Annotated in this window: 47 protein-coding genes, 1 tRNA gene and 1 pseudogene (1 of these 49 only partly in view); 19 read left to right on the top strand and 30 right to left on the bottom strand. The window is 72.5% G+C overall.

Annotated elements, in window-relative coordinates:
• Positions 1 to 341: 341 nt before the first annotated feature.
• Complete coding sequence (locus ACZ402_RS14245) at positions 342 to 1,850, bottom strand: MFS transporter (RefSeq protein ID WP_375823178.1); 1,509 nt, start codon at positions 1,848 to 1,850, stop codon at positions 342 to 344.
• A 118-nt stretch (positions 1,851 to 1,968) separates the two neighbouring features.
• Between ACZ402_RS14245 and ACZ402_RS14240 the strand changes: the two genes are divergently transcribed.
• Positions 1,969 to 2,475: a winged helix-turn-helix transcriptional regulator gene (locus ACZ402_RS14240; protein WP_375823179.1), complete on the top strand. Its 507-nt coding sequence runs from the start codon at positions 1,969 to 1,971 to the stop codon at positions 2,473 to 2,475.
• A gap of 10 nt (positions 2,476 to 2,485) precedes the next feature.
• Here the strand turns inward: ACZ402_RS14240 and ACZ402_RS14235 are convergent, their stop codons facing one another.
• The 11 genes from ACZ402_RS14235 to ACZ402_RS14185 all read right to left on the bottom strand — a co-directional run bounded on the left by ACZ402_RS14235 (position 2,486) and on the right by ACZ402_RS14185 (position 13,040).
• Positions 2,486 to 3,127: a hypothetical protein gene (locus tag ACZ402_RS14235; RefSeq protein WP_375823180.1), complete on the bottom strand. Its 642-nt coding sequence runs from the start codon at positions 3,125 to 3,127 to the stop codon at positions 2,486 to 2,488.
• Positions 3,128 to 3,182: 55 nt separating this feature from the next.
• A complete protein-coding gene (locus tag ACZ402_RS14230; protein WP_375823181.1) occupies positions 3,183 to 4,148 on the bottom strand; it encodes a WXG100 family type VII secretion target in 966 nt (321 codons plus the stop codon).
• Between the two features lie 127 nt (positions 4,149 to 4,275).
• Positions 4,276 to 4,587: a hypothetical protein gene (locus ACZ402_RS14225; protein ID WP_375823182.1), complete on the bottom strand. Its 312-nt coding sequence runs from the start codon at positions 4,585 to 4,587 to the stop codon at positions 4,276 to 4,278.
• 93 nt (positions 4,588 to 4,680) lie between these two features.
• Entirely contained in the window at positions 4,681 to 5,721 is a 1,041-nt protein-coding gene (locus ACZ402_RS14220; protein WP_375823183.1) for a sugar phosphate isomerase/epimerase family protein, read from the bottom strand.
• On the bottom strand, positions 5,718 to 6,926 hold the full coding sequence (locus ACZ402_RS14215) for a dihydrodipicolinate synthase family protein (protein ID WP_375823184.1): 1,209 nt from the start codon (positions 6,924 to 6,926) through the stop codon (positions 5,718 to 5,720). The genes ACZ402_RS14220 and ACZ402_RS14215 overlap by 4 nt, the downstream gene beginning before the upstream one ends.
• Positions 6,923 to 8,155 (bottom strand): Gfo/Idh/MocA family protein, encoded by a 1,233-nt coding sequence (locus tag ACZ402_RS14210; protein ID WP_375823185.1) that lies wholly within the window; start codon positions 8,153 to 8,155, stop codon positions 6,923 to 6,925. The genes ACZ402_RS14215 and ACZ402_RS14210 overlap by 4 nt, the downstream gene beginning before the upstream one ends.
• Positions 8,156 to 8,163: 8 nt before the next feature.
• Complete coding sequence (locus ACZ402_RS14205; RefSeq protein ID WP_375823186.1) at positions 8,164 to 8,946, bottom strand: ABC transporter ATP-binding protein; 783 nt, start codon at positions 8,944 to 8,946, stop codon at positions 8,164 to 8,166.
• Positions 8,939 to 9,697: an ABC transporter ATP-binding protein gene (locus tag ACZ402_RS14200; RefSeq protein ID WP_375823187.1), complete on the bottom strand. Its 759-nt coding sequence runs from the start codon at positions 9,695 to 9,697 to the stop codon at positions 8,939 to 8,941. Before ACZ402_RS14200 ends, ACZ402_RS14205 begins: the two co-directional genes overlap by 8 nt.
• Positions 9,694 to 10,926 (bottom strand): branched-chain amino acid ABC transporter permease, encoded by a 1,233-nt coding sequence (locus ACZ402_RS14195; RefSeq protein ID WP_375823188.1) that lies wholly within the window; start codon positions 10,924 to 10,926, stop codon positions 9,694 to 9,696. Before ACZ402_RS14195 ends, ACZ402_RS14200 begins: the two co-directional genes overlap by 4 nt.
• The gene (locus ACZ402_RS14190) at positions 10,910 to 11,794 is read right to left on the bottom strand and encodes a branched-chain amino acid ABC transporter permease (protein WP_024841626.1); all 885 of its coding nucleotides are present in this window, start codon (positions 11,792 to 11,794) and stop codon (positions 10,910 to 10,912) included. Before ACZ402_RS14190 ends, ACZ402_RS14195 begins: the two co-directional genes overlap by 17 nt.
• Before the next feature lie 7 nt (positions 11,795 to 11,801).
• Positions 11,802 to 13,040: an amino acid ABC transporter substrate-binding protein gene (locus tag ACZ402_RS14185; RefSeq protein ID WP_375823189.1), complete on the bottom strand. Its 1,239-nt coding sequence runs from the start codon at positions 13,038 to 13,040 to the stop codon at positions 11,802 to 11,804.
• Between the two features lie 217 nt (positions 13,041 to 13,257).
• On the opposite strand from ACZ402_RS14185, the gene ACZ402_RS14180 reads away from it, so the two are divergent.
• Positions 13,258 to 14,322 (top strand): LacI family DNA-binding transcriptional regulator, encoded by a 1,065-nt coding sequence (locus ACZ402_RS14180; protein ID WP_375823190.1) that lies wholly within the window; start codon positions 13,258 to 13,260, stop codon positions 14,320 to 14,322.
• A 69-nt stretch (positions 14,323 to 14,391) separates the two neighbouring features.
• On the opposite strand, the gene ACZ402_RS14175 is transcribed toward ACZ402_RS14180, so the two are convergent.
• Positions 14,392 to 15,240 (bottom strand): class I SAM-dependent methyltransferase, encoded by an 849-nt coding sequence (locus ACZ402_RS14175; RefSeq protein WP_375823191.1) that lies wholly within the window; start codon positions 15,238 to 15,240, stop codon positions 14,392 to 14,394.
• A 186-nt stretch (positions 15,241 to 15,426) separates the two neighbouring features.
• Here ACZ402_RS14175 and ACZ402_RS14170 point away from each other — a divergent pair, with 186 nt between their 5' ends.
• The 3 genes from ACZ402_RS14170 to ACZ402_RS14160 are packed head-to-tail and all read left to right on the top strand — an operon-like array spanning position 15,427 to position 18,010.
• Complete coding sequence (locus ACZ402_RS14170; protein WP_375823192.1) at positions 15,427 to 16,431, top strand: WXG100 family type VII secretion target; 1,005 nt, start codon at positions 15,427 to 15,429, stop codon at positions 16,429 to 16,431.
• Entirely contained in the window at positions 16,428 to 17,243 is an 816-nt protein-coding gene (locus ACZ402_RS14165; protein WP_375823193.1) for a hypothetical protein, read from the top strand. The genes ACZ402_RS14170 and ACZ402_RS14165 overlap by 4 nt, the downstream gene beginning before the upstream one ends.
• The gene (locus tag ACZ402_RS14160) at positions 17,240 to 18,010 is read left to right on the top strand and encodes a hypothetical protein (protein ID WP_375823194.1); all 771 of its coding nucleotides are present in this window, start codon (positions 17,240 to 17,242) and stop codon (positions 18,008 to 18,010) included. Before ACZ402_RS14165 ends, ACZ402_RS14160 begins: the two co-directional genes overlap by 4 nt.
• A 28-nt stretch (positions 18,011 to 18,038) precedes the next feature.
• On the opposite strand, the gene idi is transcribed toward ACZ402_RS14160, so the two are convergent.
• Positions 18,039 to 18,635 (bottom strand): isopentenyl-diphosphate Delta-isomerase, encoded by a 597-nt coding sequence (gene idi / locus ACZ402_RS14155; RefSeq protein ID WP_375823195.1) that lies wholly within the window; start codon positions 18,633 to 18,635, stop codon positions 18,039 to 18,041.
• 230 nt (positions 18,636 to 18,865) lie between these two features.
• Here idi and ACZ402_RS14150 point away from each other — a divergent pair, with 230 nt between their 5' ends.
• The 4 genes from ACZ402_RS14150 to ACZ402_RS14135 all read left to right on the top strand — a co-directional run bounded on the left by ACZ402_RS14150 (position 18,866) and on the right by ACZ402_RS14135 (position 23,110).
• Entirely contained in the window at positions 18,866 to 19,960 is a 1,095-nt protein-coding gene (locus ACZ402_RS14150) for an iron chelate uptake ABC transporter family permease subunit (RefSeq protein WP_375823196.1), read from the top strand.
• Positions 19,957 to 21,063, top strand: a complete 1,107-nt coding sequence (fepG, locus tag ACZ402_RS14145; protein ID WP_375823197.1) for an iron-enterobactin ABC transporter permease — start codon at positions 19,957 to 19,959, stop codon at positions 21,061 to 21,063. Before ACZ402_RS14150 ends, fepG begins: the two co-directional genes overlap by 4 nt.
• A gap of 116 nt (positions 21,064 to 21,179) precedes the next feature.
• Positions 21,180 to 21,962, top strand: coding sequence for an ABC transporter ATP-binding protein (locus ACZ402_RS14140; RefSeq protein ID WP_375823485.1), 783 nt, complete (start codon positions 21,180 to 21,182; stop codon positions 21,960 to 21,962).
• 95 nt (positions 21,963 to 22,057) lie between these two features.
• Entirely contained in the window at positions 22,058 to 23,110 is a 1,053-nt protein-coding gene (locus tag ACZ402_RS14135) for an ABC transporter substrate-binding protein (RefSeq protein WP_375823198.1), read from the top strand.
• Here ACZ402_RS14135 and ACZ402_RS14130 read toward each other — a convergent pair.
• Both ACZ402_RS14130 and ACZ402_RS14125 read right to left on the bottom strand, forming a co-directional pair.
• On the bottom strand, positions 23,100 to 24,110 hold the full coding sequence (locus ACZ402_RS14130) for a squalene cyclase (RefSeq protein WP_375823199.1): 1,011 nt from the start codon (positions 24,108 to 24,110) through the stop codon (positions 23,100 to 23,102). The two genes, ACZ402_RS14135 and ACZ402_RS14130, sit on opposite strands and share 11 nt — an antisense overlap.
• 31 nt (positions 24,111 to 24,141) lie before the next feature.
• The gene (locus ACZ402_RS14125; RefSeq protein ID WP_375823200.1) at positions 24,142 to 24,723 is read right to left on the bottom strand and encodes a TetR/AcrR family transcriptional regulator; all 582 of its coding nucleotides are present in this window, start codon (positions 24,721 to 24,723) and stop codon (positions 24,142 to 24,144) included.
• A 103-nt stretch (positions 24,724 to 24,826) separates the two neighbouring features.
• Here ACZ402_RS14125 and ACZ402_RS14120 point away from each other — a divergent pair, with 103 nt between their 5' ends.
• Positions 24,827 to 26,077, top strand: coding sequence for an FAD-dependent monooxygenase (locus ACZ402_RS14120; RefSeq protein WP_375823201.1), 1,251 nt, complete (start codon positions 24,827 to 24,829; stop codon positions 26,075 to 26,077).
• 57 nt (positions 26,078 to 26,134) lie between these two features.
• On the opposite strand, the gene ACZ402_RS14115 is transcribed toward ACZ402_RS14120, so the two are convergent.
• The 3 genes from ACZ402_RS14115 to ACZ402_RS14105 all read right to left on the bottom strand — a co-directional run bounded on the left by ACZ402_RS14115 (position 26,135) and on the right by ACZ402_RS14105 (position 28,543).
• On the bottom strand, positions 26,135 to 27,514 hold the full coding sequence (locus ACZ402_RS14115) for a permease prefix domain 1-containing protein (protein WP_375823202.1): 1,380 nt from the start codon (positions 27,512 to 27,514) through the stop codon (positions 26,135 to 26,137).
• On the bottom strand, positions 27,514 to 27,888 hold the full coding sequence (locus tag ACZ402_RS14110) for a PadR family transcriptional regulator (RefSeq protein WP_375823203.1): 375 nt from the start codon (positions 27,886 to 27,888) through the stop codon (positions 27,514 to 27,516). The genes ACZ402_RS14115 and ACZ402_RS14110 overlap by 1 nt, the downstream gene beginning before the upstream one ends.
• Before the next feature lie 259 nt (positions 27,889 to 28,147).
• The gene (locus ACZ402_RS14105; protein ID WP_375823486.1) at positions 28,148 to 28,543 is read right to left on the bottom strand and encodes a RidA family protein; all 396 of its coding nucleotides are present in this window, start codon (positions 28,541 to 28,543) and stop codon (positions 28,148 to 28,150) included.
• 135 nt (positions 28,544 to 28,678) lie between these two features.
• Here ACZ402_RS14105 and ACZ402_RS14100 point away from each other — a divergent pair, with 135 nt between their 5' ends.
• Positions 28,679 to 29,668: a helix-turn-helix transcriptional regulator gene (locus ACZ402_RS14100; protein WP_375823204.1), complete on the top strand. Its 990-nt coding sequence runs from the start codon at positions 28,679 to 28,681 to the stop codon at positions 29,666 to 29,668.
• A gap of 101 nt (positions 29,669 to 29,769) precedes the next feature.
• Here the strand turns inward: ACZ402_RS14100 and ACZ402_RS14095 are convergent, their stop codons facing one another.
• The 3 genes from ACZ402_RS14095 to ACZ402_RS14085 form a co-directional block, all read right to left on the bottom strand.
• Positions 29,770 to 31,314, bottom strand: coding sequence for a pectate lyase family protein (locus ACZ402_RS14095; RefSeq protein WP_375823205.1), 1,545 nt, complete (start codon positions 31,312 to 31,314; stop codon positions 29,770 to 29,772).
• Positions 31,315 to 31,666: 352 nt separating this feature from the next.
• A complete protein-coding gene (locus ACZ402_RS14090; protein WP_375823206.1) occupies positions 31,667 to 33,853 on the bottom strand; it encodes a YhgE/Pip family protein in 2,187 nt (728 codons plus the stop codon).
• On the bottom strand, positions 33,850 to 36,438 hold the full coding sequence (locus tag ACZ402_RS14085) for a YhgE/Pip domain-containing protein (RefSeq protein WP_465272268.1): 2,589 nt from the start codon (positions 36,436 to 36,438) through the stop codon (positions 33,850 to 33,852). The genes ACZ402_RS14090 and ACZ402_RS14085 overlap by 4 nt, the downstream gene beginning before the upstream one ends.
• A gap of 405 nt (positions 36,439 to 36,843) precedes the next feature.
• Here ACZ402_RS14085 and ACZ402_RS14080 point away from each other — a divergent pair.
• A pseudogene (locus ACZ402_RS14080) lies at positions 36,844 to 38,658 on the top strand (FUSC family protein); the annotation flags it as partial.
• A gap of 556 nt (positions 38,659 to 39,214) precedes the next feature.
• Here the strand turns inward: ACZ402_RS14080 and ACZ402_RS14075 are convergent.
• Complete coding sequence (locus ACZ402_RS14075) at positions 39,215 to 39,826, bottom strand: DUF308 domain-containing protein (protein WP_375823208.1); 612 nt, start codon at positions 39,824 to 39,826, stop codon at positions 39,215 to 39,217.
• Between the two features lie 312 nt (positions 39,827 to 40,138).
• Here ACZ402_RS14075 and ACZ402_RS14070 point away from each other — a divergent pair, with 312 nt between their 5' ends.
• Positions 40,139 to 40,696, top strand: a complete 558-nt coding sequence (locus tag ACZ402_RS14070) for an HdeD family acid-resistance protein (RefSeq protein ID WP_375823209.1) — start codon at positions 40,139 to 40,141, stop codon at positions 40,694 to 40,696.
• Positions 40,697 to 40,707: 11 nt separating this feature from the next.
• On the top strand, positions 40,708 to 41,493 hold the full coding sequence (locus tag ACZ402_RS14065) for a tyrosine-protein phosphatase (RefSeq protein WP_375823210.1): 786 nt from the start codon (positions 40,708 to 40,710) through the stop codon (positions 41,491 to 41,493).
• Between the two features lie 9 nt (positions 41,494 to 41,502).
• Here ACZ402_RS14065 and ACZ402_RS14060 read toward each other — a convergent pair whose 3' ends face one another.
• From ACZ402_RS14060 to ACZ402_RS14040, 5 genes are all read right to left on the bottom strand, one after another.
• Positions 41,503 to 43,203, bottom strand: coding sequence for a cation:proton antiporter (locus ACZ402_RS14060; protein ID WP_375823211.1), 1,701 nt, complete (start codon positions 43,201 to 43,203; stop codon positions 41,503 to 41,505).
• A gap of 1 nt (position 43,204) precedes the next feature.
• Positions 43,205 to 43,888: a GAP family protein gene (locus ACZ402_RS14055; protein WP_375823212.1), complete on the bottom strand. Its 684-nt coding sequence runs from the start codon at positions 43,886 to 43,888 to the stop codon at positions 43,205 to 43,207.
• A gap of 49 nt (positions 43,889 to 43,937) precedes the next feature.
• Positions 43,938 to 44,672 (bottom strand): hypothetical protein, encoded by a 735-nt coding sequence (locus tag ACZ402_RS14050; protein WP_375823213.1) that lies wholly within the window; start codon positions 44,670 to 44,672, stop codon positions 43,938 to 43,940.
• Positions 44,673 to 44,765: 93 nt separating this feature from the next.
• On the bottom strand, positions 44,766 to 46,175 hold the full coding sequence (locus ACZ402_RS14045) for a glutamate decarboxylase (RefSeq protein WP_375823214.1): 1,410 nt from the start codon (positions 46,173 to 46,175) through the stop codon (positions 44,766 to 44,768).
• Between the two features lie 175 nt (positions 46,176 to 46,350).
• Positions 46,351 to 47,571, bottom strand: a complete 1,221-nt coding sequence (locus ACZ402_RS14040; RefSeq protein WP_375823215.1) for a metal-dependent hydrolase family protein — start codon at positions 47,569 to 47,571, stop codon at positions 46,351 to 46,353.
• A 383-nt stretch (positions 47,572 to 47,954) separates the two neighbouring features.
• Here ACZ402_RS14040 and ACZ402_RS14035 point away from each other — a divergent pair, with 383 nt between their 5' ends.
• Positions 47,955 to 49,547 (top strand): helix-turn-helix transcriptional regulator, encoded by a 1,593-nt coding sequence (locus ACZ402_RS14035; protein WP_375823216.1) that lies wholly within the window; start codon positions 47,955 to 47,957, stop codon positions 49,545 to 49,547.
• Positions 49,548 to 49,580: 33 nt separating this feature from the next.
• Here the strand turns inward: ACZ402_RS14035 and ACZ402_RS14030 are convergent, their stop codons facing one another.
• Both ACZ402_RS14030 and ACZ402_RS14025 read right to left on the bottom strand, forming a co-directional pair.
• Entirely contained in the window at positions 49,581 to 50,909 is a 1,329-nt protein-coding gene (locus tag ACZ402_RS14030; RefSeq protein WP_375823217.1) for a threonine/serine exporter family protein, read from the bottom strand.
• A 939-nt stretch (positions 50,910 to 51,848) separates the two neighbouring features.
• A tRNA-Leu gene (locus tag ACZ402_RS14025) sits at positions 51,849 to 51,931 on the bottom strand.
• A gap of 326 nt (positions 51,932 to 52,257) precedes the next feature.
• Between ACZ402_RS14025 and ACZ402_RS14020 the strand changes: the two genes are divergently transcribed.
• The 4 genes in view from ACZ402_RS14020 to ACZ402_RS14005 are tightly spaced (at most 10 nt apart) and all read left to right on the top strand, a layout consistent with a single transcriptional unit that may run on beyond the window.
• On the top strand, positions 52,258 to 52,965 hold the full coding sequence (locus tag ACZ402_RS14020) for an FhaA domain-containing protein (RefSeq protein ID WP_047230883.1): 708 nt from the start codon (positions 52,258 to 52,260) through the stop codon (positions 52,963 to 52,965).
• 10 nt (positions 52,966 to 52,975) lie between these two features.
• Positions 52,976 to 53,479 carry an FHA domain-containing protein FhaB/FipA gene (locus ACZ402_RS14015; protein ID WP_375823218.1) on the top strand — a complete coding sequence of 168 codons (504 nt, stop codon included), beginning with the start codon at positions 52,976 to 52,978 and terminating at the stop codon, positions 53,477 to 53,479.
• Between the two features lie 6 nt (positions 53,480 to 53,485).
• Positions 53,486 to 54,901 (top strand): Stp1/IreP family PP2C-type Ser/Thr phosphatase, encoded by a 1,416-nt coding sequence (locus ACZ402_RS14010; protein ID WP_375823219.1) that lies wholly within the window; start codon positions 53,486 to 53,488, stop codon positions 54,899 to 54,901.
• Positions 54,901 to 55,588: the beginning of an FtsW/RodA/SpoVE family cell cycle protein gene (locus ACZ402_RS14005; protein WP_375823220.1), read on the top strand. It continues 971 nt past the right edge of the window; only the first 688 of its 1,659 coding nucleotides appear in the window; its start codon is at positions 54,901 to 54,903; its stop codon lies off the right edge, out of view. Before ACZ402_RS14010 ends, ACZ402_RS14005 begins: the two co-directional genes overlap by 1 nt.

Raw genomic sequence — 55,588 nt, 5'->3', positions numbered from 1 at the left:
GCGCCCACGCCGTGTCAGTCAGCTCACCACGCCCCACACCCACAACCCGGACATTACCGGACACATGCCAAGAACATTCGCAGGACAGGGCCTAGTCGTCGCGCAACCGATCCAGCAACGGACCGGATGCGGTGAGCCCGTGAACCGGGCGGGGTCCCCCGAGGGGAGGCGCCCGACGGCGAGCGAGTACCACGCAACCACCGGAGCCCGCGGGCGTCGTGCCCTCGTCCAGCACGACAGGAGGAACCCTCCAGCCCGCGGGCTTCTTGCTGCCCGCGCCCCGCGCTGAGTACATGAAAACAGTCGCGTCCGGCACGTCCGGACGCGACTGTCTCCTGCGCTCAGCGGGTGGCCGGCGCCGGGGCGGGCTCCGGGAGGGCGGCCTCGGCGACCGGGGTCGCGGCGGCGGCGGGACCGGCCGGCTCGACGACGGCCCGACGGCGGCGCGGCGCTCCCATCGCGACCGCCGCGAGGGCGAACGCCGCGACCGGTACCCACAGCGCGGTGTGGAAGGCGGCGAGGCCTGCCTCCGGCCCCGTCGCGTCGCCGAGGGCGAGGACGCTGACCGCCGTCGCCGCGGAGATGCCGATCGCCGCGCCGAGCTGGAACGACGTGTTGAGGACGCCGCCGGCCACGCCCTGCTCCGCGTCGGTCACGCCCGTGGTCGCCGCGATGGCGATCGGCCCGTAGACCAGCGCGAACGCGACCCCGACGAGCGCCATCGACGGGACCATCACGGCGTACGTCCAGTCGAGCCCCGACGCGAGGAACCACGCCGCCGCGAGCGTCCCGGCGACGAGACCGCCGACGATCACGCGCGGCACCCCGAAGCGCTCCACGAGGCGCGGCGTGAGCACGGGCGCGAGGACGACGTCGATCGCCATGAGGAGCATCGCGAGCCCGGTCTGCAGCGGCGTCCAGCCCCGCAGCTCCTGCAGGTAGAGCGTGAGGAGCACCTGGAACCCGTAGAACCCGCCCGCGAAGAGCACGGCCGTCACGTTCGCCCGCACGAGCTCGGTCGACCGGAAGAGCCGCAGCGGGAGGAGCGGGTGCGGGGCCCGGCGCTGGCGTGCGACGAACGCCGCGAGAAGCACCGCACCGCCCCCGAGCGCGGCGACCGTCCACGCCAGCCCCTCGCCCGGGTGCTCGAGGCGCACGATGCCGACGGCGAGCAGGACCATGGCGCTCGTCGCCAGGACGGCGCCGAGGACGTCGAGCGCGCCGCGGACGCGGCCCGTCGTGTCGCGCGGGACGGTGACGAGCGCCAGCGCGAGGAGCACGACGGCGAGCAGCACCGGGGCGAAGAAGACCCACCGCCAGTGGATCGCGGCCAGGAGCCCGCCCACGACGAGCCCGAGCGAGAATCCCGCGGCCCCCGCGGCGCCGTACACGACCAGCGCGCGGTTGCGGCGCGGCCCCTCGGCGAACGACGTCGTGATGAGGGACATCCCGGCCGGCGTGAGGAACCCGGCCGCCACCCCCGTGACGAAGCGCGAGAGGAGGAGCATCCAGGCGTCGGTCGCGAACCCGCCGAGCCCCGAGAAGACGAGGAAGACGAGCAGCCACAGGACGAACATCCGGCGGCGGCCGTAGAGGTCGGCCGCGCGCCCGCCGAGGAGCATGAACCCGCCGTACCCGACGACGTACGCCGTCACGACCCCGCCCAGCTCGCTGGTCGCGAGCCCCAGGTCGGCGCGGATCCCGGGGAGCGCGACGGACAGCATCGCGATGTCGCTGCCCTCCAGGAAGATCGCCCCGCACAGCACGAGGAGCAGCCCCCAGTCCCGGAGGGTGAAGCGTGCGGCCGCCCGCGCGCTCTCGCGGCTGCGGCTCGTCGTCCCGTCGGTCATGACCGTCCCCTTCCTCCTGAGTACCGCTCGGTACTCGGTTACCTCTTGATACCGAGCCCATCGTGGGCCAGGATCAGGAGGCATGGAAGACGGCACATTCGACTCACCAGGTATCACCGTGGATACCGTGGCGGCGCGCGGACGGACCGCGGACGGGCACGAGGCTGCTCGCGCGGGCGCGCCCGACGACGTCCCGACCCCCGAGGACCGTCACGGCTGCCCACCGGCAAAGTGGGAGAGCGACGTCGAGGTCTGGCAGTGGGACGCGCGCGAGGACTGCGAGGTGCGGCAGATCCTCGACCGCATCGCGGACAAGTGGTCGCTGCTCGCCATCGCGCTGCTCGACCGGCGCGTCATGCGGTTCACCGAGCTCAAGCGCGAGATCGACGGCATCAGCCAGCGCATGCTGTCGCGCACGCTGCGCCAGCTCGAGCGGGACGGCATCGTCGAGCGCACGGTCTACCCGACCGTCCCCCCGCGCGTCGACTACGCCCTCACCGAGATGGGCCGGTCGCTCCACGCGACGACGAAGGCGCTCGTCGTGTGGACCGAGGCGCACCAGGAGCGCATCGCCGCCGCGCGCAGCGCCTACGACGAGCGCGAGGCGTCGCTCCAGGACCTCTGAGGGCCGCAGGTCACGCGACCGCGGTCGCGAGCACGCCGAACGTCGGGTCGGGCGTGATGGGGGACGGTGCGGGCTCGTCGCCCGCCGGACCGCTCGTCATCTCCCACGTCCCGTCGGCCTCGACACGGACGGCTGCCGTGCGGGCCCCGGACCCGTCGACGACCTTGACGCTCCCTCCGAACGGCCGGCCCGGGAGCTGCGCGAAGGCGGCCCGGACGAAGCGCGACGCGGCGTCGGGCAGAGGGTCGCCCATCTGGAGCGGGCGCACGTGCCAGATGCCGAACGGGCGCGGCTCGAGCACGACCGCACCGCCCTGCGCGCCGACGAGCAGCGCGGCGTTGGTGCGCTCGTCCGCGATCGCCGCCGCCTCCACCCACTCGGTCGCGGTCGTGAGGACGCGCGTGAGCGGGACGACGTTGCCGACGGGTGCGAGCACCTCGCCCTCGACACGTGCGAGCCGTCGCACGACGAGCGAGCTGAGCCCCGCCGCGAGGAGGGCGGAGTCGGCGGGCACGTCGGGGAGGCGCAGGTTCTCGCGCGTCCTCGTGGCGGCAGGTCCCTCGTTGAGCGACAGGAGCACGAGCAGCTCCGGCCCCGTGAGCTCGATGAGCCCGTCGTCCGGACGGTTCGCCGCCTCGGTCTGCGTGGTCATCGGTCGTCCCTCTCCTCGTGCGGACCATGGCCCCGGTCCGGCGCGTGCGCCGCGGTCACCACGGCCATACCTTCTTCAGCGTCTCGGTCGCCCCGTCGACGAAGTCCCCGCCCGCGTCCCACACGTCGCCGGCGAGGTCGGCGGCACCGTCGGCGAGGTCGCCCCCACGATCCCACAGCCAGCCCGCGCCGTCGGCGATGCGCTTCGTCACGGGGACGTCGCCGGAGAGCAGGGTCGCGACGCCCCACACGGCTCCCGCACCCGCGATCGCCCAACCGACCGGGTTGCTCGCGAGGAAGATCGCCGCGCCGATGCCGGCGGCGCCGAGCCCCGCGGTGATGACGCCGTCCGTCCCCTTGAACCCGTCGCCCTCCGCGAAGCCCTCCCACGCCTGCACCGAGCCGCTGTACACCGAGTAGCCGTCGAACAGGAACCCGGCGCCCTTGAGCACCTTGCCGGCGGACGCGAGGTGGTCCGCGAGCCCCGCCACGTTGAGCGGGTCGTCGAGCTTGTTCATCGCGGCCCAGGCGTCGACTCCCTGGGACGCGGCCCAGTTGAGCACGCCGCCCTGGGTCATGTCCGTCGTGAGCCACGACGGCGGGACCAGCCAGTCCGGCGGACCGCCGTCGCCACCCTGGGTCACCGGGTCGCCTGGCCCACCCGGAGAACCCGGTCCGCCGGGCCCACCGGGGCCGCCCGGGCCACCCGGGCCACCCGGGCCGCCCGGCCCGCCCGGCCCGCCCGCGCCACCGTCGCGGCTCGTCGCGTCCTGCTGCTCGGCGTTGCCGCGCAGGAGGTCGGCGGCGTCCGTGAGCAGCGCGGCGGTGCCCGTCAGGCTCGGCCGCAGGGTCGACGTCCACGCGGTGCGGAACTCGACGGCGTCGGAGCCCTCCCAGCCCGCTCGGCCCACGGCCGTCTCGATCGCCGCCGCGGCCAGCTCCAGGGCCTGCGCGCCGTCCGCCACGCGGCCCGCGAGCGAGCGCAGCGCCTCGACGTCGGCCCCGTACATCCCGCTGCTCATTCCTCGCCCCTCTGCGCTCTCACCCGCACCCCCCGCACGCTCCCCGGTCGGCCACGCCGTGCCGGCGCCGCCGACAGGGTACGGAGGCGGAGCGGGCGAGGTCGATGGTGAGCGGTCCCCATGCCCGTCAGGACGGGCGCACGCCGCGGCGGCGGTCGTCGGCCACGAGCGCGCGGTACCGGCGCCACTGCCGGACGGCGAACCGGCCGAGGAACACGCAGGCCAGCACGCCGACGGCCACCCAGCCCCAGGGGAACGGGTCGCCCGCGTGGTAGCTGCGGAAGCTCTCCGTCCAGCCGTACACCTGGGCGCGGTACCAGCCCAGCACGAAGACCGCGACGACGGCGGGAGGGACGACGGCGGCGAAGGTCAGGAACCACGCGTACGTGCGCGCCTGCTTCGTGTCGCCCACGAACCGCGTCCGCGGCGCCCCGTCCATCCGTCCACCTCCGTGCTCGGGCCTCCGGGCACCCTACCCGGCGCCGACCGACCGACCGAGGCGGTCTCGCCCCGGCCCGTCGGCCGGCGACCCTCAGCGCACGAGGTGGGGCTCGACGAGCTCGACGTACCGGCGGGCGAGCGTCGCCACGACGTCGGCGCCGGGGGCGGCCCAGACGTCGGCGTGGAAGATCTCGACCTCGACGTCGCCCACGTAGCCCGCCGCGGCGACCGAGCGCGTGAACGCGGCGAAGTCCACGTGGCCGTCGCCCATCATGCCGCGGCCCAGGAGCGTGTCCGCCGGGAGCGGGGTGATCCAGTCGCACACCTGGTAGCTGACGATCCGTCCCGCGGCACCCGCCCGCGCGATCTGCTCGTGGACCTTGGGCTCCCACCACAGGTGGTACGTGTCGACGACGACGCCCACCTCCGCGGGCGCGAACGGCTCGGCGAGGTCCAGGGCCTGCTCGAGCGTCGAGACGACGCCGCGGTCCGCCGCGAAGATCGGGTTCATGGGCTCGATCCCGAGCGTGACGCCCGCGTCGCGCGCCGCCGGGACGAGCGCGGCGATCGCGTCCGCCGCGCGCGCCCGTGCACCGATCAGGTCGCGGTCCCCGTCGGGCAGCCCGCCCGGGACGAGGACGAGCGTCGGCGCGCCGAGGGCCGCCGTCTCCGCGATCGCGGCGAGGTTGCTCGCGTGCGCGGCGGCGCGCGCGTCCGGGTCGCTCGCGGTGAAGAAGCCGCCGCGGCACACGGACGACACCCGCAGCCCGGCGTCGCGCACCCACCGCACGGCGGTGTCGAGCCCGACGTCGGCGACCGGCTCGCGCCACACCCCGACCGCCGGGAGCCCCGCGGCGACGCAGCCGTCGATCGCCTCGCGCAGCGACCACCGCGCCGTCGTCCGCTGGTTCAGGGAGAGCCGCGCAAGCCGAGGATCGCCGACCCCCGGTGTCGCCACCCGCGCGGCCACCCCGCTCGGCACGTCCACGGCACCCCTCTCCCCGCCGAACGGGCCATCCTGGTCCGTCCCGGCACCAGGACGAGCCGAGACCGCCTGCTCGGCCGCCGGGATCGCCTGGTCGGCGGGAGTCCGGGAGCCGGAGGACGGAAACTCCGAGATCTCGGTGCTCATGCGACCGCCTCCGCGGCGGCACGGGCAGTGGTGCCTTCCTCGATGCCCGCCGCCGCGAGCACGAGACCGAGGCGATGTGCGGCGAGGTCCGGGTCCGGCAGGAGGCGTGCCTCGTTCGCGAGCTCGAAGGCGCGCGCGAGGTGCACGACGCTCCGGGCGGACTGCAGCCCGCCGACCATCGTGAAGCCGGGCTGGTGGCCCGCGAGCCACGCGAGGAACGCGATGCCGGTCTTGTAGTAGTACGTCGGCGCCTCGAACACGTGCCGCGAGAGCGCGAGCGTCGGCGCCATCTCGGCGTCGTAGCGGTCGAGGTCTCCGTCGTCGAGCGCCGTCAGCGCGGCCGAGGCGGCGGGCGCGACGGCCGCGAACGCGCCGAGCAGCGCGTCGGAGTGCCGCTCACCGTCGCCCCGGATCAGCTCCGGGTAGTGGAAGTCGTCGCCGGTGTACAACCGGACGCCGTCGGGAAGTACGGCGCGCAGACCCACCTCGTGCGCCGCCGAGAGCAGCGACACCTTGACCCCGTCGACCTTCGCGGCGTGCGCCCGGACGAGGTCGACGAACGTCGCGGTCGCGGTGTCGACGTCCCCGGACCCCCAGTAGCCGCGCAGGTTCGGGTCGAACGCCTCGCCGAGCCAGTGCAGGACGACCGGCTCGCGCACCTGGGACAGGATCGCGTCGTACACGCGCAGGTAGTCGTCGGCCGACGTCGCGACGCGCGCGAGATGCCGCGACGCCATGAGGATGACCTGCGACCCCGTGCCCTCGACGAACTCGACCTGCTCGGCGTACGCACCGATCACGTCGTCCACCGTCCGCAGCTCGTCGGGCGACCGGTGGTCCGTCCCCGCGCCGGACGCGATGCGCGCGCCCAGCTCACGGGCCTGGGCGGCGCTGCGCGACACGAGCTCCTGGACCGCGGGCCAGTCGAGCCCCATGTTCCGCTGCGCGGTGTCCATCGCCTCGGCCACCCCGAGCCCGTACCGGAACAGGTGCCGCCGGAACGCGAGGGTCGAGTCCCAGTCCACGACCGCCGGCGCGCCGGGCACGTTCTCGCCCCGCGGGTCCGCGACGACGTGCGCCGCCGCGAACGCGACGCGCGAGGCGTACGGGTCGGGGTGGTCCGCCCACTCCCGGGGCGCGCGCAGCTCGACGAGCCGCGTGCCGCCGTCGGGCAGCGGGATCCGCACCCCGCCCGACGCGCTCACGCCCCCACCCCGGACGCCGCGCCGCCGGGGGTCCCGGACGCGGCGCCCAGCTCCACCCGACGCCCCTCGCGCGACGACGTGTACCCGGCGTCCACGAGGCGCAGGCCGCGCACGCCGGCGTCGAAGTCGTAGGGGTGGGGCCGTCCCGCGTCGACGTCGCGCAGGAACTCCTCCCACTGCGCGCGGAACCCGTTGACGAACTCCTGGTTGTCCGGGATCTGCTCCCACTGCGCGCGGAAGTCCTGGTCGGTCGGCAGGTCCGGGTTCCACACGGGCTTGGGCGTGCGGGCGCGCGGCTGGATGCGGCACCCGAACAGGCCCGCGACCGCGGACCCGTGCGTCCCGTCGACCTGGAACTCGACGAGCTCGCCCCGGTCCACGCGCACCGCCCACGACGAGTTCACCTGCGCGAGGATCGGGCCGTCCGCCCCGGCGAGCTCGAAGATCCCGTACGCGGCGTCGTCGGCCGTCGCGGCGTAGGGCTTGCCGCGCTCGTCCCAGCGCTCGGGGATGTGGGTCACGGCCTTCGCCATGACGGCCTCGACCGGCCCGAACAGGTTCTCCAGCACGTAGTTCCAGTGGCAGAACATGTCGAGGACCATCCCGCCGCCGTCCTCGGCGCGGTAGTTCCAGCTCGGGCGCTGCGCGGGCTGCCAGTCGCCCTCGAACACCCAGTACCCGAACTCGCCGCGGACGGACAGGATGCGGCCGAAGAACCCGCCGTCGATCAGGCGCTTGAGCTTGAGCAGTCCCGGCAGGTACAGCTTGTCGTGCACGACGCCGTGGATCACCCCGGCCGCGCGCGCCGCCTCGGCGAGCTCCACGCCCTCGGCGACCGACTCCGCGATCGGCTTCTCCGTGTACACGTGCTTGCCGGCCCCGAGCGCCTTGAGGATCGCCTTGGTCCGCTCCGACGTGACCTGCGCGTCGAAGTAGATCGTGGCGGTGTCGTCCGCGAGGGCCGCGTCGAGGTCGGTCGTGTACTCGGCGACGCCGTGGCGCGCGGCGAGCTCGGCGAGCTTGGCGCGGTTGCGGCCCACGAGCACGGGCTCCACCTGGAGGCGCGTGCCGTCGTCGAGCTCGACGCCGCCGTCGTCCCGGATCGCGAGGATCGAGCGGACGAGGTGCTGGCGGTAGCCCATGCGGCCCGTCACGCCGTTCATGACGATGCGCACGGTGCGGGTGCTCGGTCGGTCGGGCGCGGGAGCGTCCGGGGTCTGGCTGGTCATGCGGGCGGTCATCCGTTCTGCGAGAGCGAGCGCTCGGCGGGCCGGCCGCCGAGGTAGAGCTCGGAGAGCTGGGGGTCGGCGAGGAGCTCGGGTGCGGGGCCGGTGATGTGGACGCGCCCGAGGTCGAGCACGCACCCGATGTCGGCGGTCTCGAGCGCGCGGCGCGCGTTCTGCTCGACGAGCAGCACCGCGACCCCCGCGTCGCGCATGCGCACGACCTGCTCGAACACGGTCGACGTCGTCTTGGGGTCGAGGCCCATCGACGGCTCGTCGAGCAGCACGACCTCGGGGCTCACCATGAGCGAGCGCGCGAACTCGACCTGCTTCTGCTGCCCGCCGGACAGCAGTCCGGCGAGCTGCTTCCACCGCTCGCCCACGATGGGGAACAGGTTCTGCACGAACGCGACCCGTTCCGCGATCTTCTGCTTGTCGCGGAGCGTGTACGCGCCGAGCAGCACGTTCTCCGCGACCGTCATCTCGCGGAACACGCTGTGCCCCTGGAGCACGTGCGCCAGGCCGGACTGCAGCATCTCCTGCGGCCCCTGGCCGGTGACGTCGCGCCCGCCGACGAGGATGCGGCCGGAGCGCGGCTTGAGCAGCCCGCTCGCGACCTTGAGCACCGTCGACTTGCCCGCGCCGTTGGGCCCGACGAGGCACACGACGGTCGCCGCCGGGACCTTGATGGTCAGCCCGCGCAGCACCATCGCCGCGCGGCCGTACCCGGCCTGGACGTCGTCCAGCTCGAGGAGGTACTCCTGCTTCGCCCCCGCTCCGGGGGTCGGGTCAGACACCAAGGTAGGCCTCCAGGACTCGCGGGTCGGCTTGCACGACGGCGGGGGTCCCCTCCGCGATGGGCCGGCCCCGGTCGAACACGATGACGTGGTGGGACAGGCTCATGACCATGTCCATGTTGTGCTCGACGACGAGGAACGTCTTGCCCTCGGCGTTGAGCTCCTGCACGAGCGTCCCGATGCGGCCGATGAGCGCCGGGTTCACGCCGCCCGCGGGCTCGTCGAGCATGATCGTGTCCGGGTCGCCCATGAGAACGCCCGCGAGCTCGAGAAGCTTCTGCTGCCCGTAGGACAGGTTGCGCGCCTCGACGTTCTCCAGGTGGTCGATGCCGACGCGCACGAGCAGCGCGCGCGCCTTGTCGATCTCCTCCGGGTTGCGCGCCCCGGCGAGCAGCTCGCGCACCCGCGTGCGCCGGACCGCGACGAGCATGTTCTCGAGGACGGTCATGCGCGGGAACACGCGGCAGAGCTGGAAGCTGCGCCCGATCCCGGCGCGCGCGATCTTGTGCGGCGCGCGCCGCGTGATGTCCTCGCCGCGGAACGTGACCGTGCCGGAGTCCGGCTTGATCATGCCCGTCACGCAGTTGAAGAACGTCGTCTTGCCCGAGCCGTTCGGGCCGATGAGCGCGTTGATCTTGCCGTGCTGGAACGTGACCGTCGCGTCGCGGACGGCGTGGACGCCGCCGAACGACTTGGTGAGGCCGACGGTCTCGAGGTTGCGGGTGGTCTGGTGCGTGGTGGTCGTCGTCATCGGTCCTCGTCCTCTCCCGTGCCCGCGGCGGTCGGCTCGCCCTCGCGTGGCTCCTGCACGACGGCGGTCGCGGGCCCGGCGGCCGGCTCGCCGGCCGCGGCGCGGTTGCGCTCGAGGAGCTCGGCCGCCGTCATCTCGCGGATCGAGGAGTCCTGCGGGCCGAACCGCTTCACGAGCGACTGGGCCGCGGGGATGATCCCGTCGGGCATGAAGAGGACGACGACGCCGAGCAGCAGGGCGGTGGCGACGAGGTGGAACTGGGTGTCGCCGAACTCGAGCTTGAAGTACTCCAGGCCGGAGCCGACGATGACGGCGCCCAGGAGCGGGCCGAACAGGTGCCGGACGCCGCCGAGCAGCGCCATGAGCACCATGTAGGCGCCGAGCATGATGGAGAACTGGAAGATCGGGTCGAGGTCGCCGAACCACAGGGCGTACATGCCGCCCGCGAGGCCGGTGAAGGTCGCCGAGACGACGTACGCGACGAGCTTGTAGTTGCGCGTCGGGACGCCGAGGGCCTGGGCCTTGTCCTCGTCCTCGCGGACCGCCTTGAGGCCGGTGCCGAAGCGCGAGCGGTCGATCGCCCACCACGCGACGAGCATGACCGCGAGCAGCGCCGCGAACAGGTAGAAGAACGTGCGGTGGTGCTCGGGCCGCAGCAGGTCCGGGAACGGGCGCGGCACGACGAGGCCGTCGGAGCCGCCGGTGAACGTGCCCCACGCCTGGAAGACGAGCAGCAGGATCAGCACGAACGCGATCGAGACGATGACGAACGACGCGCCGCGCACGCGGAGCGCCGCGATGCCCACGGGGATCGTCACGAGCAGCACGACCGCCCCGCCGACGAGCCAGGCGACGAAGCTCGGGAGCCCGAGGTCGCGGATCAGGAGCCCGGTCGCGTAGGCACCGAGGCCGAAGAACGCGGCGTGCCCGAGCGAGACGTACCCCGTGAAGCCGCCCATGAAGTTCCAGGCGGTCGCGGTGCACGCGTAGCTGAGGACGACGATGCCGGCCGAGAGGATGTACGCGTTGGGCGCCATCGTGGGGAAGGCCAGGACGAGCACGGCGAGGACGACGAGCGCGGCCAGGCGGACGACGCGGCCCCAGGGGCGGCGTGCGGGAGGTGCGGCGGGAGCGGCGCCCGGGCCCGCGCCGTCGGGCACCGCGCCGGCGGCACCCCCGGCGCGGCCGGCCGAGCGGCTCGCGGGACGGGTGTCAGAAGCGTTGGGCAAGGCGACCTCCGAAGAATCCCTGGGGCCGCAGCATCAGCGTCGCGAACAGCGCGACGTAGAAGATGGTCTGCGCCCACGTGGTGCCGAGCGGCACCTGGAGCAGGCTCTGGCCGATGCCGAGCACCATGGCTGCGATCGCGGCGCCCGGGATGGACCCGAGGCCGCCGACGACGATGATCGCCATGAGCGGGCCGATCCAGTGCCAGTGCAGCGACGGGTAGATCGTCGCGTCGAGCGACAGCGCGGTCCCGCCGATCGCGGCGGTCGCGAGGCCGAGGCCGAAGCCGTAGCCCGCGACGCGGTCGGTCTTGATGCCGACGAGCTGCGCGGCCTCGCGGTGCTGGATCGTCGCGCGCAGCGCCTGGCCGAACCGGCTGTGCTTCATGAGCAGGTACAGCAGCGCGAGGGAGAGCGCGGCGAGGCCGAACGCCACGAGCTTCACGACGGCGATCCGCGCCCCGAAGAACTCGATGCTCGCGCCCGAGTACGGGAGCTGGATGCGCCGCTGGGTGCCGCTCCAGACGAAGCCGATCATGCCCTCGATGAAGAGCGCGACGGCGAACGTCAGGAGGACGGACATCATGGTGAGCGTCGCGGGCCGCAGGCGCGTGATGAGCAGCCGCTGCATGCCCACGCCGACGAGGAAGAACAGCGGCACCGTGATGACGAGCGACAGCAGCGGGTCCATGCCGGTCTGCTGGTTGAAGAACCAGGCGAGGTACGCGGCGAGGATGAGGAACGCCGAGTGGGCGATCATCACGACGCGCATCACGCCGAAGTACAGGGTGAGGCCCGCTGCCAGGAGGGCGTAGAGCCCTCCCAGCAGCACGCCGAGCACGAGGCTCTGGAAGAGGAGCGTTCCTGTCACGAGGTGATCACCAGGCCGGCTTGGGGAAGACGAAGTCGGCTTCCTTGGCGTCCTGCGGCAGGACGATCTGGATCTCGCCGTCCACGTACTGCTGGATGAGGTGGGCGCCCTGCGGCTTGCCCGTCTCGTCCCAGGTCAACGGCCCGACGACGGTGTCGACCTCGTTGCTGCGCAGCCACGAGACGAGCTCCTGCTGGCACTCGCCCTGCTCGGCGCACCCGACGGCCTCGACCGCGGCGGCGACGACCTGGCCGGTCGTGTACGCGTTGGCCTCGTCCTCGCCGGGCGGGTTGCCGTGCAGCTCCGTGTACCGCTCGACGAAGTCGACGTTGGACGGCCAGCTCGCGGTCTCGGTGTAGCCGGTGGGCGAGAGGATGCCCTCGGTCTTGGCGCCGATCGCCGCCGAGAACTCGGGGTTGGTCGGCGCCGTGGAGAACGCCGCGAGCGTGGGCTGGTAGTTGAGCTGCTGGAGCGCGACGATGAGGTTCACCGCGTCCTGGTACTGCGTGCCGCCGATGACCATGTCGGCGCCGGAGTCGCTGATCTTCGCGGCGATGGAGGAGAAGTCGGTCGTGTTGGGCGGGTAGACCTCGTCGACGACGATGTCGAGCCCGGCGTCGGCGAGCTTGTCGCGCAGGCCGTAGGCGGTGCCCTGGGCGAACGGGTCGTCCATCGACGCCACCGCGACCGTCTGCGGGCGCTCGCCCTCGGGCATGTCGAGGATGTGGTCCGCGAGGTAGTTGTAGTGGTCGTCGGCGACGGCGGGCGCGGCGTAGAACAGGTTCTCGAAGCCCTGCTCGAACACCTCCGCGGCGGCGCCGGCCGGCTCGACGAAGAGCATCCCGTACTCCTCGGCGACGCGGGCGCTCGGGACGACGAGGCGCGTGGAGAACGGCCCGAACACGAGGTCGACCTCGTCCTGGGCGATGAGCGCCTCGTAGTCCTGCACGACGCGGTCCGCGTTGGACTGGTCGTCGAGGATCTTGAGCTCGACCTGCCGCCCGAGGAGGCCCCCGTCCTCGTTGACGAACTGCGCCCAGGCCTCGTAGCCGCGCTGGACGCCCTTGCCGGGCTCGGAGAAGTCGCCGGTGAGCGGGAGCGAGATGCCGATGACGATCGGGTCGTCGGACCCGCCGCCTCCGCCCTCGCCGTCGGACCCGCCGGAGCACGCCGTGAGGACGAGCGCCGTCGCGGACACGCCGGCCGCGAGGGCGAGCGCGCGGCGTGAGCGGGGGCGGGTGGACATCCGTGGAGTCGACCGAGAATGCATGGACGTGACTCTCCCTACTTCGTCGTAGTGAAGACCTGGGGCCGTACTGCTGCGTACGAGACTGCGTCATTGCGAAAGCGCTTTCGTAAGCGCTTCCGCTAGAGTACGGTGCGGACAGCGGATGTGGCAAGCGTCACGTCGGGGAGGGCCCTCGGGCCGCCGACCGGGCGACGCACGGACGAGCGGAGCAGGGGTGCGTCGAGAAGGTCGGACCACGAAGGGTCGCAGCGCGCTGCGGCTGGTCGACGTCGCCGAGCGGGCGGGCGTCTCGCTCGCGACCGCGTCGCGCGCGCTGTCGGGCAGCGACGGCGTCTCGGAGGTGCTCGCGGAGCACGTCCGCGAGGTCGCGACGGAGATGGGCTACATCGCCAACCCGCACGCGCGCACGCTCGCGGGAGGCACGACGTCGGTCGCCGGCCTGCTCGTCTACGAGATCGGCGACCCGTACTTCTCCGAGATCGCGAGCGGCGTCGTGCGCGTCGCGACCGAGCACGGCTGGAGCGTCCAGATCAGCCACACCGAGCGCGAGCCCAGCGCCGAGGTCACGCAGATCCGGCTCATGCGCGCGCACCGCGTCGGCGCGATCCTCGTCGCCGGGTCCGGGTACGTCGAGCCCGCGATGGAGGCCGACGCCGCGCGCGAGCTCGAGGCGTTCCAGGAGTCCGGGGGGCGGGTCGTCGTCATCGGGCGCCACCACCTGCACAGCGACGCCGTGCTCCCGGACAGCGAGGCCGCCGCAGCGAGCCTCACCGACCACGCCCTCGGCCTGGGCCACCGGCGCCTCGCCGTCGCGGCCGGGCCCGAGCGGCTCACGACCGTCGCGGACCGCATGGCCGGCATCCGGAGCGCGGTCGCGGCCCAGGGCCTCGACCCCGACGACCTGTTCGTGGTGCACGCGCCGTTCACGCGCGAGGGCGGGCGGGACGCCACGCAGCGCATCCTCGCCCAGCGCCCCGACACGACCGCGATCCTCGCGCTCAACGACGCCATGGCCACGGGCGTGCTGTCGCTGCTGCGCGAGCGCGGCGTCGTCGTGCCGCGCGACATGTCCGTCACGGGGTTCGACGACATCCAGGTCGCGCAGGACCTCGCGCCCGCGCTGACCACGGTGCGCCTCCCGATGAGCGAGATGGGAGCGACGGCGTTCGAGCTCGCGCTCCGGCCGCCGTCGGCCCGCCCGCGCCGCCGCCGCACCGACCACGAGCTCGTGGTCCGCGACTCGACGGCCCCACCGCGCCCCGGCCCGCTGTGGGCATGAAATGGGCCCGGTTCTCGCCGCAGAACCGGGCCCATTTCATGCCCACAGCGATGGGGTGGGGTGGGGGCGTCAGAAGGGTTTGCGGGCCACGACGAGGAAGCGCGGGGCCTCGTCGACGAACTCGTGGCCCGCGGCCAGGTGCAGGTGCAGGGCGCGCAGCGGCGCCTCGTACCGGGCGACCGCCTCGGGCGCGAGCGACGCCAGGTCGGGCACCTGCCACGCCATGAGCTTGAGGTACCAGAGCACCGAGGACAGGTCGCGGAACCGGCGCAGGCCCTCGTGCTCGCGCGCGACGTCGACGACGAACCCCGCGTCCCGCAGCACCTCCACCGCGGCGGCGAGCGTCACGGAGTCCGGGTCCCACGGGAGCTCGGTGCCGAGCGCGGTGTTGAGGCGCAGGCCGTCGCGCGAGTCGACCTGCTGGGTGAGGAACACCCCGCCCGGCTCGAGCACGCGCAGCACCTCGTCGGGGTCGAACTCCTCGTGCCGGTCCAGCACGACCGCGAACTGGCCGTCGAAGAACGGCAGGAGCTGCTCGTCGTCGCCCTCGACCGGCCGCACGTCGACGCCCAGCGGCTCGAGCCGGCGTCGGGCCACGGGCAGGTTGGGCGCCCAGCCCTCGGTCGCCGCCGACCCGGCGGGCAGCGGGCCCAGCGTGGACAGCAGCTCGCCGCCACCGGTCCCGAGGTCGAGCACCGGGCCGCGCCCGCTGCCGACCAGCTCGCGTGCGAGCGCGGCGTAGTCCCACGGCAGCGCGTCCTCGACGACGCGGTCCGCCAGGGGGGAGAGGTCGAACCCGACCACGGGCACGGCGCGGGCCCACGCCACGTGCTCCTCGAACGAGGCGTCCCGGGCGGGGACGGGCACGTCGGCCGCCCGGTCGGAGGTGGCGGGGGTGTCGGGGACCGCGGCAGGCATGCGTCGATTGTCACCCGTGCGGGCGCCGTCGCCGAACATGCGCGCCGGGCCCGTCGCGCACCGAGGGGGAGCTCTCCCCGTCGCCGCGGGGCGGGTGCGCGCGGTAGCCTCCCGATGCCCGTTTCGTACGTTCCGTGACAGATCGGGGCGCGGCGGGGACACCGATCGACGAGGGGACCAGACGACGTGAGCGGGATGTGGGGCGCCGACGTCACCGAGCTGAGGAGGCTGGCGCAGTCGCTGCGCTCCGCCTCCGACCAGCTCGTGAGCACGACGTCCGAGGTCAGCGGCCTCGTGGAGGCCGCCGGTCGGTGGCAGGGCGGCGACGCCGACCAGTTCCGGGGCGAGTGGACCGGGTCCTCGGTGGCGCTCCTGCGCGGGGTGAGCCAGACGCTGGCCGAGGCGTCGCAGGCGGTGCTGCGCAACGCCGACGAGCAGTACCTGACGAGCACCGAGGGCGGCGCGATCCCGTCCCCCGGCGTGCCCGGCCCGGGCGTGCCCACGGGCCCCGGCGGCGGGCCGCTCGGCGGCGGGACCACGCTCGCCGGGTCGATCTGGGACGTCGGCGAGACCCTCGGGGAGTCGACGATGTTCGTCCTCGACGGGCTGAAGGCCTGGAAGGTCGGGCAGTCCCTCACCGCGTTCCTGCAGGCCAGCCGCCTCGCCGACCTGTCCGACGCCGCCGCGAGCGCGTCGGTCTTCGCGCGCGGCATGGTCCTCGACGACGCGATGGGGCTCCTGGGCGGGCTCGGGACGGCGGGCCGGCTCGCGGGCGGCGTCGGCGGCCTGTTCGGCGTCATCGGCGGCTTCGACCAGATGTTCAACACCGAGTACGACGGCGTGCGGGGCGGCGTCGACCGCGTCATGGGCGGCCTGTCGGTCGTGGGCGGCGCGGGGACGATGCTCATGATGGCGGGCATGCTCACCAACCCCGTGGGCATCGGGATCGTGGTGGGCGCGGGCGTCGTCGCGGGCGCCTGGGCGCTGGGGAACCTCGTCGTCGACAACTGGGACGCGATCTCGGGGTTCGCCACCAACCCCGGCCCGTACCTCGCCGACGGGTGGAACACCGTGACCGACTTCGCCGGCGACGCGGTCGATACGATCGGGGACGTCGCGTCGGACGTCGGGGACGCGATCGGCGACGGGCTCTCCGCCGCCGGTGACTTCGTCGGAGGGCTCTTCTCGTGACCCAGCAGACCATGCGGTGGTCCGCGTCGGACATCGCCGCGGCCGAGCGCGCGCTGGAGCGAGCGACCCCGGGCGAGGTCACGCACGTCGTGACGCTCACCGACGAGGAGATCGTCATCCTCGACGGGCTGCAGAACCCCCAGCTCGTGGCGGTGCCGTGGCTCGACGAGCAGGAGGGCGCGGACCGCGGGCTCGTGGGCCGCGTCGCGCTCCGCTCGCTCCTCGCGCGCGGCATGGTCGTGCCGAGCGAGGACGCGGCCGCGGCCGAGCCCGTGGACGGCCGGCCGGCCGTCGGCATCGAGGCCGTCCCGGAGATCACGGGTCCGCTGGTCCTGCGCCGCACGGCGCACGCGATCCTGTCCGTCGAGCGCACGACGTCGGTCGGCCGGCACTGGGTGTACGTCTACCTCCACGAGGACGACCGCGTGCTCGAGGAGGAGGTGGCCCCGAGCGGCCACCACGCGTTCAGCGTCTACCCGCTGTCCGAGCTCGCGGGCCGGCTCGCGGTCTTCGTCGACCCGGGCTCCCAGGCCCTGATCGACGGTCGCTCCCAGACGTTCACGCCCGACGACTTCGCTGCGCAGGCGCCGAGCCTGCCCGAGCTCGCCGGGGCGCTGGCCGTGACGACGCTCGGCGCGGTGCACGCGGGATCCGACGTCCTGGAGCAGGTGAGCGTCTACGCGACCCCTGACGGCGTGTACACGGTCCGGGGCGGCGAGCACGGGGCCGACGGCGCGCCGACCTCGCTCACGCTGTCCGAGGTCGGGGCAGCCACGGTCCGCCGGCTCCCGCTCGAGCTGCTCGGTCGATGAGCGGGCCGACGGCGGCGCCCACGACCGGCGCGCGCGCGACGCGCAAGGTCCGGCACCACGCCGCGCGGTCGGGCCTCGGCACGGTCCGGCACGTGTCGGCGGCGACGCCGAACGCCCCGGCGTGGGCGGTGACGGTGGTCGTGGTGCTCGTGTTCTCCGTCGGGCCGGCGCTCGTGGGGAACGCGGGGCCCGCCGCGATCGGCTACCTCCTGCCGTCCTTCGCGGCGATCGCCGCGGTGATCCTCTGGTTCCTCGGCTCCGAGAAGCTGGTCGTGCTCGACCACGGGATCCTCGTCGGCTCGTTCGCCCCGTTCCTGCGCCCGGTCGCGGTGCCCTTCGCGGCCCTCGACGTCCGGACGGTGCGCGCGGCCGTCGCGAGCCCGCGCACGCTCGGCCTGCTGCTCACCGACCGCGGCGTGTCGACGGCGTCGCGCACCGTGCTCTGGTCGCGCCGCGCCGTGACCTTCGTCGGGGTCGCGCCGACCCAGCTCCGCCAGGCGCACGCGCGGGGGCTGCACGTCGACCTCGCGACCGCGACCGCCGTCGACCTCTGGGTCTTCTCGGCCCGCGACCCGCGTCGCCAGGAGCTGGTCGTCCGCGCGCTGGGCGACGCCGCACGCGCGGCCGGGGTGCCCGGCGCGGAGCAGGTCGAAGCGCTCGCCCTGCCCGCGCAGCCCGTGCAGGTCTCGCCGCAGGGCGCGGACCGTCTCGCGGTCCCGGAACATCTGCGCAGCGCCCGGGCGCGGCACCCGCAGCCGACACGCTGAGCGTCTCGCGGGCGGGTCGCCGCCGGCGTCAGGCCGAGGTGGGCCCGAACGCCGCGGCGAGACGCGCCGTCGGGCCGTCGCCCTGGGTGCTCGCGGCGCCGAGAGCGGCGACCTGGAGCACCATCCACGGGCTGAAGACCCACGGGGTCGCGGCGACCGCGCGCGCGACGTCGCGCGGGTCCGCCCAGGCGGTCTCCATGACCTCGTCGGGGTTCGGCTCGACCGTGCCCGCCGCGCTCGCCGCGTAGACGGGGCAGATCTCGTTCTCCACGACGCCGGAGGCGTCGACGGCGCGGTAGCGGAAGCCCGGCACCGCGACCTCGAGGCCCGTGATCTCGAGGTCGAGCTCGTGCCGCCCGTGGCGGACGATCGACTCCTCGGTGGTCTCGGTCCAGCGCGGGTGCCCGCAGAAGGAGTTGGTCCACACGCCCGGCCACGTGCGCTTCCCGAGCGCGCGCCGCGTGAGCAGCAGGCGGCCCGCGTCGTCGAGCACGTAGCAGGAGAAGGCGAGGTGGAGGGGCGTCTCGGTCGTGTGGACGGCGGCGCGGTCGAAGGTACCGGTCCGGCGACCCTGGTCGTCGACGGTGACGACGTGGTCGGCGGCGACGGGGACGTGCGGGGTCATGCGGCCACTCTCGCACACGGCCCTCCGGGAGGGGGAACCGCTGTCAGGAACTCCTGGCGCCCGGCGACGACGCCCGGAGCGGGCTCCGAGCGCGGTCCGGTCGTGAGGGGTGTCACCCACGCCACCGGCCGCACGGTCTTGCCGAGCCCACCCCGGCATGAATTAAGGTGAGGGTAACCTCACTAGGCCACCTCCGACCGGGCCCACGCCCCCGAGCAGATCCGAGCACCATGACCTCGCCCGCGACCGCCGACGCACCGGCCGGCCTCCCCGCCGGGAGCCCCCGGACCGCGACGGGACGCGACGACCGCCCGGCCGGGGTCGCACGCACCAACGCGGGCCGCAGCCTCGGGCTCCTCGTCGCCGTCGTGGTCCTCGTGCTCGCGATCGTGCTCAGCCTCGTCGTCGGCTCCAAGCCGGTCCCTCTCGGCACCGTCTGGGACGCGCTCACCGGGTACGACGGCTCGGGCGACCACGTGATCATCCGCGACCTGCGGCTGCCGCGCACGATCGTCGGCCTCCTGGTCGGCGCCGCGCTCGGGGTCGCGGGCGGGCTCATCCAGGCCATGACGCGCAACCCGCTGGCCGACCCGGGCATCCTCGGCGTCAACGCCGGCGCGGCGTTCGCCGTCGTGCTCGCGGTCGCGTTCCTCGGGTTCACGGACATCCAGTCCTTCATCTGGTTCGCGTTCGCCGGGGCGGTCGTCGCGACCGTCGCGGTCTATGCCATCGGGTCGCAGGGGCACGGGGGAGCGACGCCCGTGCGCCTCACGCTCGCGGGCGTCGCGCTGGGCGCCGTGCTCGGCGGCATCTCGCAGGGCATCACGCTGCTCGACCCCGCGGCGTTCGACCGCATGCGCTTCTGGGGCGCCGGCTCCCTCGCGGGCCGCACCATGGAGATGGCAGGCACGATCGCGCCGTTCGTCGTGGTCGGGCTGGTCATCGCGCTCGTCGTCGCGCGCCCGCTCAACACCATCGCGCTCGGCGACGACCTCGCGAGCTCGCTCGGCGCGCACGTCGGGCGCACCCGCATCCTGGTCGGCATCGCGGTGATGCTGCTGTGCGGCGCCGCGACGGCGGCCGCCGGGCCGATCGCGTTCGTCGGGCTCATGGTGCCGCACGTCGCGCGCTGGACGGTCGGCCCCGACCAGCGCTGGATCCTGCCGTACTCGGCCGTGCTCGCGCCCGTCCTGCTGCTCGTGTCCGACGTCGTCGGCCGGGTCGTCGTCATGCCCGGCGAGCTGCAGGTCGGGATCGTCACCGCGTTCGTCGGCGCCCCCGTCCTCATCGCGCTCGTGCGCCGCTCGAAGGCGAGCGGGCTGTGAGCGCCCCGGTCCGGGACGACGCGCCCGTGGACCCCTCCCTGCCCGACGGCGGCGCGCACCGCGTCGACTTCGGTCGCCCCACGCGCGTCGTGCGCGGGCTCGGCGGCCGCGCGAGCCTGCGGCTCGACCTGCGCACGCTCGGGGTGTGCGGGGTGCTGCTGCTCGTCGCGCTCGCGATCGGCGTCGTCGCGCTGACCACCGGCGACTACCCGCTCACGGTGCCGCAGGTCCTCCAGGCGCTCGTGGGCGCGGCCGACGGCCCGGTGCACATGGTCGTCGTCGAGTGGCGCCTGCCGCGCGCGCTCATGGCGCTCGTGCTCGGTGCGGCGCTCGGCGCGAGCGGCGCGATCTTCCAGTCGCTCACGCGCAACCCGCTGGGCAGCCCGGACGTCATCGGGTTCAACACCGGCGCCTACACGGGCGCGCTCGTCGTCATCATGCTGCTCGGCGGCGGGTACGTCGGCGTCGCGGCGGGCGCGCTCGTCGGCGGCGTCGTCACCGCGGGCGTCGTGTACCTCCTGGCCTACCGGCGCGGGGTCCAGGGCTTCCGGCTCATCATCGTCGGCATCGCCGTGTCCGCGATGCTCGCGTCCGTCAACCAGTGGCTCATCATCAAGGCGGACCTCGAGACCGCGATGGCGGCCGCCGTGTGGGGCGCCGGGTCGCTCAACGGCATGACCTGGGCACAGGCGGTCCCCGCGTGCGTGCTCGCGGCACTTCTCGCGCTCCCGCTCCTGTGGCTCGCGCCGCGCATGGGGCTGCTGGAGCTCGGGGACGACGCCGCGGCCGCCCTCGGCCTGCGCAGCGAGCGGGTCCGCCTCGCCCTCGTGATCGTCGGCGTCGCGCTCACGGCCCTCGTGACCGCGGCGGCCGGGCCCATCGCGTTCGTCGCGCTCGCCGCACCGCAGCTCGCGCGCCGCCTCACGGGCGCCGCGGGCGTGCGGATCCTCCCCGCCGCCGTCATGGGCGCCGTCCTGCTCGCGGCGAGCGACCTCGTCGCCCAGCGCGCGTTCGCTCCCACCCAGCTCCCCGTCGGCGTCGTCACCGTGAGCGTCGGCGGCGCCTACCTCGTCTGGCTCCTCGTGCGCGAGGCCCGCAAGTGACCACGAACCCGCAGACCGGAACGACCCCGGTGGCTCTCACGAACCTCGCGGCCGCCCCGCGCGTCGCCGACGCGCCGACCGGCGCGCGCGCCGACCGCGTCCCGCCCGCGGACCGCCTGCACGCCGAGGGGATCACTGTCGGCTACGACGACCGCGTCATCTCCTCCGACCTCGACGTGAGCATCCCCGACGGGTCGTTCACGGTGATCGTCGGGCCGAACGCGTGCGGCAAGTCGACGCTGCTGCGCGCGCTGTCGCGCCTGCTCAAGCCGTCGCGGGGCCAGGTCGTGCTCGACGGCCGGTCGATCTCGTCGATCCCCGCGAAGGAGGTCGCTCGCCGCCTCGGCCTCCTGCCGCAGACGTCGATCGCGCCCGAGGGCATCACCGTCGCCGACCTCGTCGCGCGCGGGCGCTACCCGCACCAGAAGCTGCTGCGGCAGTGGTCGCGCGAGGACGAGGCCGCGGTGGTCGGGGCGCTCGCCGCGACCGGGACGACCGAGCTCTCGGGCCGCCTCGTCGACGAGCTCTCCGGCGGGCAGCGCCAGCGCGTGTGGGTCGCCATGGTCCTCGCGCAGGAGACCCCCCTCCTCCTGCTCGACGAGCCGACGACGTTCCTCGACATCGCGCACCAGATCGAGCTGCTGGAGCTGTGCGCCGACCTCAACCGCGACCGCGGGCACACGCTCGTGGCGGTGCTGCACGACCTCAACCACGCGTGCCGCTACGCGACGCACCTCATCGCCATGAAGGACGGCGCGGTCGTCGCCGAGGGCGCACCGGCCGACGTCGTGACGGCCGACCTCGTCGAGGACGTGTTCGGCCTGCCGTGCCGCATCATCGCCGACCCCGTGACGGGCACCCCGCTCGTCGTGCCCGAGGGTCGTCCCCGCCGCGCCTGACCGCGTGGCCCCGTTCCCCGCCGGTCGACCCACCCGCCCGACCGGCCCCCCACCGTCCTGCGCTCGCCCGCACCGCCTCGTCCGAGGAGCAACGCATGACCCGCACCACCCGTCCCTCGTCCACCCTGCCCACGGCAGCCCGCCCGACCCTGCACCGGCGCCCGGTGCGCTCCCTCGCCGCGGGCGCGCTCGCCGTCGGGCTCGCGGTCACGCTCGCCGCGTGCTCGGCCGGCACCGAGCCCGGGACCGACGACGCGGCCGACGACGCGGCCGCGGACGGCTGGTCCTGGACGTCCTCGGGCTACGGCACGACGTACACGCTCGACGAGGCGCCGGACAGCCTCGTCGTCGACGGCTACACCGCCGCGGCGCTGTGGGACTACGGCGTGCGGCCCGCCGGGGTGTTCGGCTACGGCTTCTCCGACGCCGGCGCGCTGTCGATCGGCACCGCGCAGGTCGACGAGATGGAGGTCGTCGGCGCCGACGCCGAGCTCAACCTGGAGAAGCTGCTCGCGCTCGAGCCCGACCTCGTGATCGGGTTCGGCAACGAGGACGGCACGGCCTGGACCTGGTGGGACGACACGGTCACGGAGGAGGCGACGGCGGTCGCCCCGTTCGTCGGCATGAGGTTCTCGGGCCGCCCGGTGGTCGAGGTGATCGAGGACTACGCGTCGCTCGCGGAGGCGCTCGGCGGCGACGTCGGCTCGCCGGAGGTCACGGAGGCGAAGGCGGCGTTCGACGAGCGGCTCGACACGCTGCGCGGCATCGCGGCGGAGAAGCCGCTGACGATCCTGCCGCTCAACGGCGCCGAGCAGCTGTGGGTCGGGCAGAAGAACCTGGGCCAGCTCGCGCTGCTCGAGGAGCTGGGCTTCACGATCGGCGGGCCGCAGGACCAGGAGGGCTGGGCCGAGCTGAGCTGGGAGCGCGTGCCGGACCACCCGGCCGACGTCGTGCTGAGCTACACGGGCTCCGACGAGGCCATGGCCGCGAACCCGGTCTACGCGGGGCTGCCCGCGGTGCAGGCGGGCCAGGTCGTCGGGTGGGACGACAAGCGGCCGTTCACCTACGCGAGCTACGTCGAGTGGTTCGACGAGCTGATCGCGGTGCTCGACGGCGCGGAGGTCGTGTCGGGCGTGCCTACGTCCTGACGTCCGCGCCGTCCCACCAGTCGAGGACGACGGTCGCGTGGTAGGTGAGCCAGCGCGACGGCTCGCCCGCGGGGGAGTCGACCTCGAACCACACCCGGCCCGGGTGGCGCCGGCCCTGGAGCCAGGTGCCGTCCGGGCGCCGGGCGCGGCGGACGTGCTCGACGGCGTCCGCCGCGCGCGGGTCGGGGGGCGTCCCGTCGAGCAGCGACGCCTCGCGCAGGTAGACCAGCGCGTTGAGCACGCTGTAGTACCAACGGAACGGGTACGCGAGGCGGAACACCCAGTCCCCGACGGGCTCGCCCGTGCTCAGTCGGCGGAACAGGCCGCGGCGCAGCAGGTACTCCTCGCCCGACCGGCGCGCCGCACGCAGCTCCTCGCCGCCGCCGGCGAGCTCCTGATAGGCGAGCAGCCCCTTGAGCGCGTTGAGGGTCGAGTGGAACGAGGAGACGGTGGCGCCCTCGACCCAGTCGCAGTTCCACCCGCCGTCGGGCAGCCGGCCGGCGAGCACGGCGGCGAGCAGCTCGGAGACGTCGACCCCGAGCCAGGCGCCGGCCGCGAGCGTGTACCCGTTGATGCACCAGTCGACCTCGCCGCCCCAGTAGGGCAGGTCGTCGTACTCCCACCGGCTGTGCGCCGCGAGCAGCTCGGGCGTGCGGCGCGCGCGCAGCACGCCCGGGTCGAGCCCCCACTCGCGCAGCGCGACGAGCGACCACGTCGTCGCCGTCCAGGGCTGGCCCTCCTCGGGTGCTCCGCCGGCGTCCACCGCTCCCGCGTCCGCGGGGAAGTACGCGCCGCCCGCCCACTGCCCGTCGGGGTCCTGCAGCGCGAGCAGGCGCGCGCCGAAGCCCTCGGTCGCGACGCGCGCCCGCGTCGCCTCCCAGACCTCGGGAGGCGCGTGCACGACGTCGCGCTCGACCCGCCACCGCAGCGCCGGGTCGGCGTCGAGCAACCAGTCGACCAGCCCGTCCTCGGGCGGCCCTCCGGGAGTGGCGGCGGCCATGCCGTCACGCTACGCCCGGGCGCGCGCGGCGTCAGCCCTCGTCGTCCACCCGTCCGGCGATGACGGCGACGGCGCGCGCGAGCTCGTCCCCGCTCGGGATCGCGTCCGGGCTGAGCAGCCAGAGGATGCCGAGGCTCTGCACGAGCACGAAGTCGAGCCGGGCGACGGCCGCGAGGTCGTCCTCGCTCAGCTCGGGGCGAGCCGCCCGCAGGTGCTCGAGGATCCCGAGGTAGCCCTGCCCGGTCGCAGCGGCCAGCTCGCGGCTCGCCTCGCCGTCGCGCAGGACGCGCACGGAGTTCTCGAGGCTCGCGAGCAGGGCCTCGCGGTGCGCGGCGAACACCTCGGGCATGCGGTTCCACAGGGCGGCGAACCCCTCGAGGAGCGGGAGCGACGCGGTCTCCTGGACGACCGCCTCCATCGAGTCGCCGATGCCGCTGCCGAGCGACTCGAGGAGCGCCTCGGTGAGGAGGCGTTCCTTGGAGCCGAAGTGGTAGCCGATCGCGGCGAGGCTGACGCCGGCCGCGGAGGCGATCTCGCGCGCGGTCGCCTTGGCGACGCCGCGCTCGACGATCACCTGGCGCGCGCCGGCGAGGAGGTCTTCACGGTTTCCCACGAGGGACAGTCTATCTCGAGAGTCAGACAAATGTTCTAGACAAGCGTGCCACCCCTCTGTTAGACATGTGTTTAAGACGAACGTCCAAACGGAGGGCACCGACATGACCGGCACCGACCACACCCCGCACGTCCTCGTCTCCGGCGGCGGCATCGCCGGGCTCGCGCTCGCGCTGCAGCTCGTGCGGCAGGGCCGCCGCACCACGCTCGTCGAGCGCGCCACGGCCCCGCGTCCCGGGGGCCAGGCGGTCGACCTCCGCGGCGCGAGCCGCGAGGTCGCGACCCGCCTGGGCCTCATGCCCGGCATCGAGCAGCGCCGGGTGCACGAGGAGGGCCTCGCCTACGTGGACGGTCGGGGTCGGGTGTTCGGCCGCATGTCGATGGCCGCCTTCGACGGCGAGGGCGCCGTGGCGGAGATCGAGATCGCGCGCGGAGACCTCGCGCGCGTCCTGCTCGACGCGCTCGTCGCGGCCGGGGACGAGGCACCGGGCCTCCTCGACCTGCGCTACGGCGACCGCATCACCGCGCTCACCCAGGACGCCGACGGCGTGGACGTCACGTTCGAGCACGCCGACGACGCGCGCTTCGACCTCGTCGTCGGGGCCGACGGCGTCCACTCCGCGACCCGCCGGCTCGCGTTCGGCCCGGAGGAGCAGTTCGCGACGTACCTCGGCGGCTACGCGGCGTTCTTCACCCTGCCCACGCCCGACGACGTCGAGCCGGGCTGGTTCGCCATGCGGTTCGTGCCCGGTGCGACGTTCGGGATCCGCCCCGACCTCGACCCCTCGACCTCGAAGGCCCTGCTCACGCTCCGGGTCGACCGGGACCCCGCGCTCCGCGGCGACCGGGCGGGGCAGGAGGCGCTGGTCCGCGGCCTCCTCGAGGGCGCGGGCTGGCACGCCCCGACGATCCTCGACGCGATGTCCGACGCGTCCGACCTCTACTTCGACGAGCTCGTGCGCATCGACGTCCCCGACCCCGTCGCCGGCCGGGTCGTGCTCCTGGGGGACGCGGCGTCGTGCGGCTCGCCCATGACGGGCCAGGGCACCGCGACCGCCCTGGTCGGCGCCTACCTCCTCGCCACGCGGCTGGGGGCGACCCCCGACGACCCGGCCGGCGCGGCGCGGCGCTACGCGGCCGACGTCGCCCCGTTCGTCGAGGCGGGGAAGAAGATCCCCGGCGGCGGCATCGCGCGCATGGTGCCGGGGAGCCGGCTGGAGGCCGCGGTGCTGCGCGCGACCACCCGCGTCATGCTGTCGCGCGCGCTGCGCCCGCTCGTGCGCCGCATGTTCACGGCCGGCGGCGACGCGCCGTCGCTCCCGGTGACCGACTCGGCGCCGCAGCCCGTCCGCTGAGCGACCGCCCGGCTCCGTGCCGCGCCGGGCCCGCTGCGGGCCCGGCACGGCACGCCGTCAGACGAACCCGAACACGGGCGGGAAGACGACGACCACGATCGCGGCCCACGCCGCGTACACGGGCAGGAACCGGGTCTGCCAGGCCACGAGGTCGGCGAACGGCCGCCGTCCGCGCAGGAACGCCGTCGCCAGGACGGCGGACCACACGAGGTGCACGAGCAGGAGCAGGTTGAGCCCGAGCGCGGCGGCCTTGTTGGGGCTGACCCCGAACTCGGCGATGCGCGTGAGCATCGCGGTGAGCGCGACGGCGTCGACCGCGAGCGCCGCGACGACGAGGACGACCTGGAGGCCGTCGAAGAACGACGGCGGCGCGAGGGGGTCGCGCGCGGAGACGGAGTAGAGGAGCAGGCAGAGGACGAGCACGAGGATCGCGTCCATGAGGATGAGCAGCTCGCGGTCGACGGCGGCGAGGTTCCCCGCGGTCGCGAGGACGACGAACGCGGCGAGGAGCATGACGAGCGTCAGCGGCGTGAAGACGCGGGTCAGCACGGGCGCGATGTTCTCGACGACGTTCTGCTTGGCCTCGACGAGCCACGCGGCCACGATCAGCGCCGCCGGGACGCACAGGGTCAGGATCCAGGAGTCGAGGTAGGGCTCGAGGTCGACGCCGGCGAGCGAGAAGACCCCGATCGTCAGGCCCAGCAGGACGCCGCCCCCGAGCGCGATGAGCGTGTAGTACACGGCGAGCTCGCCCGTGAACCGCACGAAGTCCATGCGTCGTGGGTGCGAACGCCACCGCCCGCCGACGTACGCGAGCCCGACGACGGACCACAGCGCAACGGGGGCGGCGAGCGCCGCGAGGACGAAGGTCGAGTCCGTGGGCTGGAACGGGTACAGGTTGAGGACGAGGCCCAGCGCGACGAACGGCACGACGAGCGCGCCGACCACCCGTGCCGTGACCTGCCGCTTCCACGCGAGGTAGGCCGTGAGGAACGGCAGCACGAGGAGCCCGACGTTGAGGCCGACCGTCTCCCAGGGGAGGAGCACGGTCGCGACCTTGACCGTGACGCCCACCGCGACGGCGAGCGCGAGCACCACCGCGAGCTCGCGCCACGACCGCGTGCGGCCGGTCGGCTGCTCGCCGACGAGGACGAGCTGCTTCCACAGCCGCTCGGAGTGCTCCTGCGCGAACTCGCGCGACAGGTCGTCGAGCGTGCCCATGCGCTTCACGGCGACGAGGAACGCCTCGTCGTCGTCGAGCCCGGTCGCGCGCAGGTCCTCGACCCGCTCGCGCAGGTGGTCCTCCATCTCGTCGACGTCCGCGCCGGAGATGGCCTCGCGGCGGCGGACGTAGCCGCGCCACTGGTCGATCTGGGCCTCGAGCGCGGCGTGCGGGCCCGGGCTCACCCCGTCCGCCGGGGCGGTCGTGGCGCCCATCAGGCCCACCCCTCCGCGACGCGCGGCGGGGTCGGCAGCCCGTCCTGCGCCGTTCGCCAGACCTGGTGGAGCGCGTGCGCGACGACGTCCCACTGGGCCTGGCGCTCGACGAGCGCCTCGCGTCCCGCGGCGGTGATCGCGTAGTGCTTGCGGCGCCGTCCGACGTCGGACGTGCCCCACGACGCCTCGACGAGACCGAGCCTCTCCAGCCGGTGCAGCAGCGGGTACAGCATGCCGTCGGTCCACTGCATGCGGCCTCCCGAGAGCTCGTCGACGCGCTTGAGGATCGCGTAGCCGTACGACCCGCCGTCCGCGAGGATCCCCAGCACGAGCGGGGTGGCCGACGCGGCCACGAGGTCCTTGTCGATTCGCATGGCACTCCTATGCCTAGTTCTTCTAGGGATAGAGACCCTAGCAGATCTAGGTGTGGTTCCCGCCCCCCGCTACGGTGACCGGACGGCCACCCGTCAGCCCTGGGCGGGCGCGCGTGGGCCAGCGCCGCACTCGAGGCCGGGGTGCGCCGGAGCGAGGACACGGAAGCCCCGCGCCTCGTCGCTGCTCTTCCAGCCGTACGGGAACGCCGGCGGCGCCGGAGCGGGGTGACCCCGGTCCCGGCGCCGCGTGCGTGCTCGGTCAGGCGACGGCGGTCGCCTCCAGCTCGACGAGCTGTCCGGGGACCGCCAGGCGGGTCACCCCGAGCATCGTCGTCGCCGGGGCCACGCGCGCGGCCCCGAGCCGTGCGGCGAGCACCCCGTAGTGCTGGAGGAGCGCGTCGACGTCGGTCGTGTAGACGTTCAGCCGGACGACGTCCGCGAGCGTCATGCGCGCCTGGCTCAGCACCGCCTCCAGGTTGTCCAGGCTCAGCGTGAGCTGCGCCGCGAGATCACCCTCGTGCCGGGGGCGGCCGTCGTGCGACATCGCCGTCTGCCCGGAGCAGAAAAGGGTCCGGGCGTGCCCCGAGACCAGCTCCGCCTGGTTGAACCCCAGCTCCTGCGACCACGTCACGGGGTTGATCGCCGTTCGTTCCACTGCCATGCCGACTCCGTCCGACTCGTCCTGCCGGGCGCGCGCGTCGACCCTCGTGGCCGACGTCCCGCACACCCGTCTCCGAGCCTCTCGGCGATAGACGACACCCCCTGTCATGTATCCCGGTACGTTTCTCAGGTGCGCGCCGACCGGCTGGTCTCCCTGGTGCTGCTGCTCCGACAGCGGGGCCGGCTGTCCGCGACCACCCTGGCGCGTGAGCTCGAGGTGTCGACCCGCACGGTCCTGAGGGACGTCGAGGCGCTCTCCGCCGCAGGCGTGCCGATCTACGCCGAGCGCGGCCGGCACGGAGGCTTCACGCTCCTGCCCGGGTTCCGCACGGAGCTCACTGGCCTCACCCCGGACGAGGCGCTCGCCGTGCTCGCCGCCACGTCGGGTCGTGGTGGGCATGTGCTCGACCTGGGAAGCGCGCTCGCGTCGGCCGTCCGCAAGGTCGTCGACGCGCTTCCCGAGGCCCACCGTGGCGCGGCCGACGACGCGGCCCGTCGGATCCTCGTCGAGCCGGAGATCGACCTGCTCGCTCGCCGGCAGGCTGCCGAGGAGGTCCCCGTGGCAGTCCTGCGCGAGGTCCGGCGCGCCGTGCTCGGCGGGCGGAAGCTCCGGATCCGCTATGCGGCCGTCGGCCGAACACCGGCCTCGCGCGAGGTCGACCCGGTGGGCATGGTCACCGCCCGCGGCACGGGCTACCTGCTCGCCACGGTCGGCGGGGAGGACCGTACGTACCGCCTCTCCCGGGTCCTTGCCGCCGTGGCGCTCGCCGAACCGGCGGACCGTCCCGACGTCGTCGACCTCGAGCAGCTCTGGCGCGAGCGAAGCGCCCGGTTCCGGGCCGGTGACGACCAGGTCGTCGCGCGCGTCCGGCTCGTGCCGGACCGACGGGACGTGCTCGTAGGCACCGCGGTCTCCGTCCACGCCGAGTCCGTCGCCGACGGCGGCCTGCTGGTGCTCGACGTGAGCTTCCAGGACCTCCGGCACGCCGTCTGGGCGGTGTGGCAGCTCGGGCCGGACGCCGAGGTGCTGGACCCAGCACCGCTGCGCGACCTGCTGCGGGACCGCGCCGTCGCGACCGCGCGACGCTACGGGGCACCGGACGACGCCCCGACAGAGTGACGGCCCCGCCGCGGACGGCGCGGCGGGGCCGTCGTCGAGCCCGGGCGGGACCAGGTGGTCCCGCCCGGGGTCGTGCACGGGTCTCCCGGAGGAGGGTCGGGCTACCCGGCGTAGGTCTCGAGCTCGGCGACGCGGGGCGTGCCCGACGCGCCGGTGATCTCGAGGTTGATCTTCTTGAGCGACGTCGCGGTGAACGTGATCGTCCCCGCACCACTGCCCGTCTTCAGGACGGCGCCCGTGTCGTTGTTCACGAGCCGCCACGTCCCGATGCTGCCGCCGCCCGCGGCCTCCTTGACGACGACCCTGCCGACGGTCGTCGCGGTGCCCCACTTGACGGAGACGGTCCCCGTCGAGCCGCTGGGCGACCACCACGTCGCGGTGCTGCCGTCGATCGCGTTGCCGTAACTCGTCCCGCTCGCCTTGCTCGAGCCGTCCGCGCCGGCGCCGAGGCTGAGGTTGGTGCCCGACGGCGGGTCGGTCGGGTCCGTGGGGTCGGTCGGGTCGGTCGGGTCGGTGGGGTCGGGGTCCGGCGTCTGCGGCGTGCACGAGCCGTCCGAGACCTTGAGGCCCTTGTTCGCGCCCGCGGTCTGGTTCACGAGGTTCGGCACGCAGCTCGCGCCGTCGAGCGTGTAGGAGTAGGGGATGCTGACCGACGTCGTGGAGGTCAGGTTCGGACCGGCCGGCTGGATGTCACCGCTCGGGCTCGACCACGTCACGTTGTCGAGGACGTTCCCTGCGACCTGCCAGGTGCCCTTCTGGTCCGTGTAGAACGTGCCGAGGACGTCCTTCGAGTCCTCGAAGTAGTTGTTCTCGACCTTCGCCTTCGCCCCGGCCCGCGAGTTGATCCCGGACTCGTTGAGGTGCACGTAGTGGTTGTTGTAGATGTGGGCGATGCCGCCGCGCAGGAGCGGCGTGCGCGAGTCGAGGTTCTCGTACTTGTTGTGGTGGAACGTCACGAACCCGTTGGACGTGTCGCTCTCGCTCGAGCCGATGAGGCCGCCGCGGCCGGAGTTGCGCAGGATGCTGTAGGACAGCGTCACGTACTGGACGCCCGCCTTCATGTCGAACAGGCCGTCGTAGCCCTCGGACTCCCCGCCCGACGCCTCGAGCGTCACGTGGTCCACCCACACGTTGCGGACGTCGCTCTCCATGCCGATCGCGTCGCCGCCGTTCGACGTGGGCGAGCCGGACTTCTTGACGTTCTTCACGGTGACGTTCTGGATGATGACGTTGCTGGCCTCGCGGAGGTGGATGCCCAGCTGGTCGAACGTCGCGCCGTTGCCGACGCCGACGATCGTCACGTTGCTGACCTGCTTGAGCTCGATCACGCCGGCCGCCGTGTTGCAGCTGTCGCCCGAGACCTTGGCCGTGTTGCCGTGGTTGATGGTGCCCTCGACCTCGATGACGATCGGGGTGTCGTCGCTGGCCCTGTTGCACAGGGCCGCGTGGATCTGGGTGCCGGTCGTGGCGCGGACGGTCTGGCCGCCGGCACCGCCGGTCGTGCCGCCGTTCAGGGTCGCGTAGCCGGTCGCGCTCCCGGTCACGGCGGCGTTCGCCGTGCTGGTCAGGGCGGTCACGCCCATCGTGGCCGCCAGGGCCGTCGCGGCAGTGGCCGCGAGCAGTCGTCGTGCGACGGGTCGTCTCATCGTGGTGCCTCACCTTTCGTCATCGAACTGGGGGCGGTGCGTGGTGACTCGCGGTGGCCAGGTCCGCGCTCGCGTCGGTCGACGCGGCGACCTCGTCCTGGTGCGCGGGCGCCGGGTCGTGCGCACTGCGCGGCTCCCGACGACGACGTCGGGCTGGCCCGCCTCGACGAGCTCGTCGAGGCCCTCGGAGGAGGTAGAGATCTGGGTAACCGGTTTCCCGATCGTAGGATACCGGTTTCCCATTGCGCAAGCCGGGTGTTCTTGACTCCCGCTTGACCGTCGCACCCTGCCGACGGGGAGCGTCACGCTCGTGTCGCAGGAGGGTCGGCGGCGTACCGACTCTCTCCCGCTGCTACATCAGCCGGGTCGACTCGAGCGCCTTGGCGAGGTCGTCGTTGAGACCGATGAGCGGGACCCGGAGAACGAGACCGAGGAGCAGGGCGGGGAGGACGAAGAGAGCGAGACAACCGAGGGAGATCCAGTAGTCCCCGTCGTAGATCCCCGCGATGGCCGCGCGGACTGCGGTCGTCGCGTGGGAGACCGGGAGGAAGGGGCTGATGTTCTGGAACCACTGCGGGAGGACGCTGAGTGGGTAGGCCCCACCCCCGGCCGAGATCTGGACGACGAGCAGGAAGACGGCGAGGGCCTTGCCGGCCTCGCCGAACGAGAGGACCAGCGTGTACGTGATGAGCGAGAAGACCAGCGACATCACCCAGCCCGCGAGGATCAGCAGTGCCGGGTAGACCGGCCGCACGCCGACGAAGCCGATGAGCCCGACGTACAGCAGCGAGCTCTGCAGGAGAGCGAGGACGGCGAAGATGCCGTAGCGGCCGAGGTACTCCTGGGGGAGCGTGAGGTCCGTCCCGGCCGGTAGACGATCCCGCACCACGTCGACCCGGATCAGGACCGAGAGCAGCAGCGCACCGACCCACAGGCCCAGGACGGAGTAGAAGGGCGCCATCTGGGCACCGAACGTGTCGACCTTGAACACCGGGATGGTCTTGAGCGCCACGGGAGAGCTCAGCTCGCCGGCGAAGGTCTCCGGGTCGGGGCCGACGATCTCGGTGAGCTTGCTGAGATCGCCCGACTCCGAGGCTTCGCGCAGCGCGGAGGCCACGCCGTCGAACCGGGCGGCCGCGGCGTCCAGATCCCCGGCGATCGTCGTCATGGTGCCCTCGGCGGCCGTGAGCACGCCAGCGAGGGACCCGGAGCCTTCCGACAACGCAGAGACCGCGCCCGACAGGTCGTCACCGATGGCGACGAAGCCGCCGTTGATCGACGAGAGCGTGCCGGCGAGCCGGTCGAGCTGGGGCCTCAGGCTGTCGGCGTACGAGCTCTGGACGCCCTCGACGGCGTTCCTGGCCTCGTCGACGAGAGCGATGACCTCGTCACGCGTCGCCTGGCTGTCCGTCTCGCCCTGGGACAGCCGCGTCGCTGCCTCCTGGAGGCGGTCGCGCAACAGCTCCTGGCGAGCGAGGGCTCCGTCGATGCGAGAGACGACCAGCTCGAGCGCGTCGCGCAGCACGGGGTCGGTCGCAGCGTCCGCCTGCGCCTGGAGCTCGTCTCGCACTCCCTGGTAGGCGGTGATCTGCGAGTCGACCTGCGCGGCGAGCGTGTTCAAGGTCGCCACCGCCGTCTGGTTCTGCGAGTCCAGCGACGTGAAGAGCTGGTCTACCTGTGCCCCGAGTTCTCGATAGCTGTCAGCGCTCGTCGAGAAGGCCGCAGCGAGCGACTCCGTCGCGGTGTCCAGCGTGGAACCGAGTGCCCGTGCCGCGTTCGACCCGTCACCGATCGCCCCGGCCGTCTCGCGCAGGGCGTCGACCGACGAGGTCGCGAGCGACGACGCGCTGCTCACCAGCGGCTTGCTGGACGAGACGAGCATGCCGAGGGCCTGCGCGCTGCTGGCTCCCGCGCGCAGCTGGGAGGCGAGCGCCGTGGCGTTCGCCTCCAGCCGCGAGATGGCCGCGCGCGTCTCGGGGTCCTCGAGGTTGTCCGCGAGAGACGAGACGACCCCCAGCCCGACCTCGTTCAACGTCTTGGTGAAGGTCTCGTTGATCTGCACGGAGACCTCGGTCGCCGCCTCGCCCGTGATCTTCGGCGACAGCGCGTTCGTCTTCTCGTTGGTGTAGTAGTCGATCCGGGCCGACGTCGCGCCCGGCACGAGGAAGGTCATCATCTGCTGGCTGAAGTCCGCGGGGAGCACGAGAGCGGCGTAGTACTCCTCCGCCTCGGTGCCCCGGATCGCCTCCTCCGGGCTGGTGAACACCCAGTCCAGGTCGGTGTTGGCGCGCAGGGCGGACAGCACCTGATCCCCGATGTTGATCCGCACGGGCAACAGCCCACCCTCGTACCCCTCGTCAGCGTTGGCCACCGCGACCTTGAGGTTCTTCACGTTGCCGAACGGGTCCCAGCTCGAGAGCACGTTGAACCAGGCGAAGAACGAGGGGATGACGACGACCCCGAACAGCACGACGAGGGCGATCGTGCTCCGCGTCGCCTGCCGCAGGTCGTGACGGAAGAGCAGGGAGACGTTCCTCACGACCGGTCCCCGTGCCCCTGGAGCTCAGCCAGAGGCGTGTCCGAGCGGGTGGCTCGCTCCTCCCGTGCCAGGACCTGCCGCAGCGTGCTCTCGGGCATCCCCTCCACCTTCCCCGCGAAGACGATGTTCTGCCGGATGTACTCGATCGTCACGATGGTCCCGATCACGAGCAGGCACAGCACGCCCCAGAGGCCGAGGATCGTCGCCTTGGCGTCCGGCACGACCCAGGCGATGCCCAGAAGTACCGCGCTCACGACGAGACCGATCAGCAACGCCAGCCGGATCACGGTCAGATGGTGCTTCGCGAACCACTCCGCCCGACGTGCCGTCTCCTCGCGGAACCGCTGTCGATCGCTCAGCGCCTGGACGATCTGGCCGAGGCGGCGCCGGGAACCGAAGATCTGCACGTCCTCGCTGACGAAGAGCCCCGTCTCGGCCAGCTTGACGTTGAACAGCCGCGAGAAGTTGCCGAGCCTCTGCCGCAGGAACATCCCCAGGACGAAGGCCAGCACCGCGAACAGCAGGAGCACCGCGACGTACCGCCAGTAGTAGCCGTCGTAGAACCCGCCGATGGTCTCGCGCATCGCGTCGATGCCGTAGGTGAAGGGGAAGAGCGGAAACAGGGACCGAAAGAAGCCCGGCATCATCTCGATCGGGTAGATGCCCGAGGCACCGGGGATCTGCATGATCACGAGCAGGATCGCCAGACCCTTGCCGACGTAGCCGAGCGACACCGCGAGCGCGTAGATGATCGACACGTAGACGAGCCCGGCGAAGACGCTGGTCGCGACGAACGCTGGGGCGCTCGCCATCTGCACCCCGATGACGACGTCGCCGATGCTGACCAGGAGCGCCTGGAGCACGTTGAGCGCTGCGAGGAGCATCCACCTCCCGAGGTAGGCCTGGCGCACGGTGAGGTCCGGGATCCCGTCGGTGTCTGCCTCCTGCTTGAGGAGCACGACGAGCATGAACGCACCGATCCACAGAGCGAGGTTCGTGAACAACGGCGCCATGGCGGACCCGTAGGTGGCCACGGGGAACAGGTTGTGCTGCTTCACCTCCACCGGCGACGACATGAACTGCGCGACCTGCTGCGGGTCGAGCTCGGTCAGCGCGCTCAGCTTGCGCCAGACCTCGGCGCTGCTCAGAGCGCTGACGTCGGTCCGCAACCTCTCGAGGTCCTGTTCGACACTCTCCAGGTTGCCGTCGAGCAGGGTGACCGCGGAGCTCGCCTCGGCCATCTGCCCCTCGAGACCGTCGAGGAGCACGACCGCCTGCGTCACCAGCTCTCGTTGCGCCTCGAGCGCGGTCGAGAACGCGCCGGCGCTCGCCGAGAGCTCGGCCATGGTCCGGTTGATCTCCGGGACGGTACCGATCAGCACGGTGTGGATGGCGCCCGCCGAGCTCGCCGAGTCCTGGACGGCGCCGTTGATCGCGGTGGCGGTCGTCTGGAGGGCTGTGGAGACGTCCGTGATGTCCTGGTTGAGCGCCGCCAGGTCGCCGAGGAGCTGCCGGTCCGCCTCGTTGCGCTCCGCCAGCCGGTCGACCGCCTCGCTCAGCTCGCGATACCCGGGGTCCGCCGGGTCCATCGTCGCGAGCTGCGCCTGGAGCTCGGCGAGCACCGTGCTGCTGGCGTCCGCGACGGCCCCCGCGTCGTCGATCGCGGTGCCGATGGTGAGATTCGCGTGCTGCACACCTGCCGAGAGCGTGGTGACGGCGAGGTTCAGCCGCGCCGACGCCCCGGACAGCAGCGTGGCGCCGGACACGTACGCCGACGTGACCGAGTCGGTGAACGAGACCAGGTCCTGCTGCGCGTCGGCCACGAGGGTCTGAGCCTCGGTGATCGAGGACTGGACGTCGCCGATCGTCTCGTCCACCTGGGTGAGCGCGCTCTTGGCGTCCGTGAGCGCGGTCCCCGCGTCGGCGAGCGTCGTCTGCAGGTCCGCGAGGCCGCCGCGCGCGGCCTCCAGCTCTCCGACGGTGGCGTCGAGAGCGTCGAGCGTCGTCGTCCTCGCGTCGAGCAGGTGGGCCCCCGTGTCGACGCCGGCCTTCTCGAGGTCCTCGGCGATGGTCTTCGCCACGGTGGAGACGAACGTGCTGTTCACCTGAGAATCGAGGGTCGACGCTCCGACGCCGGTGATCTTCGGAGCGATCGCGTTCGCCTTCTCGTTGACGTAGTAGTCGAGCTCCGGGCGGACGTAGGTCCCCGTGGTGATGCTCAGCAGGTCCTTGCTGAAGGTGGGCGGGACGACGATGGCGGCATAGTATTCTCCGGATCTCACCGCGCGCATCGCGGCGTCCTTCTCGAGAAATCCCCACCCGAGCTGGTCGTTGGTCTTGAGCTGGTCGACGATCTGGTCGCCGACGTTGAGCTCTCCCGTCATCTCCGACGACGCCCCCTCGTCGAGGTTGACGACCGCGACCTTGACGTGCTCGGTGTCCGAGTACGGATCCCAGAAGGCGAGGATGTTCACCCACGCGTACATGGACGGCATGATGACGAGCCCCAGGACGATGGCCCACACCTTCGGTACCTGAAGAATTCTCCGGGCATCGCGGCGAAACACCCTCAGGGCATTGGCCATCGTTCCTCCCCGTCGCCCCGCGGTGTGCAGCGAGTGCATATGGACGTCGCCTGGGCGCCTCCCGGACAATGATTGTTCCGCGTCAGCGGACGACCGCGTTCCGTCGGTGCACGGGCTCGTGCCTCGGTGCACGAGTTTGGCGCGGTCCGCACAAAAACTCTCGGTCGACCCGTGATACCTGGCAAAGATCACCCGTCACATCACCCTGGCATCCCCCACCGGCTCCGCTGCGCCTCGGCCCGCAGGAGGCCGCGCAGCACGCACCCGGACTGCGTCGTGCACGGGTGAGGAACGGGTGACGACCCGTGTGCGCGCTCAGGTGAAGTTCCTGGCCCGCCGCACTCCTGACAAGGGCCGGTGCTACCGTCAAACGGCGCGACACGCCCAGAGATCTCGACGTAGGAAATGCGGATGACACGCCGCGAGCCGCGGTACGACCGTGACTCGTCCGACCATGTGGCATGGGCGACGGAAATGCACCGCGCGATGATTCCAGACGCGGGAAGATCGCACCCAGGAGGACCTCATGCGCACACGAGTCGTCCGGCCCGACACCAGTGGTTCGGTCGTCGTAGGCCGGAACATGGACGTCCTGGCGAACCGGCTCCTCGCCGCAGCGCGGGCCGAGGCGACGGCCCCGTAGGCCCCGTGGTGGTCGCCTCACGGCGTCCCGACGGACCGCGCCTCGTCGCGCAGAACCTGGCTGCACGCGATCCCGGACGCAGGCGCCTGACCTCCGCGGCGGTCGTGTCGGCAGGCGTGCTGTGCAGCGCGGTGCTCGCGCTCGAGGTCGTGCGACGTCTGCACGCCGACCCCGCCCTCCTGGCCATGGCGGTGTTCCTGTCGGCCCAGGCAGGCAACGTCGTCAAGGACCGCACACCTCGCGCCCGCGCCGGCACGGCCCTGTTCCTGGTCCCCACGGTCGCCACGGCGGTCGCCGTCGCCGCGCTGCTGTCCGCGCACCGACCAGCGGTTCTCGCAGTCTTCGTGGCACTGACCGGCGCTGCGACGTGGGTCCGCCGGTACGGGCCCCGAGCGGCAGCGATCGGCATGCTCGCGTTCATGGGCTACCTCTTCACCCTCTTCATGCGGCCCACCCCGGAAGAGCTGCCGGCCTACTGCCTGATCGCCGTCGGCGCGGTCGCGACCCAGGCCGTCGCCCGCGCCCTCCTCCGGCTCGAGCACCCTCGCCGTACGTTGCTCGCCCTCCTGGCCGAGCTGCGCATCGCGTCCGCCACCGCACTCCGCTCCGCGTCCCACCCGGCCCGCACCGGCACGCTCCGCACCCGGCTCGCCCGGATCGACGCGGTCGGCCGTGCCCTCACGTCATGGCAGCAGGACTACTCCACGTCCCGCCACGTCGGCTGCAGCGAGCGGTCGCTCGCCCGGCTCGTGCTCGACGCCCGGATCTGCACCGAGGAGACGTGCGACGAGCTGGCCCGTGCTGCCGATCGCCGAGCGGGGACCAGGGAGAGCGCCGTCCCGACCGCTCTCGCGCACCTGGACGCGGTGCTCGGCCCGCACCCGTCGAGCGCCCGCGTCGAGGCCGCGAGGGCGTGGGCCACCCGCACGCTCTCCTCGCGAGGGCGACCCCGTGGTGACGGCGTCCTGGAGTATCTCGTCGCACGGAGCACGCTCGCGCACGCCCGACTGCGCCAGGCCGAGCAGACACGTGGCACCCCGATGCCCCCGGTCGGTGCTCCGGACCCGTCGAGAGCCCACGCGTGGACCGGCGTCGGCGCTGCCGCACCACGTCCCGAGCGCCGCGTGCCCCACCCGCGCTGGACGCCGTGGCGGGAGTGGGCGCCGACGAGCCGGCTCGCGGTGCAGGCGATGATCGCGGCGTCGACGGCGGCCGCCGTCGGCGAAGCCATCTCCGCGAGCCGCTGGTACTGGGCGGTGATGAGCGCGTTCGTCATCTTCGCAGGGACGACCACGCGGGGTGGCGTCCTCACCCGTGCGTACCGGCGGGTCGCGGGGACGGTGGGAGGCATCGTCGTCGGCGTCGGGGCCGTCTCCCTGGCCGACCAGCACACGAGCGTCCTCGTCGGGATCAGCGTCGTCGCCGTGTTCGGCATGCTCTACCTCGGGCCGGTCAACTACGTCTACACGTCGTTCTTCATGACGGTCGTCGTGGTCGCGATCTACGCCATGCTCGGCGCCCTCCGCCACGACATCCTCGAGCTCCGGCTCGAGGAGACCCTGGCGGGAGCGGCCATCGGCGTCCTGTGCGCCTACCTGATCCTCTCGGCGAGCTCGCACCCCGCCCTGCTGGTGACGGTGAGCGCCTACTTCCATGCGCTGGACCAGCTGCTCCAGGTCGGGGACCGTACGTTCGGCGGGCGCGGCGACGGTGACGAGGCCCTCGCTGCCCTGCACGACCTCGAGGCTGCACGGGACGACGCCGAGCAGACCGTCGAGACGATGTCGACGGCGCTGCTCGGCCGCCACGTGTCAGAGGTGTCCGCCATCCATCTCATGTACGTCGCGACCCGCGCGTGCGGGGCCTTCGCGCAGGCGGTGATGGTGCGCGGGGCGCAGGCGGCCGGGAGCAGCGGCACGGGCGACCTCGTCGTTCAGGAGGCGATCGCCGACGTCCGAGCGGCTGCGGACGCCACCCGGGGTCGGCTCGACCACGCGCGGGACGGCACGTCCACGTTCGCCGCGTCAGTCGTCTCCCAGGTCCATCGGTTGCCGTCGGACGCGAGCGCGTCCCAGGCGTCGGCGCTCTTCGCCCTGGGCCGGGTCGAGTGGGCTCTGCGACACCTCTCGGAGGTCAGGTCGCGGCCGCCCGCGGGGTCGCGCCCGTCCGCACGGTCCGAAGGATCTGGATCACGCCGAGGACGACGAGGGAGACGCCGAGCACCCACCACAGCGCAGCGACACCCCACATCGGAGCCAGCAGCAGGACGACCCCGGCGAGAGCGCTGACGCCCGCGAACGCGAACGTCCAGCCCGCCGGACGCCGGGGACCGGGGGCCGCCGCCTCCGAGCGCATCGTCACGACGGCGACGACGCTCTCGACGATCCACAGGATGCCGACGAGCATGCCCACGAGATCGGCGAGCCACACCGTGGCGCGGCCCAGGTGGGTCAGGGCGACGACGCCCACGACGACGCCGAGCACCCCCAGCAGCCCGAACCCGACGCGTGCACCTCGCGCGCGGGAGCGCGAGGACGCGAACGCCAGGTAGACGACGCCCACGACGAGCGCGTAGACCGCCACGATCGCGGCCGCCACCTGTGCGGTCCTCGTCGGCCAGGCCAGGACGAGCATCCCGAGGACGAGCGCGACGACGCCGCTCGCCCGGATGACCGCCCGCAGGCGGTGGCCGAGGGAGCCGGGCTCGTCGTTCTCGGCGACGGTGCGTGGGCCCGGTGTCGACATGCCGCATGACCTCTCGTCGCAGGACGACGTGCGAGCAACCGATCGGCGGGGATATTCGGTGCGCCGACGAAGAGCCCGTTCCGCACGGATGCGCGGCGGCGTCCGGGCGAGCATATCTTTCCGCTCTCCCGCGCGCATTCAATGGAATATCGGGTGACCGCCGGGGTGACCGCCGGGGTGATATTCAGGGCATTCCCAGGCAGGATCGCGACGCCGTGGACACAATCGATCTCATAGGCGTAGCAATGTCCGACGCGGCCGGCACGGTCGTCGTCGAGAGGCTATGCGACCGACTGCACGAGAGGGACGTCTGTGAGCACGAATTCCGGAACGATCCGCACGGTCAACGGCATCCGCACGGCCGTCGGCGTGAGCGGGCTCGTCAGCGCGATCCTCGGCGTCCTCATTCTCGTGTGGCCGGGACGTACCGCGATGGTCGTCACCGCGATCGTCGCGGCCTATGCGATCATCGCGGGCCTCGTCCACCTCGGGCTCGGGCTCTTCAGCGGCGGCAAGGGCGGGTGGGCGCGCGTCGGTCGGATCCTCCTCGGGGTCGTGTTCATCGTCGCGGGCGTCCTGGCTTTCCTGAACCTCGGCCAGACCACCACCTTCCTCGCGCTGTTCCTCGGGATCCTCGTCGGGATCCTGTGGATCGTCGAGGGCATCGTGGACCTGACCTCGCTCCGTGACGCCGCCTCGAAGACGATCTCGATCCTGTTCGCGATCCTGTCGATCGTCGCGGGCGTCGTCCTGCTCCTCACACCGCTGTGGGGCGTCACCGTGCTGTGGTGGCTCCTGGGCCTCTCCCTCATCGTCCTCGGCCTCGTGAACATCGTGCGCGGCTTCCGCTACGGAACCGTCCGGGCATGAGGAGCCGCACCGTGACCACCCTCGACGGCCTGTACAACTTTCGCGACACCGGCGGGCTCCCGCTCCAGGGCGGTGGCTACACCCGCCCGGGGGTGCTCTACCGGTCGGAGGCGTTGCGGAGCCTCACCGACCAGGGAGTCGCCCAGCTCGCCGCGACGGAGATCGGTGTGGTCGCGGACCTCCGCACCTCCGCCGAACGCGAGGCCGCGCCCGACCGGCTGCCGAGCACGAGGCCGTTCGACACGGTCCGGCTGGCGATCGCCCAGGGGGCCATCGGCGAGCAGATCGGTGCCCTGACGGGCCCGGCGGGCGCGCCGTCGTCGGACGACGTCCGTGCGGGCATCGAGTCGTTGCCGGCACTGGGCGACCTCTACGTCTGGATGCTGCAGCGGTCCGCCGCGGCGTTCGCCGAGGTCGCGCGCATCGTCGCGGCCTCGCACGACGGCGCTCCCACGGCAGTGGTCGTCCACTGCACCGCCGGCAAGGACAGGACCGGCGTGGCCGTCGCGCTGCTCCTCGACGCGGTGGGGGTCGAGCGCACGGCGACCGTCGACGACTACGCGCAGTCCCAGCGCAATCTCTCCGGTCCGTGGGCGGACGGCATGATCCACATGATCGAGTCGCTCGGCATCACCGTCACGCCGCAGCTGCGGACGCTCGCCACCGGGACGCCCCCGTCCGCGATCCAGCAGGCGCTCGCGTGGGTCGGCGCCGGCGGCGGGAGCGCGGAGTACCTGATGTCGGGCGGTCTCACGCCTCGCGAGCTGAGCACCGTCCGGCGACGCCTCGCTGGGTGAGGCTCTTCGTCACTCGCCGCCGGCGAGGTGGAGCCGCAGCGTGATCTCGTACGCGTCGAGCTCGTCGAAGACGTACTGCGCGGCACCGCTGTCGTACTGTCCGGAGGACGTGAGGCCACGCAGGCGCTCCCTCATGATGCCGACCAGCGCAAGCTCGAACTCGAGCGCGTCGGGACCGGCGTCGTGCCGCGCACGACCTATCTCGAAGAACCACGGCCGCGACGACCGGTAGAGCTCCGGCGGGAACGCCGTCGAGTCGGGACGCGCCACCGTGCGGCGAGCGACGGCTCGCTCGGCCACGTCGTGCAGGTCGGCATGGATGAGGCGCACGTCGTCGGGCGCGTCGCGGTCGGCGGCCGGGCCGCTGAGCCGACGGACGAGAGCCGGCAGGGTGAGACCCTGGAGCATCAGGCTCCCGGCGGCCACGACGAACGCGATGAAGACCAGCAGGTCCCGTGCCGGGGTCTGCTCCGGGAGCGTCTGGGCCGCCGCGAGGGTCACCACGCCGCGCATGCCCGCCCAGACGACGACGGTGCTGTCCTTCCACGTCAACGGCGCCGCTTCGTAGTAGTCGATGTCGTTGCGCAGGCGACGGATGGACTCCGGTGCGCTCGCGTTCCGTCGCTCGCCGAGGACCACCAGCGGTCGAGGCGGATCCTCTCCGTCGCGCAACGCCTTCTCCCGCGCGGCGAGGCGCTTGTTGACCGACCTGCGGACCCGCACGTTGTGCAGACCGAGCATCGGGAACACGTAGGCGGCGCGGATGCCCGTCAGGATGACGAGCGCGACCGGCGCGATCCACAGCGCACCCAGCAGGTGCGCCCCGTCGGCGTCGCCGTGGGAGACGATCCCGTAGAGCTCGAGGCCCATCGCCAGGAAGACGGCGCCCTCGAGGACGAACTCGACCGTCCGCCAGTTGAGCTTGTCGGAGATCCGCTGCTCCGGCGTCAGCCAGCGCGTCGCACCGCGTCCGCAGACGATCCCGGCGGCGACAGCGGCGACGACACCCGAGCCACCGAGCGCCTCGGTCGGAAGGTAGGCCAGGTAGGGCACGGTCAGTCCCAGCGCGGTGTTGGCGGTCGCACTCCCCGTCCAGGCCCGCACCCGCAGCGCGATCGCGCCGACCCCGGCCCCGACGACGACGGCGGACAGCACCGCCCAGGCGAACGAGCCGACCGTACCGAGCACCGAGAAGCCCACCGCGGCCGCGGCGATCGCCGTCCGCAGGGTCACGAGGGCCGTGGCGTCGTTGAGCAGGCTCTCCCCCTCCAGCACCGCCAGCACGCGGCGCGGCGCCCCCTGCTCCTTGACGATCGAGGTGGCGACCGCGTCCGTCGGGCTCAGGATCGCCCCGAGGGCGATGCCGAGGCCGAGCCCCAGGCCGGGGACCGCCCAGGCGAAGAACACTCCCAGCACGAGCGCGCTGACGATCACGAGGACGACGGCGAGCCCCCCGATCGCGGTCGAGTCCCGGCGGAACTCGATCCGGGGCGCCGCGACGGCGGCGGAGTACAGGAGCGGGGGCAGCACCCCGACGAGGATCAGGTTCGGCTCGACCGAGATCGGAGGGATCGCGGGGACGTAGCTGACCGCGACGCCGATGCCCACCAGGACGAGCGGGCCGGCGACGCCCACCTTCCGGGCGAGCACGGTGACGACGACGATGAGGACGACCGCAGAGATGACGACCAGCAGCATCTCGGTCGACACGTCACGACCCTCCGGCGGTCGTCAGGTCGGAGACGCCGGAGCCGATCAGCTTGGTCCCCAGGATCACGAACAGCACCGTCATGATGACCGCGTGGTTCGCGACGAGCCAGTCCCGCGGCGCGGCGAGCTTCTTCTCGACCTGGCCCGGGGCGACGACGCTGAGCACCCACGGGACCGCCACCGCCGTCACGCCGAGGAGCCCGAAGACGAGGATCACCGCGACGACCTCGGCCACGGCGAGCGAGGCCTGCGAGATCCGACCGCCGGCGGCGATGAGCAGCGGCAGGTCCTTGGGCGACAGCGGACCGGAGATGAGCACGCCGATGAGGAAGGCCTTCATCAGCGTGAGCTGGTCGATGCTCTCCATCCACTTCGGTGTCTCCGTCGACGACCGCTTCCGCCACTGCACGACCGCGAGCGCGACGAGCGCCAGCCCGAGCGCGATCTCGAGGGCGTCGACGGCGTAGTGCGGTTCGGAACCTGCCTCGTCCGTCCCGCTCGATCGCCCCAGGAGCACGAGCAGGCCGATGAACACGATCGCGAACGTGTAGCAGCCGAGCACGAACGCCGTGCCGTTGGTGCGCCCCTTGCCGGACGTGGCCATGAGGATGACGGCGACGATCGCGAGCGGGCTGATCGCCACGGCGACACCGATCGTCAGCAGGTCTGCGAGAACTGTGAGCACGTGCCCTCCGGGGTCGGTCCAGGGGTGGTGGGCCCGCCGGTCGCCCGCCTCAGCGGTCCGACGGTCCCGGCCCCGGGCTCCCGTCCCGCCTCGCGGCGGCGCCGACGGCGTCGGACGCGCGCCGGCGGCTCCACCACGGCAGGACGACGAGCGACGCGACGAAGAAGCAGAGCGCACCCACGAACGTCCCGCCGTTTGCGAGCGAGCTGCTGATCGCCGACCCGTTCGGGAGGACGAACGCCCCGACCGCGGAGACCGCGAACGCGGCGCAGCCGACGAAGTTGACGACTACCGACCACCACCCGATCCGCCGCGGGTCCCACCACGTCGCGCCTGCGCGTGCGTACGCGACGAACGCGAGGTTGGCGCTCACGAGGAACGCCAGGGACCCCGCCGCGTCCGGGTTCCAGACGTACTCCGTCTCGGCGTGGCGCGATCGCGCGTACAGGGCGGCGGTGGTGCTGACGTTGAACATGATCGTGCCGAAGGACTGGGTGGCCGCGGTCAGCCACTCGGCCCGCACCATGCGCCCGGGCGCGTAGTGCACGGGGACGCTCACCGCCCCGCTGAGGAGCAGCTGGGCGAACCCGGCCGCGGTGAAGAAGAGCGCCCCGACGAAGTAGAGGAGGTTCGCGACCGACGACCCTGCCCACGACCCGAACCCCGGTGCCGAGCCGATCGCGAACAACGACGAACCGATCATGAACCCCCAGCACTGCTTCGTCAGGGTCGGGACCAGGAACGGCCGTGGTCGGACGGACGCGGTCATGATCGCTTCGCTCATGGCGACGGTTCCCCTCGATGGGCCGGCAGGACGGGTGGACGGGACGGCCGCGGGGCGAGGGCGGCGAGACCGCCCCCGCCCCGCCGTGCCCGCTCAGTGGTGGAAGTGCGACCCGCTCGAGGCCTCTCGCGGGAGCGGTGCGTCGAGCGCGTCGAGGAACGTGACCTCGCCCCTGATGTCGGCCAGGAGCGCCGAGGCGAGGTCGCGGCTGAGCCCGACCTTGACGACGATGCGCTGCAGGACGACGTCGGCCATGTCGTCCGCCATCGGGTACGCCGGGACGAGCCAGCCCTTCATCCGGAGTCGGTCGGCGAGGTCGTACAGGGTCCACTTGTCCGTGTACCCGTCCTTGAGCACCCAGGCGAACACCGGGATGGTGTCGCCCTTGCTCATGAGCTCGAACGGCCCGATCTCTGCGATCCCGCTCGAGAGATAGGTGGCGACGTCGATCGAGTTCTGCTGGACCTCCCGGTAGCCCTCCCGACCGAGGCGCAGGAACTGGTAGTACTGCAGCAGGACCTGCGCCCCCGGCCGGGAGAAGTTCAGCGCGAGCGTCGGCATGTCCCCACCGAGGTAGCTGACGTGGAAGATCATGCTCTCGGGGAGCACGGCGGTGCTGCGCCAGACCACCCATCCGACGCCGGGGTACACCAGTCCGTACTTGTGACCGGACGTGCTGATCGAGTTCACGCGGTCGATCTGGAAGTCCCAGACGAGGTCCGGCTGGCAGAAGGGCGCCACCATGGCGCCGGACGCCCCGTCGACGTGGATCTTGACGTCGAGCCCGGTCTTCGCCTCGATCTCGTCGAGCTTCTTCGCGAGCGCCTCGACAGGGTCGTAGAGCCCGGTGAAGGTCTGGCCGAGGATCGCGACCACGCCGATCGTGTTCTCGTCCACGTAGTCCTCGAGGTTGTAGCCGTCCAGCACCAGGTGGTCGGGCGTGACAGGCACGTACCGGGGCTCGACGTCCCAGTAGTTGCAGAACTTCTCCCAGACGACCTGCACCGCGGCGGACATGATGAGGTTCGGCCGCTCGGTCGACTTTCCTTCGGCCCTGCGCTTCTCCTGCCAGAGACGCTTGAGCGCCAGCCCGCCGAGCATGCACGCCTCGGAGGAGCCGATCGCGGAGGTCCCGATCGTGTCCGTGGGGTCGGGCACGTGCCAGAGGTCCGCGAGGATCCGCCAGCAGCGGTCCTCGATGGCTGCGGTCGCCGGGTACTCGTCCTTGTCGATCATGTTCTTGTCGGCCGACTCGCTGTAGAGCTTGAGCGCGTAGTCGTCCATCCACGTGGACACGAACGTCGCCAGGTTCAGGCGCGAGTTCCCGTCGAGGATCGCCTCGTCGTGAACGATCTGGTACGCCGTCTCGGGGAGGCTCGGCCCCCCGGGCATCTTGAACTTGTCGAGCTCCGTCGCCTCTCCGGGTCGCACGAAGACCGGGTTGACGCTCAGCGTCGGGTCGATGTTCGTCGTCTGGCGAGCCTTCGTGGTGTTGACGGTCATGCTGTCCTCCTGGTGCTCGGTGGGGTGGGTCGGTCGTGGGTCGACGGTGGCGGCATGCCGATCGGGCGGAGGCCGTCATCGCGCCACCGGCGAACGTCGCACCGCATCTCCGGCGGGCTCGGCGTCCGCTCTCCTTTCGGTCACCAGGATTTCTCCGAGGTCACCTCCGCCGCGGTCAGAGCGTGTTCTTGACGACCTTTCCGCCCTTGACGATGAGCTTGAAGTTCGCGTCGGGGTCGGCGATCACGGAAAGGTCGGCGAGCGGATCGCCGTCGACCAGGACGAGGTCGGCCCACGCCCCCTCGCCGATGACGCCCAGCTTTCCGGCACGGTAGGTGTTCCGCTCTCCTGCGAGCTCGAACAGCTCCGCGTTCCCGGACGTCAGCATCCTCAGCGCCTCGACATTGCTGTAGAACTCGCTCATGCGCGCCGCCATGACGCTCTGCCGGGACGCCGACTGCGGCTCCAGGAGAAGATCGGTCCCCCACGCGGTCTTGACGCCGTACTTCTTGGCCCACTCGTACACCTGCTCCGTCCCCGTGCAGATCTGCGCGTTCTTCGCGGCGCGCGCCGGGTCGGGGTAGTGATGGTCCGGCTCTGCGAACGGCTGCATCGAGAGCCACGTCCCCGTCTCCCCGACGAGCTGGATCGTGGCTTCGTCGGCCAGGTGGCCGTGCTCGATCGAACGGACGCCGGCGTCGATCGCACGTCGGATGCCGTCCACGGTGTACACGTGCGTGGCGACGTAGGTCCCGTAGTCGGCGGCCGCCTGCACAGCGGCGCGGATCTCCTCCGGGGTGTACTGCAGCGTGCTCAACGGGTCGTACATCGAGGCCGCGCCGCCGCCGAGAGTGAGCTTGATCTGGCTCGCTCCCTGCCGCAGCTGCTCGCGCACCGCGGCGAGGACATGCGGCACGCCGTTGGCGACACGCGTGAAGTGGAGATCGTCGGTGCGACTCGGCCGACCACCGAACTCCTGGGGCACGTCGTAGACGAACGCGAAGTCCGCGTGCCCCGACGTCTGGGAGATCATCGCCTGGCTCGGGAAGATGCGCGGGCCCTCGAAGACACCGCGGTCGATGAGTGCCTTCACCGGCGCCGTGTCCCCGCCCATGTCGCGCACCGTCGTGAACCCGCGCAGGAGCATGCGCCGCGCCTCCGCGATGGTGTTGCCGTACAACGTCCCGGTCGGACCCTGGACGAAATCCATCATGGTGTTGGCGTTGCCCATCAAATGCGCGTGCGCGTCGCTCATGCCGGGCATGAGGAACTTCCCCGCGCCGTCGATCTCGATGACGCCGTCGGTCTCGTGGCCTCCCACGGGTGACGACGAGACCGTGACGACGTGCTGGCCCTCGACCAGTACGTCCGCATTGTCGAGCGTTTTTTCGCTCACGCCGTCGAATACTCGGACATTCCGAATGATCATTCGCTGGGTTGCCGCCGTGGATGCGCTCATGCGGCGATGCTAACCAGCACGACTTCCGCACCGGACGTCGAATGAGCAATTTCCCCCGCCCCCTCACACGGTGCACCACCCGGCCTTTCACCCGCACCTTCACCCGGAATGCCCCTTTCTGGGCATGCTGACGGGGGGGTCCCGTGGTACGACTGGGTTGGGATTGTCGACCTGCGGCCCGGAACGGCCGATCTGGAGGTTTTTACGACGATGTCGAACGATGTTCGCGACGACGGGTGGATCTGGGCGCCCGGGCGCACGGTGGCCGCGCGGGACCGGTCCAGGAGAGCGTCGGCCACCGGCGCGGGGCGGAGAGCGCCGTGAACCTCAACGACCCTGCCGGAGCGCTCGCGGCGCTCGAGCAGGCGGTCGCCTCGGGCTCGTCCGACGGGATCGCGGCGGCAGCGATGACGAACCTCTGGCCGCTCTACAGCTCGCACTACGACCTGCTCGTACAGACGATCGAAGGGCTGCCGCCCCCGGTGCTCGAGCGGTACCTCGCGCTCCGCATCGTCCATCCGATGACGCCGCTCCTCGCACGTACGCACCGCCCGTTCAAGCCGCTCATCGATCCCGACGAGGCGCGGACCCTGAGCCCGGAGGAGTTCGACTTCCTCGCCCTCGCCCAGATGCTCGCCTTCCGCCTCAGCGGGGACGTCGCGGCGGCGGTGGTCTGCGCCCAGCGTCTCGCGGAGCGGTTCGCGAACGTCGATGCCGAGTGGCACCAGCGCACCGACGGGCCCCTCTGGTTCGCGCGCGTCCAGATCGGCTCGACGTACCTCCTGGCCGGCGACTCACGCCGGGCGCTCCTGGAGTTCGCGACGGCCAGAGAGCTCGGCCGGCACTCGATCCAGCCGGATGCGGAGCGGTTCGCGTTGAGCCGGCTCGCCCTCGCCCACGCGCTGCGCGGATCGCTGGACGACGCGCGGGCGGCGCTCGACGAGGCCTCTGACAAGCCCGGCCCCACCCCGGCGCACGAGCGGTCGACGCAGGCGACCGAGGCTACCGCCGAGGCCCTGATCGCCGTCGACCGGATGAGCGCGGACATGGAGCTGCGGCTCGCGGGGCTCGAGCCCTACCACAGCGTGGAGATGACGTGGCCGTTCGCGCTGCTCGCCCGTGCACGCGCGCTCGTCGCTCAGCACCGGCCGAGCGAGGCGATCGAGGTGGCCGAGCTCGCTCAGGAGTCGCATGCGCGTCAGCACGGTTCGATCGCCGACGACATCGTCGCGGCCGTGTCGATCGAGGCGTTGCTCGCGATGGGCGATGAGGTCACCGCACGGCGCCTGGCCGAGGATCGCGCCCGCTGCGGGCCGATGACCAGGCTCGCCGCCGTCAGGGTCGACCTCCAGCTGGGCCGTCTGGACGCCGCGACGAAGGCGCTCCGGCGGCTCGCCGGCGACTCGCCGCTCGGCCCTCGTCTGCGTGCCGAGCACGTGGTGCTCTCGGCCTGGCTCGAGCTGGCGCACAACGGGAGGGTCAGCCACCACACGGCGCTCGCCATCGCTCGCGCCGCGAGCACGGGCGACATCCGTCGGCTGCTCGCGTCGACGCCTCGGCAGCTCGTCGACGCCGTCCGCGATCGCCTGGGCGACCGGTCGGCTCTCCAGTTCGACCGGTCGGTCGACGGCCTCGAGCTGCGCGACGTGCCCAACCGGTCGGCGCTGACGGAGAGCGAGCGGCGCGTGCTGTACGCGCTCCCGCTCCATCGCACGGTCGCTGAGCTGGCTGCCCGGTTCCACGTCTCGCCGAACACGATCAAGTCACAGCTCAAGTCCATCTACCGCAAGCTCGGATGCTCGACGAGAAACGAGGCGATCGAGCTGAGCGCGCTCTTCGCCACGAACGCGACCATCGAGAGCGAGCCCGGAACGTCCGGGACCGCCCTGGCATCGGCGAGTCGGAGCCGATGACATCGTGGCGACGCAGGGGCACGACGGTGCGCCTCACGTCCGCCCGTGCGTCGTGGTCGTGCGCGCTGGGAGCGTCGTCTTCGGTGCGTGACGGCTCGATCGGTGGTGCCAGACTCTCAGCACCGCGCCCGCGTCCTTGCTGAGTCCTCCTCCCAGGAGCATGCCGATGGCGATCGCGAGGAGCGAGCCCAGCGTGGCCATGATCGTGTGCGCCGCACCGGCTGTTCCGGACGCAGCCTCGGTGAGTCCGATGAACCCCATCGATCCGGGCACGAGCAGCCAGTAGGCAGAGGTGAGCATGATCGGCGGTGGTGGGGCACCGGGGTACCGGGCCGCGAAGTAGACGGCAGGGACGACCACCAGAGCGCCGACGAGCCCGGAGAGCTCCGCCCCCAGCAGGAGGTTGCCCAAGGACTGGGCGGCGTAGGCGACCACGAGCGCATAGAGGATCCAGACGAGTGACCCGCGCGGGGCGGATTCGAACACGTAGTAGCCCAGGCCCACGAGGAGGAGCCCGCACCACGGGGCCCACGCGCCGAGCTGGCTCGCGTCGCTGCTCGTCGCCGTCTCCTTGATCACCGACAGGCCGGCGAAGACCCCGAACGTGAGAAGGCCGAGGCGCGCGATCCCGTAGACCAGTCGACTTGCGCCGGCCATGACTTGGCCCGAGGTGAGCTCCACCGCGGCGATCGTCAGAGTGAGCCCGGGCAGCAACGACACCAGTGACGGTGCGACGAGACGTAGAGAGTTGTCGTCGACGAGCGGTCGGGCGACGAGCCCGACGAGGACCGTCACCGTGAACGCGGTGAAGACCGGGAGGATCAGTGCGAGGGTCGCGATCCGTGAGCCGTACAGCACGATCGTGCCGACGACGACGCCCAGCACGGCGTAGACGGGTAGAGCGTTGAGCGCGGGGTTGACGACGAGCCCGAAGCCGAGGGTCAACAGCGTGTGACCCAGCACGGTGAGGATCGGGCCGAACCGTGGATTCTTGGCGGTCACCTCGGCGATCCGGGCGATGACGCCGTCAGGGGGCGGCTGCTCACCGAGCGCGTGTCGCACGATGTGGTCGATCGCGCCGACCTGGTCCAGCCGCAGAGGTTTCCCTTCCGCAGGGAACACCGCGGTCTGCGTCGTCGTGGGGTCCTCGATCAGGATGAGCGTGGGGAGGACGTAGACACGAAGCTCGGGTCTGCCGTATCGCGCCGCGAGCTCGTTGAGCGTGTCCTGCACGTCGTTGGTCGCGCTGGTGGACGCGAGCAACGCGGCGCCGACCGCGCCGAGCAGTCCCGGCAGGCCGCGCTCCGGCTCCAGGGCGCGCTGCGTCGACTGACGGTCGCCGAGCACGCGGAGCGATCGCACAGCCGCGACGACACGATCCGTGATGCGCTCCCGAGGTGCGTCCTCAGTCACGGGCTCTTGACCTTCCGCTACGGGCGTCGCTCGACAGGACAGCGGCGCCCCCGTCGGTGGGGACGACCAGCCCTGCTGCGTCCGCCATGTGCCCGTGTCGGCAAGCACCGGAGCTGGCGAGCCGCGCCGAGAAGCATCTTGAAAAGAAGATCGCGGTGTGATTCGAAGTCAGCCCACGCGTTATTTCCTGTGGTGGTCGCGACGGGCTGTTCGGACCTGGGTGCGGGTGCGTCCTCGAGCACGGCGAACGCCCTGGCCGGTCGTCAGCGCTCACGAGCTATCCAGCCATAGACGGGACCAGGGGAGTTCGCGCGACAAGAGGCGCGCGCTGCAGGGACGGTGAGACAGACAAATGTTCACCACTCCTTCGTCGAACCAGGCCGGACAAGGTTTGCGAGCTCTTCGGCTCCCTTGCTACCACGGCCTTGCCCCACGAGCATGTCGACGCCGAGCAGATACCCGGGTGAGGCATCGGGTGATATCCAGGGCGTCCCCGGTGTCTGTGCACGGGCGAGACGGCCGGCTTCGACACCGACGTCGCGAGACGCGCCCGTCTGGAAAAAACACCGTCGGCACGGCGGACTCAGCATTCACCGGCACCGGCGACCCGAGAAAGACCACCATCCCGGTCGGGTCCACTCCGACGGCACCTTCGCGGCCCGGACGACCATGCAGCCTCACCGCCGCGAGCACCCTCGGGCTCCACCGCTGGCACTCCCGACGCGGCGACGGCGAGGCCAGGGCGGCCGAGCTCGACCGGCCTGCACCACCGCCGAGCGCTCAGCACCGCCCAGACACCGGCCCACCAACACAGAAAGTCCCGGCCAGGATCACCTGACCGGGACTTTCCGAGGGCCTTCCGACTCGGAAGTCGAAACCCTCTCCACGTGCGCGAGGGGGGACTTGAACCCCCACGCCCTTTCGGACACTGGCACCTGAAGCCAGCGCGTCTGCCATTCCGCCACTCGCGCGTGCCGCAGAAGACTAGCACGATGCACGACGGCGCCTGGCACCGCCCGGCCCGACGTGACGGCCGCCACGTGCCTGTCGTCGCGCACCGCCACGAGGCGCCGACGACCGCGCGCCCGACGTTCACACGGTCCACCACGAACGCGCCACATCCGTCCGGAGATCGTGCGACGAATCGGGCCTCCGGCGCAGACGTGATCGATACGATCTAGGTAGTCTGCCCGGGACGCGGGTATGCACGGGGGGCCACCAGGAGCACGGCCGGAGGAGCAGACGACGACCGCGCGGCACGAGCCGCGGCACGAGCGAGCACGAGGGAGGAGGTGGCATGGGAGTCCTGGACCGCTTCGAGAAGGGCGTGGAGCGCGTGGTGAACAACGCGTTCGCCAAGGTCGGGCGCAGCGAGGTCAAGCCCGTCGAGCTCGCGAGCGCGCTGCGGCGCGAGGTCGACGACCGCGCCGCCGTCGTGGACCGCGAGCGCACCGTCGTGCCCAACGAGTTCACCATCGAGCTGTCGGTGGACGACTTCGGCCAGGTCGAGGGGTGGGGCGCGGAGACGCTCGCCGACGAGCTGGCGTCGAACGTCACGCAGTACGCGGCGTCGCAGCACTACGCCTTCGTCGGCCCGGTGAGCGTGAGCTTCGAGCAGAACGACACGCTCGACGTCGGCCGCTTCCAGCTCCGCTCGGCGAGCGTGCGGGGCAACGTGGCGCCCGCGACGTCCGCGTCCCCGAGCACGCGGCACCCGCTCGTCGACATCGACGGGCAGCGCTACCTGCTCACCGGTCCGGTCACGGTCATCGGCCGCGGCTCGGAGGCCGACATCGTCGTCGACGACCCAGGGGTCTCGCGCCGCCACCTGGAGATCCGCGTGACGCCGGAGGGGGTCATCGCGACGGACCTCGGCTCGACCAACGGCCTGTTCGTCGAGGGGCACCAGGTGCCCGCGGCGACGCTGCTGGACGGCAACTCCCTGACGATCGGCCGGACCCGCATCATGTTCTGGACCGGCGCGTCCGACAACGAGGAGTGGTGATCCGGCCCGCATGACCGATCTCACGTTCACCCTGCTGCGGCTGGGCTACCTGGTGCTGCTCTGGGTGTTCGTGCTCTCCGCGATCGGGGTGCTGCGTCGGGACCTGTACGGCACCAAGATCACGCCACGCCGGGGCCGCAAGGGCGCCGCGCAGGCCGCGCGCCCGACGTCGGGCCCCACCCCTGCCGCGGCGCCGGAGCCCGCGCGCCCCGCCGCGCCCGCGGGGCCGTCCCGCCTCGTCGTCACCGCCGGCCCGCTGACGGGCACGACGATCCCCCTCACGACGTCGTCGATCCTCATCGGGCGGGCGCCGAGCTGCACGCTCGTGCTCGACGACGACTACTCCTCGTCGCGCCACGCGCGCATCTTCCCGCAGCACGGGTCCTGGTTCGTCGAGGACCTCGGCTCCACCAACGGCACCTACGTCGAGGACCAGCGCATCGGCCAGGTGACGCCGCTGGGTCCGGGCACGCGGGTGCGGATCGGTCAGTCCGTCGTCGAGCTGCAGAGGTAGCCCGCAGTGAACATCGCCCTGCGCTACGCCGCGCGCTCCGACGTCGGGCTCGTGCGCTCCAACAACCAGGACTCGGGCTACGCCGGGCCGCACCTGCTCGTCGTCGCCGACGGCATGGGCGGCCACGCCGGGGGCGACGTGGCGTCGTCGATCGCCATCGCGGCGCTCGCGCCGCTCGACGGCGAGTCGCACGGCCCGGACGACGCGCTCGCCGAGCTCGAGCGCTCGATCGACCACGCGCGCCAGGACCTCGTGGACCGGAGCGTGACCGACCCCGAGCTGGTCGGCATGGGCACGACCGTCACCGCGATCCTGCGCGCGGGCAACAAGCTCGCGATGGCGCACCTCGGCGACTCGCGCGCGTACCTGCTGCGCGACGGCGAGCTCACCCAGGTCACGACCGACCACACGTTCGTGCAGCACCTCGTGGACACGGGCCGGATCTCGCCCGACGAGGCGGAGACGCACCCGCAGCGCAACGTCGTCATGCGCGTGCTCGGCGACTTCGACATCGACCTCACGCCGGACATGTCGGTGCGCGAGGCCAAGCCGGGCGACCGGTGGCTCCTGTGCTCCGACGGCCTCTCGGGCTTCGTCAGCCCCGAGACGATCGCCCAGACGCTCGCGGACACCCCCGACGTCGACGAGTGCGCGGACCACCTGCTTCAGCTCGCGCTGCGCGCCGGCAGCACGGACAACGTGACCGTCGTGGTCGCGGACATCCTGGACCTCGACGTCCTGCCCGACGGCGCGGCGCCCGGCACCGGGGCGCAGATCGTCGGGTCCGCGGCGATCGACCGCGACGCGCCGACGTCGGCCGCGGACGGCCCCGCGGCCCGGGCCGCGGCGCTCATGGCGAGCGCGAACGCGCCCGCCGCGACCGAGGAGCCCGCCGCGGACGGCGCGACCGACCCCGCGGAGGGCGAGTCGGCACCGGCCGACACCCCGGGGGACGGCGACGACGACGTGCGGCCCGGCCGCGCGCCACGCCGCTGGATCACGGTCGTCGCGATCCTCCTCGTCGTCGCGGGCCTGGGCGTGGCCGGGTGGGCGGGCTACCGCTGGACGCAGACGCAGTACTACGTCGGGGTCGCCGACGGCCAGGTCGCCGTGTTCCGCGGCATCCCGGAGAACGCGGGCCCGGTGACGCTGTCGACGCCGATCGAGCTCACGGGCACGCGCGTCGCGGACCTGCCGGGCTACGTCGTCGACCGCCTGGAGACCACGATCCCCGCGGAGTCGCTCGAGGACGCCCGTGCGCGCGCGGAGCGCCTCGTCGCCGAGGCAGCGGAGGAGTCCACCGACGCCCCCGCGACCGACGGCACCACGGAGGCGCCCACCGAGGGTGCCGCCGAGACCCCGGAGGCCGGGGCGCCCGACGTGACCCCGGCACCCACCGACGGCGCCGGCTCGGGGGCCTGATGGCCACGGTGGAGACCACCGAGGTGCGCCCCGGCCGGGGCGCGGAGCTCGGTCTGCTCGTCCTCGCGCTCGCGCTGGGCATCGGGGCGTACGCGCTCGTGGGCCTGCAGCTCACGGGCGAGCTCCCGGGCCGCTTCTACGTGTACAGCATCGGCACCGTGGTGCTCGCGGCCGCCGCCCACGTGCTGCTGCGGTTCAAGGCGCCGTACGCGGACCCGGTGATCCTCCCGATCGCCGTCGCGCTCAACGGCATCGGGCTCGCGATGATCTTCCGCCTCGACCTCGGCTCGCAGATCACGGGCGGTCAACAGGACCTCGCGCCGCGCCAGCTCCAGTGGACCGCGCTCGGCATCCTCTGCGCGTTCGCCGTGATCTGGTTCCTCCGCGACCACCGGACCCTGCGCCGGTACACGTACACCGCGATGATCGCGGGCATCGTGCTCGTCGCGCTGCCGCTCGTCCCGGGCCTGGGCACGCGCATCAACGGCGCGCAGATCTGGATCAACGTCTTCGGCTTCTCGCTCCAGCCCGCCGAGTTCGCGAAGATCGCGTTCGCGATCTTCTTCGCGGGCTACCTCGTGACGAACCGCGACACGCTCGCGCTGGCCGGGCCCAAGGTGCTCGGCCTCCAGCTCCCGCGCCTGCGCGACCTCGGGCCGATCATCATCGTGTGGCTCGTCTCGCTCG

The sequence above is a fragment of the Cellulosimicrobium sp. NPDC030954 genome (assembly GCF_055571305.1).
This window is presented reverse-complemented; position numbering and strand designations above follow the sequence as displayed.

What these genes read in the sequence shown, in the direction of transcription:
- ACZ402_RS14135 (WP_375823198.1), top strand. Translation starts at nt 22,058, where the DNA reads ATGACCCGCACCACCCGTCCCTCGTCCACCCTGCCCACGGCAGCCCGC.
- ACZ402_RS14015 (WP_375823218.1), top strand. Translation starts at nt 52,976, where the DNA reads ATGACCGATCTCACGTTCACCCTGCTGCGGCTGGGCTACCTGGTGCTG.
- ACZ402_RS14235 (WP_375823180.1), bottom strand. Translation starts at nt 3,127, where the DNA reads ATGACCACGCAGACCGAGGCGGCGAACCGTCCGGACGACGGGCTCATC.
- ACZ402_RS14220 (WP_375823183.1), bottom strand. Translation starts at nt 5,721, where the DNA reads ATGAGCACCGAGATCTCGGAGTTTCCGTCCTCCGGCTCCCGGACTCCC.
- ACZ402_RS14085 (WP_465272268.1), bottom strand. Translation starts at nt 36,438, where the DNA reads ATGGCCAATGCCCTGAGGGTGTTTCGCCGCGATGCCCGGAGAATTCTT.
- ACZ402_RS14050 (WP_375823213.1), bottom strand. Translation starts at nt 44,672, where the DNA reads ATGAGCGAAGCGATCATGACCGCGTCCGTCCGACCACGGCCGTTCCTG.
- ACZ402_RS14160 (WP_375823194.1), top strand. Translation starts at nt 17,240, where the DNA reads ATGAGCGGGCCGACGGCGGCGCCCACGACCGGCGCGCGCGCGACGCGC.
- idi (WP_375823195.1), bottom strand. Translation starts at nt 18,635, where the DNA reads ATGACCCCGCACGTCCCCGTCGCCGCCGACCACGTCGTCACCGTCGAC.
- ACZ402_RS14245 (WP_375823178.1), bottom strand. Translation starts at nt 1,850, where the DNA reads ATGACCGACGGGACGACGAGCCGCAGCCGCGAGAGCGCGCGGGCGGCC.
- ACZ402_RS14185 (WP_375823189.1), bottom strand. Translation starts at nt 13,040, where the DNA reads ATGTCCACCCGCCCCCGCTCACGCCGCGCGCTCGCCCTCGCGGCCGGC.
- ACZ402_RS14120 (WP_375823201.1), top strand. Translation starts at nt 24,827, where the DNA reads ATGACCGGCACCGACCACACCCCGCACGTCCTCGTCTCCGGCGGCGGC.
- ACZ402_RS14225 (WP_375823182.1), bottom strand. Translation starts at nt 4,587, where the DNA reads ATGGACGGGGCGCCGCGGACGCGGTTCGTGGGCGACACGAAGCAGGCG.
- ACZ402_RS14200 (WP_375823187.1), bottom strand. Translation starts at nt 9,697, where the DNA reads ATGACGACGACCACCACGCACCAGACCACCCGCAACCTCGAGACCGTC.
- ACZ402_RS14045 (WP_375823214.1), bottom strand. Translation starts at nt 46,175, where the DNA reads ATGACCGTCAACACCACGAAGGCTCGCCAGACGACGAACATCGACCCG.
- ACZ402_RS14175 (WP_375823191.1), bottom strand. Translation starts at nt 15,240, where the DNA reads ATGCCTGCCGCGGTCCCCGACACCCCCGCCACCTCCGACCGGGCGGCC.
- ACZ402_RS14075 (WP_375823208.1), bottom strand. Translation starts at nt 39,826, where the DNA reads ATGTCGACACCGGGCCCACGCACCGTCGCCGAGAACGACGAGCCCGGC.
- ACZ402_RS14230 (WP_375823181.1), bottom strand. Translation starts at nt 4,148, where the DNA reads ATGAGCAGCGGGATGTACGGGGCCGACGTCGAGGCGCTGCGCTCGCTC.
- ACZ402_RS14130 (WP_375823199.1), bottom strand. Translation starts at nt 24,110, where the DNA reads ATGGCCGCCGCCACTCCCGGAGGGCCGCCCGAGGACGGGCTGGTCGAC.
- ACZ402_RS14150 (WP_375823196.1), top strand. Translation starts at nt 18,866, where the DNA reads ATGACCTCGCCCGCGACCGCCGACGCACCGGCCGGCCTCCCCGCCGGG.
- ACZ402_RS14110 (WP_375823203.1), bottom strand. Translation starts at nt 27,888, where the DNA reads ATGCGAATCGACAAGGACCTCGTGGCCGCGTCGGCCACCCCGCTCGTG.
- ACZ402_RS14020 (WP_047230883.1), top strand. Translation starts at nt 52,258, where the DNA reads ATGGGAGTCCTGGACCGCTTCGAGAAGGGCGTGGAGCGCGTGGTGAAC.
- ACZ402_RS14095 (WP_375823205.1), bottom strand. Translation starts at nt 31,314, where the DNA reads ATGAGACGACCCGTCGCACGACGACTGCTCGCGGCCACTGCCGCGACG.
- ACZ402_RS14210 (WP_375823185.1), bottom strand. Translation starts at nt 8,155, where the DNA reads ATGACCAGCCAGACCCCGGACGCTCCCGCGCCCGACCGACCGAGCACC.
- ACZ402_RS14115 (WP_375823202.1), bottom strand. Translation starts at nt 27,514, where the DNA reads ATGGGCGCCACGACCGCCCCGGCGGACGGGGTGAGCCCGGGCCCGCAC.